The sequence below is a fragment of the Nonomuraea sp. WAC 01424 genome, from assembly GCF_003947315.1.
In the GTDB taxonomy this organism is placed as follows: domain Bacteria; phylum Actinomycetota; class Actinomycetes; order Streptosporangiales; family Streptosporangiaceae; genus Nonomuraea; species Nonomuraea spiralis.
The window spans coordinates 173,015-230,685 of sequence record NZ_QHHZ01000006.1; the positions used below are offsets into that span (position 1 = coordinate 173,015).

45 protein-coding genes (2 of these 45 running past the window's edge) are annotated in these 57,671 nt (G+C 71.9%); 15 read left to right on the forward strand and 30 right to left on the reverse strand.

The window, feature by feature from the left end; genetic code table 11:
- The 3 genes in view from DMB42_RS18225 to DMB42_RS18235 are tightly spaced (each overlapping or abutting the next) and all read left to right on the forward strand, a layout consistent with a single transcriptional unit that may run on beyond the window.
- Positions 1 to 848 carry the 3' portion of a Gfo/Idh/MocA family protein gene (locus DMB42_RS18225; RefSeq protein ID WP_125636098.1) on the forward strand. Its footprint begins 181 nt before the window's first position, so 848 of the gene's 1,029 nt are visible here — the last part of the coding sequence; the start codon falls outside the window, past its left edge; it ends in the stop codon at positions 846 to 848.
- The gene (locus DMB42_RS18230; RefSeq protein ID WP_125636099.1) at positions 845 to 4,543 is read left to right on the forward strand and encodes a carbohydrate-binding protein; all 3,699 of its coding nucleotides are present in this window, start codon (positions 845 to 847) and stop codon (positions 4,541 to 4,543) included. The genes DMB42_RS18225 and DMB42_RS18230 overlap by 4 nt, the downstream gene beginning before the upstream one ends.
- Positions 4,540 to 6,414: a DUF5107 domain-containing protein gene (locus DMB42_RS18235; protein WP_125636100.1), complete on the forward strand. Its 1,875-nt coding sequence runs from the start codon at positions 4,540 to 4,542 to the stop codon at positions 6,412 to 6,414. Before DMB42_RS18230 ends, DMB42_RS18235 begins: the two co-directional genes overlap by 4 nt.
- Before the next feature lie 10 nt (positions 6,415 to 6,424).
- Here the strand turns inward: DMB42_RS18235 and DMB42_RS18240 are convergent, their stop codons facing one another.
- Entirely contained in the window at positions 6,425 to 7,393 is a 969-nt protein-coding gene (locus tag DMB42_RS18240) for a helix-turn-helix domain-containing protein (protein ID WP_125636101.1), read from the reverse strand.
- Between the two features lie 71 nt (positions 7,394 to 7,464).
- Here DMB42_RS18240 and DMB42_RS18245 point away from each other — a divergent pair, with 71 nt between their 5' ends.
- Positions 7,465 to 7,788, forward strand: a complete 324-nt coding sequence (locus tag DMB42_RS18245; RefSeq protein WP_125636102.1) for a cupin domain-containing protein — start codon at positions 7,465 to 7,467, stop codon at positions 7,786 to 7,788.
- 97 nt (positions 7,789 to 7,885) lie between these two features.
- A complete protein-coding gene (locus DMB42_RS18250) occupies positions 7,886 to 8,350 on the forward strand; it encodes a hypothetical protein (protein WP_125636103.1) in 465 nt (154 codons plus the stop codon).
- A 25-nt stretch (positions 8,351 to 8,375) separates the two neighbouring features.
- Here DMB42_RS18250 and DMB42_RS18255 read toward each other — a convergent pair whose 3' ends face one another.
- From DMB42_RS18255 to DMB42_RS18265, 3 genes are read right to left on the reverse strand one after another with little or no spacing between them, the layout of a single operon-like run.
- Complete coding sequence (locus tag DMB42_RS18255; protein WP_125636104.1) at positions 8,376 to 11,201, reverse strand: hypothetical protein; 2,826 nt, start codon at positions 11,199 to 11,201, stop codon at positions 8,376 to 8,378.
- Positions 11,198 to 14,335 (reverse strand): DUF6493 family protein, encoded by a 3,138-nt coding sequence (locus DMB42_RS55990; protein ID WP_125636105.1) that lies wholly within the window; start codon positions 14,333 to 14,335, stop codon positions 11,198 to 11,200. Before DMB42_RS55990 ends, DMB42_RS18255 begins: the two co-directional genes overlap by 4 nt.
- Positions 14,332 to 15,660, reverse strand: coding sequence for an SWIM zinc finger family protein (locus DMB42_RS18265; RefSeq protein WP_125636106.1), 1,329 nt, complete (start codon positions 15,658 to 15,660; stop codon positions 14,332 to 14,334). The genes DMB42_RS55990 and DMB42_RS18265 overlap by 4 nt, the downstream gene beginning before the upstream one ends.
- A 262-nt stretch (positions 15,661 to 15,922) precedes the next feature.
- Here DMB42_RS18265 and DMB42_RS18270 point away from each other — a divergent pair, with 262 nt between their 5' ends.
- Complete coding sequence (locus DMB42_RS18270) at positions 15,923 to 16,723, forward strand: hemerythrin domain-containing protein (RefSeq protein ID WP_125636107.1); 801 nt, start codon at positions 15,923 to 15,925, stop codon at positions 16,721 to 16,723.
- Between the two features lie 63 nt (positions 16,724 to 16,786).
- The gene (locus tag DMB42_RS18275; RefSeq protein ID WP_125636108.1) at positions 16,787 to 17,497 is read left to right on the forward strand and encodes a universal stress protein; all 711 of its coding nucleotides are present in this window, start codon (positions 16,787 to 16,789) and stop codon (positions 17,495 to 17,497) included.
- Between the two features lie 19 nt (positions 17,498 to 17,516).
- Here DMB42_RS18275 and DMB42_RS18280 read toward each other — a convergent pair whose 3' ends face one another.
- Together DMB42_RS18280 and DMB42_RS18285 are read right to left on the reverse strand one after the other, a co-directional pair.
- Positions 17,517 to 18,359: a universal stress protein gene (locus DMB42_RS18280; protein ID WP_125636109.1), complete on the reverse strand. Its 843-nt coding sequence runs from the start codon at positions 18,357 to 18,359 to the stop codon at positions 17,517 to 17,519.
- 29 nt (positions 18,360 to 18,388) lie between these two features.
- Positions 18,389 to 19,294: a universal stress protein gene (locus tag DMB42_RS18285; RefSeq protein WP_125636110.1), complete on the reverse strand. Its 906-nt coding sequence runs from the start codon at positions 19,292 to 19,294 to the stop codon at positions 18,389 to 18,391.
- 168 nt (positions 19,295 to 19,462) lie between these two features.
- Here DMB42_RS18285 and DMB42_RS18290 point away from each other — a divergent pair, with 168 nt between their 5' ends.
- Positions 19,463 to 20,338 (forward strand): universal stress protein, encoded by an 876-nt coding sequence (locus DMB42_RS18290; protein WP_125636111.1) that lies wholly within the window; start codon positions 19,463 to 19,465, stop codon positions 20,336 to 20,338.
- On the opposite strand, the gene DMB42_RS18295 is transcribed toward DMB42_RS18290, so the two are convergent.
- The 10 genes from DMB42_RS18295 to DMB42_RS55025 all read right to left on the reverse strand — a co-directional run bounded on the left by DMB42_RS18295 (position 20,295) and on the right by DMB42_RS55025 (position 32,417).
- Positions 20,295 to 23,033, reverse strand: a complete 2,739-nt coding sequence (locus DMB42_RS18295) for an HAD-IC family P-type ATPase (protein WP_125636112.1) — start codon at positions 23,031 to 23,033, stop codon at positions 20,295 to 20,297. The genes DMB42_RS18290 and DMB42_RS18295 overlap by 44 nt on opposite strands.
- Before the next feature lie 132 nt (positions 23,034 to 23,165).
- Positions 23,166 to 26,327, reverse strand: coding sequence for an amidohydrolase family protein (locus DMB42_RS18300; RefSeq protein ID WP_125636113.1), 3,162 nt, complete (start codon positions 26,325 to 26,327; stop codon positions 23,166 to 23,168).
- 304 nt (positions 26,328 to 26,631) lie between these two features.
- Positions 26,632 to 27,243, reverse strand: a complete 612-nt coding sequence (locus DMB42_RS18305) for a DUF1707 domain-containing protein (RefSeq protein ID WP_125636114.1) — start codon at positions 27,241 to 27,243, stop codon at positions 26,632 to 26,634.
- Complete coding sequence (locus tag DMB42_RS18310) at positions 27,240 to 28,457, reverse strand: cytochrome P450 (protein ID WP_125636115.1); 1,218 nt, start codon at positions 28,455 to 28,457, stop codon at positions 27,240 to 27,242. The genes DMB42_RS18305 and DMB42_RS18310 overlap by 4 nt, the downstream gene beginning before the upstream one ends.
- Positions 28,458 to 28,510: 53 nt before the next feature.
- Positions 28,511 to 29,275 (reverse strand): ABC transporter permease, encoded by a 765-nt coding sequence (locus DMB42_RS18315; protein WP_312024743.1) that lies wholly within the window; start codon positions 29,273 to 29,275, stop codon positions 28,511 to 28,513.
- Positions 29,272 to 30,072: an ABC transporter ATP-binding protein gene (locus DMB42_RS18320; protein WP_125636116.1), complete on the reverse strand. Its 801-nt coding sequence runs from the start codon at positions 30,070 to 30,072 to the stop codon at positions 29,272 to 29,274. The genes DMB42_RS18315 and DMB42_RS18320 overlap by 4 nt, the downstream gene beginning before the upstream one ends.
- Positions 30,072 to 30,485: a DUF1048 domain-containing protein gene (locus DMB42_RS18325; RefSeq protein WP_125636117.1), complete on the reverse strand. Its 414-nt coding sequence runs from the start codon at positions 30,483 to 30,485 to the stop codon at positions 30,072 to 30,074. Before DMB42_RS18325 ends, DMB42_RS18320 begins: the two co-directional genes overlap by 1 nt.
- Positions 30,486 to 30,487: 2 nt before the next feature.
- Complete coding sequence (locus tag DMB42_RS18330) at positions 30,488 to 30,817, reverse strand: PadR family transcriptional regulator (protein ID WP_125636118.1); 330 nt, start codon at positions 30,815 to 30,817, stop codon at positions 30,488 to 30,490.
- Positions 30,818 to 31,142: 325 nt separating this feature from the next.
- Positions 31,143 to 31,982, reverse strand: a complete 840-nt coding sequence (locus DMB42_RS18335; RefSeq protein WP_125636119.1) for an SAM-dependent methyltransferase — start codon at positions 31,980 to 31,982, stop codon at positions 31,143 to 31,145.
- A 201-nt stretch (positions 31,983 to 32,183) separates the two neighbouring features.
- Positions 32,184 to 32,417 (reverse strand): hypothetical protein, encoded by a 234-nt coding sequence (locus tag DMB42_RS55025; protein WP_260477800.1) that lies wholly within the window; start codon positions 32,415 to 32,417, stop codon positions 32,184 to 32,186.
- Here DMB42_RS55025 and DMB42_RS55030 point away from each other — a divergent pair.
- The 3 genes from DMB42_RS55030 (at position 32,322) to DMB42_RS18350 (ending at position 34,271) form a co-directional block, all read left to right on the forward strand.
- Positions 32,322 to 32,618 carry a phosphotransferase gene (locus DMB42_RS55030; protein ID WP_260477795.1) on the forward strand — a complete coding sequence of 99 codons (297 nt, stop codon included), beginning with the start codon at positions 32,322 to 32,324 and terminating at the stop codon, positions 32,616 to 32,618. The two genes, DMB42_RS55025 and DMB42_RS55030, sit on opposite strands and share 96 nt — an antisense overlap.
- Positions 32,619 to 32,767: 149 nt before the next feature.
- On the forward strand, positions 32,768 to 33,703 hold the full coding sequence (locus DMB42_RS18345; protein ID WP_185844723.1) for a helix-turn-helix transcriptional regulator: 936 nt from the start codon (positions 32,768 to 32,770) through the stop codon (positions 33,701 to 33,703).
- 112 nt (positions 33,704 to 33,815) lie between these two features.
- Positions 33,816 to 34,271: a hypothetical protein gene (locus DMB42_RS18350; protein WP_125636121.1), complete on the forward strand. Its 456-nt coding sequence runs from the start codon at positions 33,816 to 33,818 to the stop codon at positions 34,269 to 34,271.
- A gap of 63 nt (positions 34,272 to 34,334) precedes the next feature.
- On the opposite strand, the gene DMB42_RS18355 is transcribed toward DMB42_RS18350, so the two are convergent.
- Entirely contained in the window at positions 34,335 to 34,514 is a 180-nt protein-coding gene (locus tag DMB42_RS18355) for a hypothetical protein (RefSeq protein ID WP_125636122.1), read from the reverse strand.
- A gap of 12 nt (positions 34,515 to 34,526) precedes the next feature.
- Positions 34,527 to 35,324, reverse strand: coding sequence for a hypothetical protein (locus tag DMB42_RS18360; protein WP_125636123.1), 798 nt, complete (start codon positions 35,322 to 35,324; stop codon positions 34,527 to 34,529).
- Positions 35,325 to 35,459: 135 nt separating this feature from the next.
- Between DMB42_RS18360 and DMB42_RS53245 the strand changes: the two genes are divergently transcribed.
- Positions 35,460 to 35,618, forward strand: a complete 159-nt coding sequence (locus tag DMB42_RS53245; RefSeq protein ID WP_185844724.1) for a hypothetical protein — start codon at positions 35,460 to 35,462, stop codon at positions 35,616 to 35,618.
- A gap of 40 nt (positions 35,619 to 35,658) precedes the next feature.
- On the opposite strand, the gene DMB42_RS18365 is transcribed toward DMB42_RS53245, so the two are convergent.
- The 12 genes from DMB42_RS18365 to DMB42_RS18420 all read right to left on the reverse strand — a co-directional run bounded on the left by DMB42_RS18365 (position 35,659) and on the right by DMB42_RS18420 (position 52,857).
- Entirely contained in the window at positions 35,659 to 35,967 is a 309-nt protein-coding gene (locus DMB42_RS18365; RefSeq protein WP_125636124.1) for a hypothetical protein, read from the reverse strand.
- 113 nt (positions 35,968 to 36,080) lie between these two features.
- Complete coding sequence (locus tag DMB42_RS18370) at positions 36,081 to 37,340, reverse strand: epoxide hydrolase family protein (RefSeq protein WP_185844725.1); 1,260 nt, start codon at positions 37,338 to 37,340, stop codon at positions 36,081 to 36,083.
- Entirely contained in the window at positions 37,337 to 37,813 is a 477-nt protein-coding gene (locus DMB42_RS18375) for a MarR family winged helix-turn-helix transcriptional regulator (protein ID WP_125636125.1), read from the reverse strand. Before DMB42_RS18375 ends, DMB42_RS18370 begins: the two co-directional genes overlap by 4 nt.
- Before the next feature lie 97 nt (positions 37,814 to 37,910).
- Positions 37,911 to 40,742: a TIM-barrel domain-containing protein gene (locus DMB42_RS18380; protein ID WP_125636126.1), complete on the reverse strand. Its 2,832-nt coding sequence runs from the start codon at positions 40,740 to 40,742 to the stop codon at positions 37,911 to 37,913.
- A complete protein-coding gene (locus DMB42_RS18385) occupies positions 40,739 to 44,011 on the reverse strand; it encodes a TIM-barrel domain-containing protein (protein WP_125636127.1) in 3,273 nt (1,090 codons plus the stop codon). Before DMB42_RS18385 ends, DMB42_RS18380 begins: the two co-directional genes overlap by 4 nt.
- Positions 44,012 to 44,026: 15 nt before the next feature.
- The gene (locus tag DMB42_RS18390; RefSeq protein WP_125636128.1) at positions 44,027 to 46,237 is read right to left on the reverse strand and encodes a TIM-barrel domain-containing protein; all 2,211 of its coding nucleotides are present in this window, start codon (positions 46,235 to 46,237) and stop codon (positions 44,027 to 44,029) included.
- Entirely contained in the window at positions 46,234 to 47,319 is a 1,086-nt protein-coding gene (locus DMB42_RS18395; protein WP_185844726.1) for a glycoside hydrolase family 15 protein, read from the reverse strand. Before DMB42_RS18395 ends, DMB42_RS18390 begins: the two co-directional genes overlap by 4 nt.
- Before the next feature lie 32 nt (positions 47,320 to 47,351).
- Positions 47,352 to 48,620 (reverse strand): sugar ABC transporter substrate-binding protein, encoded by a 1,269-nt coding sequence (locus tag DMB42_RS18400; RefSeq protein ID WP_125636130.1) that lies wholly within the window; start codon positions 48,618 to 48,620, stop codon positions 47,352 to 47,354.
- Between the two features lie 13 nt (positions 48,621 to 48,633).
- Positions 48,634 to 49,440 (reverse strand): carbohydrate ABC transporter permease, encoded by an 807-nt coding sequence (locus tag DMB42_RS18405; protein ID WP_125636131.1) that lies wholly within the window; start codon positions 49,438 to 49,440, stop codon positions 48,634 to 48,636.
- Entirely contained in the window at positions 49,433 to 50,374 is a 942-nt protein-coding gene (locus DMB42_RS18410; RefSeq protein WP_221762225.1) for a carbohydrate ABC transporter permease, read from the reverse strand. The genes DMB42_RS18405 and DMB42_RS18410 overlap by 8 nt, the downstream gene beginning before the upstream one ends.
- Positions 50,371 to 51,603: an ROK family transcriptional regulator gene (locus DMB42_RS18415; RefSeq protein WP_125636132.1), complete on the reverse strand. Its 1,233-nt coding sequence runs from the start codon at positions 51,601 to 51,603 to the stop codon at positions 50,371 to 50,373. Before DMB42_RS18415 ends, DMB42_RS18410 begins: the two co-directional genes overlap by 4 nt.
- Positions 51,604 to 51,699: 96 nt before the next feature.
- Positions 51,700 to 52,857, reverse strand: coding sequence for an ROK family transcriptional regulator (locus DMB42_RS18420; protein WP_229824258.1), 1,158 nt, complete (start codon positions 52,855 to 52,857; stop codon positions 51,700 to 51,702).
- A 278-nt stretch (positions 52,858 to 53,135) separates the two neighbouring features.
- On the opposite strand from DMB42_RS18420, the gene DMB42_RS18425 reads away from it, so the two are divergent.
- The 3 genes from DMB42_RS18425 to DMB42_RS18435 form a co-directional block, all read left to right on the forward strand.
- Entirely contained in the window at positions 53,136 to 54,776 is a 1,641-nt protein-coding gene (locus tag DMB42_RS18425) for a beta-N-acetylhexosaminidase (protein WP_260477766.1), read from the forward strand.
- Complete coding sequence (locus tag DMB42_RS18430) at positions 54,773 to 57,145, forward strand: phosphatidylserine/phosphatidylglycerophosphate/cardiolipin synthase family protein (protein WP_125636138.1); 2,373 nt, start codon at positions 54,773 to 54,775, stop codon at positions 57,143 to 57,145. The genes DMB42_RS18425 and DMB42_RS18430 overlap by 4 nt, the downstream gene beginning before the upstream one ends.
- A gap of 97 nt (positions 57,146 to 57,242) precedes the next feature.
- A protein-coding gene (locus DMB42_RS18435; protein ID WP_125636140.1) for a sugar ABC transporter substrate-binding protein crosses the window boundary here: on the forward strand, positions 57,243 to 57,671 show its beginning. It continues 819 nt past the right edge of the window; 429 of the gene's 1,248 nt are visible here — the first part of the coding sequence; its start codon is at positions 57,243 to 57,245; its stop codon lies off the right edge, out of view.

Sequence of the window (57,671 nt, forward strand, 5' to 3'; positions counted from 1 at the left end):
AGGACCTCTGGGCGTGGCGGCCGGACGCTGTCGTGATCTGCGCCGAGAACGTCAGGCACCGCGAGCTCGCGGTACGCGCCGCGGCCGAGGGCGTGCACGTGCTCTGCGAGAAGCCGCTGGCGACCTCGCTCGCGGACGCGGCCGAGATGCTCGAAGCCGCGCGCGCCGCGGGGACCGTGCTGATGACGGCGTTCCCGGTCAGGTTCGCCCCGGCCTACGCCGACCTGCGCGCGGCCGTACGACGCGGCGACCTCGGCCGGATCGTCTCCATCGCGGCCACGAACTGCGGCGGCGTGCCCACCACCAGGGCCTGGTTCGTCGATCCGGCGCTGAGCGGCGGCGGCGCCCTGACCGACCACGTCGTGCACGTGGCCGACCTGCTCGCCGACCTCCTGGACGAGGACCCGGCCGAGGTGTACGCGATCGCCAACACGATCCCGAACCCGGACCGGAACGGCGACCCCGTACCGGTCGAGACGGCCGGGCTGGTCTCGCTGCGCTACCGCGACGGCGCCATCGCCTCGATCGACTGCTCCTGGTCGCGCCCGCCCGGCCGGCCCGACGCCGGGGACCTGGTCACGCTGACCGTCATCGGCACCGAGGGGGTGGCCGAGATCGCGCCCTTCGCCGACGTCCTCACCGGCTGGAACAGCCGTGGCGCGGTCGCCTCCGGGTACGGCGCGCCCCTCGACGACCTGCTGATCCGCGCCTTCCTGGACGCGGTGCGCACCGGCGAGGCCCGCCAGCCGGACGCGCTGGCGGGCTACCGCACCGTCGCGCTCGTCGAGGCGGCGTACCGGTCGCTGACCGAGACGGCCCCCGTGCGTCTTGAGATGGAGAACCGATGAGCAGCCGCCTGCTCGGCGCCGCCCTGTCCGTCGCGGTCGCCGCCGCCCTGGCCGTCCTGCCCGGCCACGCGACCGCCGCTGCGACCGCCGCCGAGACCGCGACCCCGCGTACGACCGTGACCTTCACCGACACGTACGAGGTGCTGCACGGCAACCCGTACACCGGCACCGCCTTCGACATCAACTCGCCCAAGCCCGCGGGCGAACGCGGCTGGGTGTTCGCCGACGACCCGGCGATCACCGCGTTCATCGAGGGCAAGGAGAAGATCCCCGACGAGGCGGACATCGTCCGGCTGCAGATCGCGTGGGCCGACTTCGAGCCCGAGGACGACGCCTTCACCTGGGACCGCCTGGACGCGTTCATGAAGCGTGTCGTCGAGCAGGGCAAGACCGTGGAGTTCCAGCTCCTCATGTCCGAGGCGCCCGACATCAAGAACGACCCGAGCGTCTTCGCCTACGAGTACCCGCCCGCCTGGCTCTTCGACCAGCTCGGCGCGGGGTTCCGGCTCGCGCCGTACAACACGGTCTACAAGTCGCGGCAGCCGATCTACCACGACCCGATCTACCTCGCCGAGCTCAAGGAGGCGGTCGGCGCCTTCGCCGCCCGCTACGACGCGAACCCCGGGATGGCCTGGGTCGACCTGCGCGCCTTCGCGCTGTTCGGCGAGTGGTCGGGCTGGAACGACGCGATGAACTTCCCGTGGCCCGACAACGCCACCCGCTCGAAGACGCTGCGCGCGATCATGGACATCTACGCCGAGGCGTTCACCCGGACGATGGTCATGATGCCGAACCCCGGCGCGGACGTGGTCACGACCGACCCCGACGCCGACACCCAGGCCAAACGGTACGTCGCGTTCGGCTACGAACAGGCCGCCCGCAACGAGAACTGGGGTCTGCGGTCCGACACCGTGAACAGCGCGTTCCCCTGGATGCAGTACGGGACCGGCAGCGAGAACGTGTGGGTCAACCGCAAGCTCCGCCGCGACCTCATCCAGGTCTCGGAGGGAGCGGGCTGGGACAGCGGGATCATGCTGAACAACCCGCGGCTCGTCGTCAAGAACGCGCTGGAGGGCTACCACTCCAACCTCCAGGGCATCAACAACACGAGCTTCGCGCAGTGGCAGGCGATGAAGGACGCGTACGGCGAGTGGTTCACGACGCTCGGGCGCTACTCCGGCTACCGGTTCCTCATGCCGCGGGCGACGTACGACTCCCAGGTCGCGCCCGGCGGCGCGTTCACACTCGCCCACACCTGGACCAACAACGGCGTCGGCTTCAGCCCGCGCAAGTACCCGCTGGAGGTGCGCTTCACCGACCGTGCCACGGGCGAGGTGGTGTGGCGCGGCACCGACGCCTCGCTCGACCAGACGAAGTGGTTCAAGGGGGACGCACGCGAACTGCGGTCGGCGTTCACGCTGCCCGCCGGCGTCCCGGCCGGGACGTACGACGTCGGCATCGCCATGCTCGGCGCCGACGGCAAGCCGCGCATCGAGCTGGCCATGCCGGACGGCGTGGGCAAGGTGTACCCGATCGGCACGATCAAGGTCGTCCCCGAGGTCGCGCCGGCGGCGCCGACCGCCGCGCCGCTCACCCAGTTCAAGATCGAGAACGAGGACTACACCGAGGCCAAGGGCGCGTACGGCGTCGAAGCCCCGCCCGAGGGCGGCTTCGGCTCGCTCTACCTGGACGAGGCCGGCGAGTGGGCCGAGTACGACAACGTCGTGGTGCCCGCGAGCGGGACCTACCGGGCCGAGTTCCGCCTCTCGTCCGAGCAGGGCAACCGCTTCCGCGTCGAGATCGACGGCCGGGACGCGCTCGGCCCGATCACCGTGCCCGACTCCGGCGGCTACAACGTCTACCGGACGATCGAGCGCGAGCTCACCCTGCCCGCAGGCCGCCACACGATCCGGATCGTCCGCGAGGACGGCCGCTGGTTCTTCATGAACTGGATGCGGTTCACGCACGAGCGGCCCGAGTCGATCACGATCCAGGCCGAGCGGCCCACGGCCCAGGAGGGGGTCTGGCTCGCCGCGGAGGACGCGGTCAGCGAGGACGGCACCCCCGGCGTCTCCGTCGTCGACACCGGCGACTGGCTGCGCTACGACGAGGTCGAGATCCCCGCGAGCGGCGACTACCTGCTGCAGTTCCAGTACTCCACCGTCAACGCCGACTCGCTGAGGTTCCGGGTCGAGGTCGACGGGAGCGACGTCTCGGGCGAGCTGAGCCTGCGCGACACGGGCGGGGTCAACCGGATCCGGACCGAGGACTTCGTCGTCCCGCTGACCGCCGGCAGCCATTCGGTCAAGGTGGTGTGGATCGAGGCCCACTCCAACATCGTGTGGAACCGCATGCGCCTCGACCTCCAGGGCGCCGCCGAGCAGACGATCGAGGCGGAGCAGTACACCATGCAGTGGAACCTGGGCCAGGAATGGGGCTGGAAGGGGGCCGACACCGGCGTCGTCGTGGGCACGTACCAGGGGGCCGGCGGGCCCGTACGGGCGGTCGGCCGCGTCGACGAGGGCGACTACCTGCGCTACGAGAACGTCTTCGCCCCGCACACCGGGCTCTACCGTGTCGGGTTCACCGCCGCCTCCGGCAAGGCCACCTCCTTCCGTTTCGAGGTCGACGGCGACCGGTACCCGGTGCACGTGCCGGACACCGGCGGCGACGGCCACTTCACGACCGTCGGCACCTGGGTGAAGCTGACCGCGGGCACGCACACGTTCCGGATCGTCGCCGAGGGGACGGGCCTGCTGCTCGACGCGTTCACCGTCACCGCGGGCACCGCCGCGACCAAGGCGCTCGTCGCGACCGGCGCCGCCTCGCTCAGGGCGGGCGACACCGCCACGATCACCACCGAGGCGGTCAGCGCCGACGGCAGCCGTACCCCGGTCTCCGACGGCGTCACATACGTCAGCTCGGACCCGTCGGTCGCCACCGTGGACGCGCACGGCGTGGTCAAGGCGGTGGCCTGGGGATCGACGACCATCACGGCGATCTACGACGGCCTGTCGGACGGCTACCCGCTGACCGTCACCGACCCCACGCTGCTCCTCACCTACGTCAACGACGACGACCGGCGGGTGACGTACACCGGGGCCTTCGGCGTGGACCGGGGCCGCGGGCTCGGCGACTACGGCGACGACGTGCACTACTCCACCGAGAAGGGCGACCACGCCGAGCTCACCTTTACCGGCACCGGCATCAGCTTCCTCACCGAGCGCTACACCGACATGGGGGTCGTCGACCTCTACGTCGACGGCGAACTGCGGGCCTCGGCGGACTGCTACGGCCCGGTCCGCCAGGGGCAGCAGCGGGTGTTCCGGCTGAGCGGCCTCGAACTGGGCGAGCACACGATCCGCGTGGTGAACAAGCAGAGCGCCGCCGACACCGGACGGATCGCCATCGTGGACGCGTTCGTCGTCGAGGTGCCGCGCCCGTGGGCCGACGGCGCCGAGCTCACCGTCGGGAAGAAGCCGGCGTCGGTGAAGCTCACCTGGCCCAGGTCGCCGATCGCGACCGGCTACGCCGTGTTCGACGGTGACACCGAGGTCGCCCGCGTCAAGGCGAACAAGACCAAGGCGACGGTCGGCTCGCTCGTGCCGGGCTCGACGCACACGTTCACGGTACGGCCGGTGTTGCCGGGCGGCACGACGCTGTCGTTCGGGCTGACGGCCGAGGTGACGCTGTGACCGCCTTGCGGAAGGGCACGCTCTGGATCGAGGCAGCCGCCGACCCGGTCTCCGGGGTGTTGCCGATCCTGTCCGGCGTACGCCCCACCACCGGGGACGGCGTGGGTACCGACGCCGAGATGCGCCGGAACCTGGCCTACGGCCGGCCGCGCTCGCTCGTGCCCTACACCCGGCAGTGGGGGTACGACCGCGAGCGCGCCGAGCGCGAGCTGCCCACGGTGGTCCTGGAGAACGACCTGCTCACCGCGACGTTCCTGCCGGGATACGGCGGGCGCCTGTGGTCACTCGTCCACCGGCCCAGCGGCAGGGAGTTGCTGCACCGCAACCCGATGCTCCAGCCCGCCAACCTCGCGCTGCGGGACGCGTGGATCGCCGGCGGGGTGGAGTGGAACCTGGGCACGACCGGGCACTGGCCGCTGACCTGCGAGCCGCTGCACGCGGTCCGGGTGACCGCCGCCGACGGGACGCCGGTGTTGCGGATGTTCGAGTTCGAGCGGCTGCGGCGGCTGATCGTGCGGATCGACGCCTGGTTGCCCGCCGGGTCGCCGGTGCTCTACGTGCACGTCTCCCTCCACAACCCCTCCGACCAGGTCACGCCGGTCTACTGGTGGTCCAACATCGCCGTACCGGAGAGCGCGGGCGTACGGGTGCTCAGCCCGGCCGACCGCGCCTTCCACTTCGACTACGTGAGCGATCTGCGGCATGTGGACTTCCCCGGCACGGACGGCACCGACCGCAGTTACCCGGCGCGGGCCGTCCGGGCGGCCGACTACTTCCTGGACCTGCCGGAGGGGGCACGCCGCTGGATCGCGGCCCTGGACGAGGCCGGGTCGGGGCTCGTCCAGACCTCCACCGGCGGGCTACGTGGCCGCAAACTGTTCTGCTGGGGATCGACGGCCGGCGGCCGGCACTGGCAGGAGTGGTTGTCCGGTCCCGGCTCGCCGTACCTGGAGATCCAGGCGGGGCTGGCCAGGACCCAGCTGGAGCACCTGCCGATGCCCGGCGGCGCGACCTGGTCCTGGACCGAGGCGTACGGGCGGCTCGACGTCGAGCCGGCGGCCGTGCACGGGAGCTGGCGGGAGGCGTGCGAGGCGACGGCCGAGGCCCTGGACCGGCTCGTCCCTCCCGAGCGGCTGGACGAGGCGCTCGGGGAGGCGGCGGCCTTCGGACCGCACGAGGAGTGGCTCGCCGAGGGCTCCGGCTGGGGCGGCCTTGAGGGGTACGCCGGTTTCCCGCCGCCGGGCCCCGCGCAGGCGCCCTGGCAGGAGTTGCTCTCCACCGGCCGCCTGCCGGTCTGCGACCCGCCCGCGCCGCCGATCACCGGCCGGCGCTGGCGGGAGGCGCTGGAGAAGAGCGCCGACGACTGGCACGCGTACTACCACCTGGGCCTGATGCGCCTGGCCGACGGTGAGGACGACGCGGCCCGCGCCGCCTGCGAGCTCTCCGCAGGCGCGCGCAGGACCCCGTGGGCGCTGCGGGTCCTGGCCTTCCTCGCCGCGTCGCAGGAGGAGGCGGCCGACCTCATGCTCGAAGCGCACCGGCTCCGCCCGGACCTGCGGGAACTGGCCGTCGAGACGCTCGACGCGCTGCTCGTGTCCGGGCGGTGCGAAGCGGCGCTCGCGCTGATCGAGGCGCTGCCGTACCGCGGTCATGGCCGGATCCGGCTGGCCGAGGCGAGGGCGGCGCACGCGATCGGCGACGACGACCGCCTGCGCCGCCTGCTGGCGGAGGGCGTCCAGGTGGACGACGTGCGCGAGGGGGAGGTCTCGCTCGACCGGCTCTGGCTGGCGGTGCATCCCGGCGAGCCCGTCCCGGCCCGGTACGACTTCCGCATGAGCGACGCGGGGTCCTCTACCCGGACCGACAGCTGAAGGTAGCCACTCACCACGACCCGTCGCCCTCGTGGCGGCCGAAGGAACGCCGGTAGGCGGCGGGTGTGGTGCGTACCAGGGAGTGGAAACGCCGGCGGAGGTTGGCGGCCGAGGACAGGCCGACCTTGACCGCGATCGTCTCCACGGGGAGATCTGTCTCCTCCAGCAGCGCCCGGGCCGCCGTGACGCGCTGCTGGAGCAGCCATCGGCCAGGGCTGACGCCTAGCTGTTCGGCGAACCGGCGGGCGAGGGTCCGCGAGGAGACCTGGGCCCGCGCGGCGAGGTCGTCGATGGTGAGGGGGGCGTACAGCCGTTCGGCGGCCCAGTCGAGGACCGGTGCCAGGGACTCCGGCGGGCGTTCGGCGGGGGGCGCGGTGCTGTACTGCAGTTGCCCGCCCTCGCGGTGCGGCGGCATGACCATGTGGCGGGCGACGTGCGCGGCGTAGGCGGCGCCGTGGTCGGTACGGGCCAGGTGCAGGCACAGGTCGATGCCGGCGGCGGTGCCCGCGCTGGTGGCGATGTCGCCCAGGTCGACGTACAGGGTGTCGGGTTCGACCTGTACGTCGGGAAAGCGGGCCGCGAACTCGGCGGCGAGCCGCCAATGGGTGGTCGCCCGGCGCTGATCGAGCAGCCCCGCCTCGGCGAGCAGGAAGGCGCCCGAGCAGATCGCGACCATGCGGGCGCCACGCCGGTGGGCCCGCCGGACCGCGTCCAGCACGGCCCGTGGCGCCGCTTCGTCGCGGCTGTGCCATCCGGGGATCACCACCGTGTCGGCGGTCTCCAGTGCGGAAAGCCCCTCGTTGACCGCCATGTCGTAGCCCGCCAGGGTCGGTACGACTCCCGGACGTTCGGCGCACACCTGGAACGTGTAGCGGGCGGCCAGGCCGGGACGGCGCACCCCGAAGACCTCGGCGGCGCACGCCAGCTCGAACGTGGACTGTGGCGGCAACACCAGCGCGGCCACTCGCTGAACCCTCATGGCAAGAAAATACCCGTAGACGTCAATCCAGACACTGGGCGGGAGACGACGTCCGCCGCGACGATGGGGGCATGACGCAAGATTCGAGTGATGTCCAGATCCTGAACGTCGACGAAGTCGAGCCGGTCGAGGTCGTCCCCGGGATCATCAGGCGGCGCCTGCCCGCCACCGACTGGGCCCGCGGCTGGATGTACGACTTCGCCCCCGGCACCGAATGGCCCGAGGTGGACGTGCACGAGGGCGAGGAACGCTACTACGTGATCTCGGGCGAGTTCATCGACCGGGGACAGCGGCTCGGGCCGGGCAGCTACGTCGTGTTCGCGCCGGGCAGCACGCACCGCCCGCGTACCGAGACCGGCGCCCGCATGCTGGGCATCAGCATCCTCACCCCGTAGCCGCCGAGGCCGCTCCAACGGATCCTCAACGCATCCTCAACGCCCCCGCCCCCATGCTCGTCCCAGGGACACGAGCCACGTGAAAGGGGACCGCGAGATGACGCACATCGTCGCGAAGGCCGCGGCAATGCTCGGCGGGGGCGGCCTGTCACTCGTCCTGCTGGCCTCCACCGCGCACGCCGCGCACGCCACGGCGGCCGCTCCGCCGCATCGCGTCAGGGCGAGCTGCACGATGAGCGACGGCCAGAAGGCGACCTTCGAGCTGAAGTACCGGACGTCCGGCGGGTACCACCGCGTCTCCGACATCCTCTACAGCTGGAACTCCGAGGTGCCGATCCGCCTGAGGACCGGACACCTCCGCCTGATGGTCGAACGGCGCGGCAGTGACAGGAAGGTCTTCGAGGAGACGCTGCACGAGAAGGAGACCTCCAACGACGTCTCCTACGACCTCGTCGTCGACGTCAAGGTCCCGGCCGCGCGGAAGCTCTACCTCGTCGTCGACTCCACGTACGTGAAGAAGGGCAGAACGCTGCGCTGCGCGGGACGCACCGCCGGAGTCTGACGCCGCACACGTGCCACTGGGCCGATCAGACCTCCCCGGTCAGGAGCTGGTGGAGGGTCCGGCAGGCCCGGGTCAGCGAGGTCGAACCGGGTTTCCCCGCCTGCGCGGCCACCTCGGGGATCTCGCCCCGCGCGCCGGTCCACATGGCGACGTCGATGGCCAGCAGGACGGCGTCGGTGTGCGGGCGCCGGGCCCGTTCGCCCGTTCTCGGGAGGAAGACGGCCAGGAAGTGGCGCAGGATCGTCCACACCTCGGCGTGCGCGCCCTGCCTGGCGGCCAGTTCCAGTGAGGGCAACGCGGAGTCGGCCTCGTACCGGGTGCGGCGGCCCAGCAGGCCCAGCAGGCGGCCCGTCTCGGCGGCGGGGAGCGCGTTCCCGGCCGCCAGCAGGAGCAGCGGGGGCACCGCGTCGTCGCCCTGCACGGTGAGGAAGTAGGCCAGGACCAGGGCCGTCGCCGGACCGGACGGGCCTTCGGCGCGGGCCAGCTCGCGGAGGTCGTCGATCCCGACGTCGGGTGGGTCGAACCGGTCGATCAGGCCGATCGCGAGATGGGCCGCCGCGAGCTCCCGATGGTGGGGTGTCATGCCGGGCCAGAAGTCCCGTGACTCGTGCCGGAACGAGCGTGTCCCGGGCGGGGCCAGCAGGGCGTCGAGGGCGTCGAGACCGGTGGGCTCGACGGGTTTCCAGCTCACGTTCGCGATGCCGCGCTGGTCGAGGACGTGCTCGTCGTACGGCACGACCCGGGAGCCGAGGTTGAGGGTCCAGGTCAGCTCCACCTCCGGGGGCGGGGGCGCGCCGCGCTCGAACCAGCGGGCCACCACCGCGGCGGCGGCCGGGGCGGTGGCCTTCGCGCGTTCGGCCAGGTCGGGGGCGGGATCGGGCGGGAGGCGCAGCAGGGCTTGGGCCACGTCCAGCGCGAGCGGTTCGCGGCCGGAGTCCGCGCATTCGGCCAGACGGTCGAGCAGGGTCCCGGGGTCGAGGTGGCCGTCGGCGCGGGTGGGGGTGGCCAGCAGGACCGGCGGCAGGGCTCCGGCCTTCGCCGCACGCAGGAGCTCGTCGAGGCGGGACAGCAGGAAGGCGTGGGGACGGGCGCATCCCCGTACGTGGAGCCGGTTCCAGGGGGCGGACGCGGGCCGGCCCTCCGGGTCGTACGGGTCGTCCGGTTCGTACGGCTCGGCCTGGGCGTCGACCGTCCGCAGGAACTCCTCCTGGACGTGGTCGGGCAGCTCGTGCAGCGGGACGACCGTGCGGAGACCGGGGAACAGCCGGAAGGCCGTGGCCGCGAGGTTCAGCATGCCGTCGTACAGGGCCTGCCCGAGGTCGCCGGACAGGCCCGGGGCGGCCCGTCGCTCCTCCGCGAACGGCCTGCGGTACGACGGGCGATGCCCCTGCGGCCCCGGATCCTCGCCGGGATTGACGAGTTCCCTGGCCAGCGCGGTGCACCAGTCACGAGGGGACTGCCACGTCGGCGGGTCGTAGAGCACCGGCCGCAGGTCCTCGCCGAACCGCCGGGCCAGCGTCTCCCGCAGGAGGTCCGGGTTCGTGTGCGCCTCCCGTACGACCGCCGCCAGCCACGCCTCGACCTCGATCCAGCCGGTCTCCACCGGCGGCCCGCTCTGCGGACCGGCGACGGGGAACGGCCCGGGTACGGTGACGTCGGGCAGGCGACCGGGCGTGAACTCGCTGGTCCAGCCCTCGGCGAACCGTTCGAGCAGCGGCCGGGCCGAGGACGCGGGCAGCAGTTCGGCCCCCTCCAGGATCGGGGCGGGGTCGGTCAGGTGGTCGGCGTGCTTGAGGGTGAGGGTGACCGCGCGGTCGCGTACCTCGTGGGAGGCGTGCGCGTACGCGTTGGTCAGCGCGGTGACGTGGTCGGCGATCCGTTCCGGGTGGCGTGCGAGGTCGCGGTCGAGCCAGGTCAGGCCCTTCACGGCGAGCTTGGCCTCCTGGCGGAAGGTCATCGCCTCGACGGCCTCGGCGGCGTCCGCCGGGTCGAGCCGCGCCCGGCACACCTGCCGCCAGGCCAGGTCGGCCACCGGGCCCGGCGCGACGGGCAACAACCGCAGGTAGTCGCGCAGCCGTACGGCCGACTCCTCCGGCGTGGGCGCCACGAGCGTGTGCAACCGGACGAAGAAGCGCAGGTCCTGTGTGTCGCCGCCGCGCAGGAAACGGCTCACACAGCCGGTGATGACCTGCTCGCGCGGCAACGTACGGGCGGCCAGGCCCAGCCAGTGGGACGGTCTCGGGGTGAGCGATTCGCCGGCCAGCGCCCGGCCCGCGCCCGCCGCGTCGAAGATCTTCGCGAGCAGGTGAGGCGTCAGCGGGTCCGCGTCCACGGTCGTCGCCGACAACCAGGCCGCCACCAGCGGTTCGTGGTCGGGCGGGGCGGCCTCGGCGGCGCGCAGCAGCGACAGGGCCAGCGGCACGACCCGGTCGTCGGGACGGCGGACGCGGCGCGCGAGGCGTACCGCCAGATCGGCCCGCCAGGCCGCCGGACGGCCGGAGACCGCCCGCACCAGCGGGCGCGGGTCCGGCGCGCCGGCCCAGCGGGGATTGAGGTCCCGCTTCATCAGCCAGGTGACCGCCCCGGCCGGGCCGGGCACGGTCGCCGCGCCCACCATCATCAGCAGCTCGGACCAGCCGGCGACCTGGTCGTCACCGGTCCGGCCGAAGGCGTCCCAGCCGACGGCGGCGACCGGCAGCGGGCTCTCGCGGAGCTCGGCGAGCAGGCCGGGCAGCTCGGCGGCGACGGCGGCCCGCTCGGCGTCGGTGAGCGCCGGCAACCGCGAGGCCAGCCCCTCGACGTCGCGGCCGAACACGAGATTCCTGATCTCGGCACGGATGTCGGAGGTCATGACGTGGCTCCGGTGAGTTGGGTGTGCAGGCGCTTGCATTCGTGCACGAAACGGGTCCTGCGGCCGCTCCGCGCGAACTCGCCGACGACCGGGAGCTCCCCGCGCGCGCCGGTCCAGCCCGCGACGTCGGCGGCGAAGGCGACGAGTTCGGTGTGGGTCACGGTGACGCGCCGCCCCTCGCCCGGCAACATCACGGGCAGCAGGGCGCGCAGGACGCGCCACACCTCGTGGTGCCCGCCGGCGTCGGCCAGCGCGGTCAGCGCCGCGACGGCGGCCCGGGTCTCCCGCCAGGTGCGGCGCAGCGTCAGCGCGAGCTGCCGCCCGATCGCCTCGGCGGGCAGGCGGCCCCTGGCGGCCATGCTCAGGACCAGCGGAATCACGTCGGGCGCGTTGTCGGCCAGGAGGAAGGCGAGGATCGCCGCCGTGGACTCGCCCAGCGGGCCCTGGGCGATCTCCAGGCCGGCGACCTGCGCCGGGGTCACCCACGTGCCCCAGTGGCCACGCGGGAGCAAGGGCAGGAAGTTGACGGCCACGACCTCGCGGTGGGAGGGCAGCATGGCGGGCCACGCCCCGACCGTGCCGTCGAACTCGTCGACCGTCCAGTCGAACGGCTGGCGCAGCAGCACCTCGTCGATCAGCCGATGGCCGGTCGGAGCCGTCATCCGCAGCACGGGCTGGAGTCTGACCTGGGTGAAGTGTTCCGGCTCGTCGTCGCCGAACTCGACCATGGACGCGTCCACCATGTGACGCCACACGTGGCCGCACTCGGGGTCGGCCATGCCGCCACCGGCGAGCCAGCGGGCGGCCGAGCGCGCCGCCTGCGATTCGACCTTGGCGGCCCGGTCGGCCGCGGCCGGGTGGCTGCCCCGGGGCAGGCGCAGCAGCGCCTGGGCCAGGTCGGCCGGGAGGGGCTCCACGCCGGCGGCGGCGCACGTCTCCAACCGGTCGGCCAGCACGTCGGGGTCGAGATGGCCGCTCATCCAGGTCGGCGTGGCCAGCAGCACCGGCGGCAGGGTGCCGTCGCGCAGCGCCTCGGCCAGCTCCGCGTAGCGGTGCAGCAGGAAGTCGTGGGGCGGGGAGACCCGATTGGGGTGGGGGAGCTGGTTGCGCCGCCGCCACTCGTCGTGCTCGGGCAGCTCCCTGGGCATGAACGAACGCAGCCGGGGCGGTACGAACGCGACGGTCACCTGGACGAGCGGCTCGTCCGGACCCCGCGGGGGCACCTGGCCGCCCGCCCGCATCGCCGCCATCCGCGCATGGTCCACGCCGAGCTCGGCCATGCGCCCGTAGGCGCGGCTGAGGATGAAGGCCGGCATGGCGGTCACGGAGTCGTCGTACCGGACGCCGGGTCTCAGCCGTACCGACGCGTCGTCGTCGGCGGGGGAGTCGTTGAGGTGGATCCGGCCTTCGGAGAAGGGGATCTGGTGGTCGCCCTCGTGGGCCACCGCGCCCTGCGGGCCGTCGTCGCTGGTCCAGGTGATGAAGAAGGCGCGCAGCGGGGCGTCGTCGTCGAGGTAGCGGCCGGGCCGATGGCCGCCGATGATTGTGAGCCGCCGGGGCGACGGCTCGGCGCCGGGCTCCTCACCAGGGGCGAGGACGCGCACCTTCACGGAGTGGTGCGCGTCGTCCCAGAACCTCTCCGGCCCGATCGGCGGCAGTGCCGGCACGCTGCCGGGGGTGACGAGCTCGGCGGACAGCGCCGACTGCCAGTCGTCGGGGTCGATGCGCACCTCTTTGGACCGCCAGAAGCCCTGGTCCTGCTCGGCGTGGGGTTTGAGCTCGCGGCGCAGCCGCGCCCGGTCGCCGGCGATCCCGGTGACGAACGCCGCCAGCCAGCGTTCCTGGCCGACCCAGCGCTCGTGGTGGCCGGGGAAGATCGACGGCTCGGGGAACCGCCGCGGCTCCGGAGGCTCGGGCAGCGGCGGGAACTCCCTGGGCGCCGCCGCTTCCTCGACCGCGATCTCCCCGCCGAACCGCTCGGCCAGCTTCGCGCCCAGGCCGGCGGGCAGGTGGCCGACGCCGTCGCGGATCGCCTCGGTGTGACCGGCGAACAGGGCGGCGTGCTTCAGGGTCAGGCCGACCGCGCGGTCGCGTACGTCGAAGGACTTGTGCGCGTACGCCGTGGTCAGCGCGGGCACGAAGTCGGCGGCGACCTCGGGGGTGGCCCGGATCGCCTGGTCGAGCCAGCGCAGGCCGATGGTGGCGAGCTTGGCCTCGTCGCGGAAGGTGAGCGCCTCGACCGCCTCCACCAGGTCGGCGTGGTCGAGCGGCATCGCCCCGCGTACCTGCCCGGCGGCCAGCTCGGCGACCGTGCCGGGAGCCGACGGCAACAATCGCAGGTAGTCGCGCAGCCGTCCGGCCGACTCCTGCGGCGTGGGCGCGACGAGCGTGTGCAGCCGTACGAAGAAGCGCAGGTCCTGGGCGTCGCCGCCGCGCAGGAAACGGCTCACGCAACCGTCGAGCACCTGCTCCCTGGGCAGTTTGCGGGCGGCGGCCAGCCAGCGGGTGGGCCGGGGCTCCAGCCGTTCGTCGCGGAGGACGCGGCCCGCGCCGTCGGCGCTGAAGACCCGCGGCAGCAGTACGGAGGTCAGCGGGTCGTGGGCCACGCCCGGCGCGGACAACCAGGCGGCCACCAGCGGATCATGGTCGGGCGGCGTCGCGCCGGACTCGCGCAGCAGCGCCACGGCCAGCGGCGCGATGCGGTCGGCGGGACGGCGTATCCGCCGGGCCAGCCGGACCGCGACCTCGCGACGCCACTCCAGGGGACGGGCGGCCGCCACCCGGCACACCAGGCCGATGTCGGGGGCCTCGGCCCAGCGGCGGTTGACGTCGCGGCCGGCCATCCAGGTCACGGCGGCGGCCGGGCCGGCGATGACGCCGACGCCGGTCAGCAGCAGCGCGCCGGCCACCGTGTCGAGCAGTTCGCCGACCTCCCAGGTGGACAGCTCCTCGAAGTCGTCGGGATGCCGGGTGCGCACCTGCTCGGTACGGGCGCGGCGCAGCTCCTTGACGAGGCCGGGCAACCGTCCGCCCAGCTCGGCGCGCTCCTCCTCGGTGAGCGCGACCAGCCGGTCGGCCAGGCGGCGGACCTGGTTGCGGGTGACCAGGTCGCAGATCTCCGTCCAGAGGCTCATCGGGAGACCTCCACGGCGGCGCGGGCGACGATCCGGGCGGCCAGCACGTGCTTGCACGGCCCGCGGGAACCGCGATGGTCCCACCACCACTCGCAGGTGCACGAGCCGTCGGCCAGCGACACCTGGCGCAGGCCCCCCGAGGTGCGGACGGCGGCCGACTCCCCGTCGAGGCGCACGGCGCCCGCCTCGACGAGCTTGCGCGCCTTGGCCAGCCGCGGGTTGAGCAGGCTCACGTTGTCCCTGTCGTAGGGCAGCTCACGGTGGAAGTGGGCGGCGTCCGACAGGTCGTAGCCGACCCGGCCGGCGACGCCGAGCTGCGTCAGCGCGGCGCGTACGCGGTCGGCGGGGAGGCCCGACCGGTCGGCCAGCAGGCCGATCTCGACCTCGGGCTCGAAGTTGAGCAGCATGCCGACGACGTCGGCGTCGTCCTCGGCCTCGTCGGTGGCCAGGTCGTCGAGCACCGCGCCCTCGCCGGAGAAGCCGCGCCAGCGCTCGGGCGACAGGGTGAGCGTGTAGCGCATGCCCGGCAGCTCCAGCTCCCAGGCACAGGAGGAGGCGTCGGCCGGGCCGTAGACCCGGATGGACTTCGCGAAGCGGAGCAGCGGCAGGAGGGTGGCGAGCCGGTTGGGGCCGGCGAGCTGGACCGAGCCCGGGACCTGGTGGTCGCTGACCTTCAGGTCGCGCCCCGCCTGCGCCACCCACACCGTGCCCTTCTTGGGCAACCCGCGCAGGAACCGCACCGCCGCCATGCCGGTCAGCTCGCCGCGCTGGTCCATGCGCGAGGCGATGACCTGCACCTCGGCGAACCCGCGCAACCAGCGCTCGGGCAGCGGCACCTTCTTCTCCACCACCGCGCCGTCCATGGTGGTGACGACCAGCTCGTCGAGGCCCACTCCCAGGTGCAGCGGGTCGCGCGCGCCGATGCGCGCCAGCGCCTCCCGCAGCGGCGCGTTGACGTCGACGTTGGTGGTGCCCCGGTCGAACACCTCGCCGTCGAGCGCGCCGTTCAGCAGGTCGAGCCGGGCGTACACGCCGCCGCAGGCCGAGAACGACTCGAAGCGTAAGCGGTCTCCGTCGCACGTCACCACCGGGTCGCGTACCCAGCCGGGCCGCGACTGCGGCTGGTGGTAGCGGGCCAGCGCCACGTCGGCGACGCCGAGCAGGGCCGCCGCGGCGGGGGCCGCCTGGGTCACCACGCCGTCGAAGAACCGGGGAGCCACGGCCGGGCCGGACAGGGCCCGGCCGCCGGAGGTCGCCAGCCCGAGCCGGCCGTCGAGGAGAGAGGAGGGCGCGGCGTACGTGTACGCCTGCGTCGCTGAAGTCATGGCCGGGACAATAGATCTCCCCACCGACAAACCATCGGGGCGAGCGCCGGCTCAGACGGGCGGTGGCGCCGTGCTGGATCGGACGACCAGCCGGGTGGGGACGAGGTCGGCCCCCTCGCTCCCCGAGAGCGGCGTCGCACGTAAGGGCGGCTCAAGCATTACCCGGGCTATCGCGTCGGATCGCCGGGAGACGGGCAGCACCCTGGGAGGACGCGGTCCGGCCCCGGCCCGCGTCGGACGGCTCGGGGACCGGGGGCTGACGATGAGGGACGAAGCACGGGAGGCCCGCGCGACACCGGGCCTGCCCCGCCGCGAGCTGCTGAGCCTGCCGGCCGCCCTGGCCTGCGGCTCGGCGCTCCTGACCGCCTGCGCCGACCCGAACCAGGCCCGCGGCGCCGACACGAACCAGGCCCGCAGCGCCGCGACGCCCGCCCCCAGCGCCGCGACACCCGCGCCTGCTTCCAGCCCCGGAGCGGTGCGGGAGGTGCCGGTCACGCCTCCGGAAGATCTCATGCGCGAGCACGGCGTCCTCAAGCGTGTCCTGCTGATCTACCGGGAAGGCATCCGGCGGATCGACGAGGGCGAGCAGGTGCCCGCGGCGGCCCTGCACGCCGGGGCCGGCATCATCAGCACCTTCATCGAGCAGTACCACGAGCGGCTCGAAGAGCGTTACGTCTTCCCGCGCCTGGTCAAGGCCGGCAAGCTGACCGACCTCGTCCCCGTCCTGGTCCTGCAGCACCAGCGCGGGCGCGTCCTGACCGCCCGCATCCTGCGGGCGACCGTCAGGCCCGCTTCCCAGCAGGCCCGGCGCGGCCTCACCGCCGACCTGGCCGCCTTCGTCCGCATGTACGAGCCCCACGAAGCCCGCGAGGACACCGTGGTCTTCCCCGCCATGCGGGAGGTGATCCCGCCGAAGGAGTTCGCCGAGCTGGCCGAGACGTTCGAGGACGAGGAGCATCGCCGGTTCGGCGCGGCCGGCTTCGAGGGCGTCGTCGGGCAGGTGGCCGACATCGAACGCACGCTCGGCATCTACGACCTGAACCAGTTCACACCCCGCGTCTGACCCCGGCCGGACGCCGACGCTCCGGGGCGGCACTCCGACGGGCGACCCGAAGGGACCGCTGACATGGACCACATCGTGCTCGGCTACGACGGCTCGGACTTCTCGATGCAGGCCCTGGACTGGGCGCTCGACGAGGCCGAGCTCAGACACCTGCCGCTGACCCTCGTCCACGCCTGGCAATGGCCGTACGGCGAGGCGGAGGAGGAGGCCAAGGCCCATCTGCGCAGGGCGGCGGAGCACGTCCTGTGGCACGGCGCCGAGTGCGCCCGTTCCACCGGCTCGGTCGTCCAGGTGGAGACCGGCCTGTACGAGGGCCCCGCCGCCCAGCGTCTCGTCGAGCTGTCCGGCGGCGCCACGCTCGTCGTGGTCGGTTCCCGGGGGCTGAGCGCGCTGCCCAGGGCGGTGGTCGGTTCGGTGGCCGGCTACGTCGCCGCCCACGCCGGCTGCCCGGTGATCGTCGTACGCGGGCCGGGGCCGCTGCCCCAGGCCACGCGGCCGGGGCCGATCGTGCTGGCCGAGCGGGAGCCGGACGCGGCCGTGATCGAGTTCGCGTTCGCCGAGGCGGCGATGCGTCGGCTCCCCCTCGCCGCCTCGGCCGACCTGACCGAGTGGGCGGCCCGCCGTCCCGACGTCGACGTACGGCCGCACGACGCTCACGAGCCGGCCACCCTCGTCGTCGTCGGACGGTCGCGCGGGGCGCGGTCCGGCATCGCGGATTCCCTCACGCAGCACGCGCCCGGCCCCGTCGCGGTCGTGCCGGGACCGGGCGCCTGACCCCGGCCACTGCGCGGTCTCACCTGGAACGATGGGCGGCCTTCTGGGGAGGAACCACGGCCACCGGGCACGCCGCGTGGTGCAGCACGCCGTGGCTGACCGAGCCCAGCACCGCGGAGGCGAACCCGCCCAGCCCGCGCGAGCCCACCACGACCAGGTCGGCCGTGGAGGAGGCGTTCCTGAGGGCGGAGACCGGGTGGTCGCAGCGCTCGTCGTCCACGATCCGCACGTCCGGGTTCCGCTCCTTCCAGGGCATCACCTCCTGGAGGACGGCGTTCGCCTTCTCCTTGAAGTCCTCGGTGAGGACGCTGTAGGCGGCCGCGTACGAGGACAACATCGGGGGCTGCCAGGCGTGGAGCACCAGGAGTTCGGCGTCCTGGGCCCGCGCCTGCGTCACGGCGTACTCCATGGCCGCCTGGGAGTGGTGTCCGTCGTACCCGACCACGATCCTGCCGTGCCGTACCGTGGAGGCCTCGCGGACGACGACGACCGGCACCGGGGCGTGCCCGGCCAGCGCCAGGCTCGTGGAGCCGAGCACCATCCCGGCGAAGCCGCCCAATCCTCTGCTGCCCAGGACGAGGCTGTCGGCCTGGGCGGACTCCCGTATCAGGTCGCCGACCACCTGTCCGGGCAACATCTCCGTGACGACCTCGATCCCGGGCGCGAGGCCGCGCGCCCGGTCCGCCGCCGCGTCCAGCATCCCCGAGCAGTACTGGACCGATCCGGAGTCGCGTGCCCACTGCTCGCACACGTGCACCAGGCGCAGCTCCAGCGAGCGCCGGCAGGCGTCCGACGCGGCCCACTCCACCGCCGCCACCGAAGGCGGGGATCCGTCCACGCACGCGATGATCGGTCCGGCCATCTGTCTCGTCTCCCTAAGCTCGCCGACGATCATCCCGGGGGCAGCCGTGGGTTCAGTACGGCGGCGGGGGCCACCGCGACCGGGCACCAGGACTCGAGCAGGGCGGCCTGGGTCACCGCCCCGAGGAGCAGGCAGGGAGGCGCCTCGTTGCCCCGGTTGCCGAGCACGAGGAGCGTGGCGTCCCTGGTCGCGCCGATCAGTACGCGCTGGGGGCGTTCGGTCACGAACTCGGTGATCACCGTCACCTCCGGGCACCGGCCGGCCAGGTGGGAGACGACTTCGCGGAAGCGGGTCTCCGCGCCTTTGCGCAGCGCGTGGGAGTCCACGAAGGGAAGCGGTTCCTGCCAGGTCGACGATCCGCAGTCCGCCCAACAGCACAGTGCCGTCACGACGCCCCCGCGCAGCGCGGCCTCGTCCAGGGCGAAGTCGAAGGCGGCCAGGCTGGCGGGCGAGCCGTCGAGACCGACCACGATCCGGACGTCCTGGCCCGCGGACGACTGGACGGGCGGCCGTACGACGACCACGGGGGTGATGCTGTGCGCGGGCACCTGCACGGCGGCCGAGCCCACCTGGAGGCCGTCGAACCCGCCCTGCCCGCGAGATCCGAGCACGGTCAGCTCCGCCTCGCGCGCGGCCTCCAGGAGCACCGCCGAGGGTGTCCCCCTGCCCAGGAGCGGCTGGACGTCCAGGTCCGGGGCGAGCTCTCTGGCCCGGCGCAGGCCCTCGTCCACGATGCTGAGGGCGAGCGGTTCGAGCTGCTCGATGATCTCCTGGGCGACGGGTCTGGGGGCGTACGGCCAGTGCAGGGCGTGGCAGACGAGCAAGGGCGCCCCTCGCAGCCTGGCGTCCGCGACCGCCCAGTGCAGCGCGTGGCGGCTCGCGGGGGAGTCGTCGTAGCCGACGAGTACGGGCCGGCCGGCTTGTTGATGGCTCACTGCCGCCTCCGGAAGAGGAATTGTCCGGGTCCTCCGATGATGAGCCTTCCCGCCGTCGTACAGACGAGCCCCACAGAGGAGGAAACTCTTGCCCTTTCCTGTTTGTGTCTTCTTGTCTGCTTCGGGAAGGGGGGTGTCGAGGGAGTCCGCGGGTGAAGGAGGGGATTGATGCGCCGCCGGATCGTGGCCGGCGTGGACGGATCCCCGTCCTCGACCGCCGCAGTGGAATGGGCCGCCGCCGACGCCCGGCGCAGAGGGCTGCCGCTGCGGATCGTGCACGTGTGCGAGCAGTGGTCCCAGGGCGTGGACGGAGCGCGGTACTGCGCGGGCGCGCTGGAGGCCGCCGCCGCGCGGGCCCGCGAGCTGGGCGGGGACGTCGAGGTGAGCGCCGAACTGCTGGCCGGCAACGTGATCGAGGCGCTCACGGACGAGTCCGCCGCCGCCGACAGCCTGGTGCTGGGCAGCAGGGGCATGGGGGGATTCGCCGGCATGGTGCTCGGCTCGGTGGGCATGTCCGTGGCGGGGCACGCGGCCGGCACCGTCGTGATCGTCCGGGGCGCCGCCGACGCCCGGAACGGCCTGGTCGTGGTCGGCCACGACGGCTCCGAAGGCTCGCAGGCGGCCATGCAGTACGCCGTCGAGCAGGCCCGTACGCGCTCCGCCCGCCTGCACGTGGTCTACGCCTGGCAGGCGCCGGTGGTCTCGCCGTACTGGGCGGCCTACAGCCGGCTGCTGGCCGACTCGTATGAGGAGGAGCAGCGGATGGCCCACGCGCGGGTGACCCCCTGGCGCGGGGCGAACCCCGACATCGTGATCACCGACGAGCAGGTGCACGGCCATCCCGTGGCCGCTCTCACCGAGGCGTCGGCGGTGGCGGACCTCGTCGTGATCGGTTCGCGCGGCCTGGGCGGCTTCTCCTCCGCGGTGCTCGGCTCGGTCAGCCACGGCGTCCTGCACCACGCGCACTGCCCGGTGGCGGTGGTCCGGCCGCGCGGCCCGGTCATCGACGGGCGAGACGCCGCAGGGCGGTCCGGCCCGGGGTGAGCGCGGCGCGCGTGGTGAAGCGGTGGGCCCTGCGGTGCGTACGGTGGGCGGGGCTGCGCCTCCCACCCGGCAGACGCGCCGGAACGGCCCGGTAGAACCGGCGTTTGCCGAGCTCGATGAGGGCCAGATAGGCGACCACCATCAGCGCCAGCGCGAGGAAGAAGGGCCCGGGCAGCGGCTGGAACCCCAGAACGGGGGCGAGCGGCGTCACGGGGATGACCGCGCCGACGGTCACCACGCCGAGGGCCGCCAGCAGCAGCGGCAGGCTCGGACGGCTGCGGAGGAAGGGCACCCGCCTGGTCCGGATGGCGAAGACCACCAGGACCTGCGTGGCGAGGGACTCCACGAACCAGCCGGTGCGGAACAACGGCGGCCCGGCGTGGAAGACGCCGAGCATCACCCCGAACGTGACGAAGTCGAACACCGAGCTGATCGGGCCGAAGAACAACATGAACCGCCGGATCAACGACACGTCCCAGCGGGAGGGCCGCCGCAGTTGCTCGGCGTCCACGTGGTCGGTGGGGATGGCCAGCTGGCTGGAGTCGTAGAGCAGGTTGTTGAGCAGGATCTGGGAGGGCAACATCGGCAGGAAGGGCAGGAAGGCCGACGCCGCGGCGGCGGAGAACATGTTGCCGAAGTTGCTGGAGGTGCCCATCAGGACGTACTTCATCGTGTTGGCGAAGATCTGCCGCCCCTGGGTGACGCCGTCGGCCAGGATGTCAAGCTTCTTCTCCAGCAGCAGCACGTCGGCGGCGTCCTTGGCGACGTCGGTGGCCGCCTCGACGGAGATGCCCACGTCGGCGGCGTGCAGCGCGAGCGCGTCGTTGACGCCGTCGCCCAGGAAGGCCACGTCCAGGCCGCCGCGCCGCTGGGTCCGCACGATGCGCGCCTTGTGCTCCGGGCTGACCCGGGCGAACACGGTGGCCTGCTCGATGAGGGCGGCCAACTGGACGTCGTCGGCGGCCTCCACGTCCCGCCCGGTCAGTACGCGCCCGCCCGGCAGGCCGAGATCGGCGCACAACTTGGCGGCGACCGCCGGGTTGTCCCCGGTGAGCACCTTGACGGTGACGCCGAGCCGGGCCAGGCGTTCCAGCGCGTGCGAGGCGCCGGCCTTGGGCGGGTCGAGGAAGACCAGCAGGCCCTCGAAGGTGAGGTCGCGTTCGTCGGCGGGGGTCAGGGTGGTCTGAAGGGCGGCCGCGCCGGACAACCGCCGGGTGGCCACCGCGACCACGCGGTTGCCCGCGGCGAACTCGGCGTCCAGCACGGCCCTGGCCTCGTCGGTGACGGCGGTGCAGCGCTCCAGCACGGCCTCGGGAGCGCCCTTGGTGACGACCAGCCGGCCTTCGCCGTCCTCGACCAGCACCGAGGCGGCCCGCCGTTCGTGGTCGAAGGGCACGACGGCCAGGCGGCGGAAGCGGGCCAGGCCGGTCCGGAGCGAGGCGGCGGCCGGGGCGTCCCACAGGGCGACATCCAGCGGGTTGCCGCTCGCCGCGCGGCCCGGCCCGCCGTCGTGACCGGCGGGCTGGTCGGCGGGCTGGTCGGCGGGCTGGTCGGCGGGCTGGTCCACGGGCTGGTCCACGGGCTGGTCCACGACGGCCTCGTTGCACAGCAGGCCGAGTTCCAGCACGTGGTCGGCGGGGCGGCCGTCCGGGCCGAGCGAGCGTACGAAGCTGATGCGTCCCTCGGTCAGGGTGCCGGTCTTGTCGGTGAACAGCAGGTCGACGTCCCCCAGGTCCTCGATGCAGACCAGCCGTTTGACCAGCACCTTGTGCTGTGCCAGCCGGCGGGTGCCGGCCGCCAGGCTGGTCGAGACCACGGCGGGCAACAACTGGGGGGAGATGCCCACGGCGATCGCCAGCGAGAACAGCAGCGCGTCCAGCACCGGGCGGTGCAGGACGAGGTTGATGACGAAGATCGCGGCGGTGAGCGCGGCGGCCACGCGGACCAGCAGCATGGAGAAGTCACGCAGGCCGATCTGGAACTCGGTCTCCGGATGGCGTTCGCCGAGTTGCAGCGCGATGCGCCCGAACTCGGTGCGTCCCCCGGTGGCCACCACCACGCCGGTGCCGGACCCGGCGTGCACCACCGTGCCCATCAGCGCGCAACTGGACAACTCGGCCAGCGCCGGGTCCGGGCCGACGGCCTCGGGGGTCTTGGCGACGGGCAGTGACTCGCCGGTCAGCACCGACTCCTCGCACTCCAGCCCCGCCGTCGAGACCAGCCGCAGATCAGCCGGTACGACATCCCCCAGCCGCAGCACGACCACGTCGCCCGGCACCAGCGTGACCACGTCGACCAGGCGCGGCCGGTCGTCACGCCGTACCAGGCAGCGGTGCCGGATCTGGGTGTGCAGCGCCTCGGCGGCCCGTTCCGCACGGTATTCGTTGAAGAAGCCCAGTCCGACGGACGCCGTCAGGATCACGCCGATGATCAGCGCGTCCGACGACTCGCCGAGGAAGAACGAGGCGGCGGCGGTGACGGCCAGCAGGATCAGCAGGGGCGAGCGGAGCTGGCGGACCAGCACCGCCAGCCGCCGGGCCTTGTGGGTGCGCAGGGAGTTGGGCCCCACCGTGGACAGGCGGCGTTCGGCCTCGGCCTGGCTCAGGCCGCCGTCCCCGCTGTCCAGCCGGGCCGTCACGGCGGCGGCGGGCAGCCCGGCCGCGACCGTGACGTCCAGCGCGTCCTCGCTGGTCACACCGCTCGCCCGAGGCGTCGCACGTCCCGGCCTCCCCGCTCGGTCTCCGCTGGCACCGAGGACCAGCCGGACCGTCGCCTGCTCGCATCCCCGTCCTCACCTCTACCCAGGTGGCCGCGACGCGTCGCGCGTTCAGTGGCCGTGGCAGCAGGACGTCCGGGCGCTCTCCAGCTGGGCGGGGTCGTTCCACCAGTGGGCCGCCGTGCTCGGGTGGACGGGGACACGCTCCCTGACCCTGCCGGAAGCCGGAGCGGCGGCCGTGGACCCGGCCTGGTCGGTGGTGGTGGCGGACGGGTACGGCGCGAGAAGCTGCTCGACGGTGTGGTGTCGCCCGCCGACGACGACGGCGGTGACGTTGTCGGCGTCCTCGATGCGGGACAGCGGGTCGCCGTCGATGACGGCCAGGTCGGCGTACATGCCCTTGGCGATCCGGCCCAGCGGGAGACCGAGGTACGCCCCGGACGTGCTGGTCGCGGCGGTGAGCGTCTCCCGTGGGGTCAGGCCGTACTTGACCATGGCGCGCAGGTTCATGTGCAGGCTGATCCCGAGGTGATCGATGGGCGCGTCGGTGCCGGCGGTGACCACGCCGCCGCCGCGGATCATCGCCGTGAGCTGCGCGACCTGGTTGGCGAGGTTCGTCCGGACCGCCTGGACCGCCGCCGGGTCGGCGGTCCGCGCCGCGGTGACCGTCGCCTGGAGCGCCGCCGTGCGCCAGTTCGGGTAGAGGCGGCGGACCCGTTCGTCGGTGACCAGCGAGGTGTCCTCCCGGTAGAGGGTCGAGGAGTTGAACAGCGTGGGCGTCCTGGCCATCTTCGCGGCGTTGAACATGGAGATGACGTCGGAGTAGGCGGAGCCGACGTTCGTGACGGTGCGGGAGTAGCCGAACCGGTTGGTGGCGCCGACGTGCTCGGTCTGGTCGCCGCCCATGGCGATCGCCGGGTAGTGGTAGTGCGAGCTGACCGGTTTGCCCTGGCGGTGGGCCCAGTCGATGACCTCCTTGTGCCAGGCGACCGGCAGCCGTACGTAACACTTCATCAGGTCGTAGTCGAGGGCGGCGGCCCGCCGCAGTTCGAGCCGCAACTGGTCGTGGGAGTACGTCGGGCGCATGAAGTTGTAGTAGATGCGCGCCCCGTCGACGGCCTCGCCGGTGCCCAGGTAGCGCGGCGCCAGCCGGGCGCCCGACTGCACCGACTCCCGCTCCTCGACCATGTGGTACGCGGGCGAGCCGGGTGAACGCGTCGTCGTGACGCCCAGGGCGAGCCACAGCGGACCCTGCCGCGAGCCGTAGGCGTAGCCCTGCATCTCACGGTGGTGGTGGATGTCGATCAGTCCCGGCATGACGAACCTGTCGGGGGCGTCGATCCGCGTGCCGGGCCTTCCCTCCCGGTGCGGTTCGATCGCGGCGATGCGCTGGCCTCGTACGACGATGTCGACGTCGCGGAGGACGCCGCCGGAGACGCCGTCCCACATACGACCGGCGTGGATGACGAGCTGATCGGGGCCGGGGTCGTTGCGCCAGGTCAGCCGTACCGGGATCGACCGGGCGGGTTTGCCGTCGAGGCGCGCGATCCTGAGGCGTCCCTCGTTCAGGTGGAGGAGGGCGGACGAGCCGCCTGCCCAGACGGGGGCGTCGGAGACGTCCCGGGTGACCGGGCGGGCGCTGCCGGTGGGCCGTCCGGACCGGTCGACGGGCAGGACCCACAGGACCGACTCCATGGCGAAGGCGAGCATGGTGCCGTCCGGCGACCAGACCGGGCCGTCGTCACCGCGGGTCTGCAGGGAACGATGGGGCGCGGGATCGACGTACGTGCCGGCGCCCGTGGCCCGGTCGACGAGCAGGATCTTCGACAGCCCCTCGCGGTAGCGCCGCGAGTACGGCACCACCGCGGCCAGCGCGAGGGTCCTGCCGTCGGGCGACCAGGTCGGGCGGCCCGGCTCGAAGGTGGCGTCGAAGATCTTCCGCAGGTCGCCGGTGGCGACGTCCACGACCCACAGGGCGCCGTCCTGGTCGAGGTAGGCGATCTCCTTCCCGTCGGGGGACCACCGGACCGACAGGGCGGCGGAGTCGGTCAGCCGGGTCACCTGCCGGTCGGCGCCGGTGGCCAGGTCGCGCACCCAGACGTTGAGGGTGCCGGTGCGGTCGGTGACGAACGCCAGCCGCCGCCCGTCCGGGGAGAAGTCCGGGTCGGCCTTCCACCAGCGGTCGCGGAAGAGCGGTTCCGGGGTGCCGCCGTCGCGCGTCAGGTAGATGTCGTTGAGGGCGCGGAAGGCGATGGCGGACCCGTCCGGGGACACGGCCGGGCTGCCGATCCCGACGACGGGGAACGACCCGGGCGCGTCGAACACGCGCACCTTCTTCTCGTACGCCGGGGTCGTCGTCGTCAGGGCGGCGGTGAAGCCGATCGTGCCGACGGACGCGGAGCCGAGGCGGCGGACCTTGATGGTGCCCGCGGAGGTGTAGAAGTACCGCCCGTCGGCGGCGAAGCGGGCGCGGAACGGGAAGACCTCCTCGCCGGTGACGAGGGGGCCCGCGGTGCCGGCCAGGTCGTTGGCGCCCGAATGGAAGTGGTGGTAGGCGAGGTCGGCGCCGTTCGGCAACCAGGACGGCTGGTGGATCACCTGACCGGCGGGCACCGTGACCGCGGTGCGGCGCGCGCCGGTGGCGACCTCGACGACGTCGATCCTGGTGTCGGCGACGACGAACGCGATCTTGCCGCCGTCGGGCGACCAGGCCGGCTCGTACTCCTCGGCGGAGGTCTCGGTCAGGACGCGGGTCGCTCCGGTGGCGACGTCGAGCAGGTGGATGCCGTAGCTGCCCCCGGCGTCGGAGGAGTAGGCGATGGTACGCCCGTCCGGGCTGTGGCGGGGCTCCCGGTGATCGTACGGGCCGGTGGTCAACTGCTTGATCGCGGACCCGTCGGGGCGGATCGTCCACAGGTTGAAGACGCCGTCGCGGTAGGACTGGAACACGATCGTGGAGCCGTCCGGGGACCAGTCGGGCTGGGCGATGTCGTACAGGTCGCTGGTGAGCCTGCGGGCGGTGCCCCCGGAGGCGGAGCAGACCCACAGGACGCCGAGCAGGTCGAAGGCGAGCAGGCGGCCGTCGGGCGAGGGCGCGACGCCGAAGTCGGTGCCGGAGGTGACGGACGTCCGGCCCGCGTTCCCCGCCGTGCCGGCTCTCGCGGGCAGGGGCGGGGCGAGCAGGGCGGCGAGGGCGGCGCCGCCACCCGCCAGGACGGTCCGGCGGGACGGGCGGGGGGCGAATCCGCCGGGGGGAACCGGTGAGTGAGACATCGGGGGATTTCACTCCAATATTCACGCATGGTCAGATAGTCATCGAGCCGCCGCCATTTGGAGAACGGCGTCGGCGAACGGCTGGACGTGATGACACACGATTCCTGGTCCGCGGCGGATTACGTTATCGGCCGGGAGCTCTTCCGGTTGACCGTCGCCGCCACCTGCCTGCCGGCGGCTCATACGCTCATCGAGGGCAGCGGGACCTGTTCGACCCACATATGTGCACAAGAATGTGCATACGTCCGCCGGAAGAATTGGTCAAGAGCCGCCGAACCGTTTTCACCCTGCGGCGTCCGGGCCCCTACCGCCCTTGTGTTGTCACCGGGTGCCACCGGGCGTCGAGCCGGGCGTGCCGCATGCGGCCTGTCAGACGGACATGCAGTGTCCCGGGTGTGGTGTCGCGCGGGTCCCCGTCGATCGCCAGGGCGCCGTGCCGTACCGAGAGGTCGCCGGCGTCCACGGTCATTCCCGGTGCGAGGATCAGGGCCACGTCGCCGCCGCGTACCCGCAGCTCGATGACCAGCTCGGGCGCGGTGCGCACCGCGCCCGTCAGGTCCAGGGTCACCTCGCACCACGCGGTGCGCACCGCCAGCCGGCGCGGCAGCGTCCACCGGCCGGCGCGGTGCACCGAGCCGTGCCGTTCCTTGATGGTGAGCAGTTCGGCGGCGGGTCGCGCTGGTGCGCCGCCGCCCGGCGCGGCGACCAGGTCGGCGGTGAGCGGGGCCAGCGCGTCCATGGTGCGGGCGGTGAGCGCCGCGCCCAGCCGCTCGTCGAACTCGACCGGGTCGAGCCGGCCGTCCACGACGGCGGTGCGCAGCAGCTCGGTGACCCGGTCGCGGTCCTCGCCGGCCGCGCGCAGGGCGGGTACGGCGCGCCTGCCGGGACCCTGCCCCCCGGACGCCTGCGCGGTCAACCGAGGTCCTGGTCCCAGGTGACCGGGAGGCTCTTGACCCCGTAGATGTCGGCGGTCTCGGGGCGCAGGGCGACCTCCCCGGCCGGTACGGCCAGGCGCAACGACGGGAAGCGGGCGATCAGCGCGGGGAACGCGACGCGCATCTCGACGCGGGCGAGCTGCTGGCCCAGGCACTGGTGGATGCCGTGGCTGAAGGCCAGGTGGCCGCCGTCCTGCCGGCGCAGGTCGAGCGTGTGGGGGTCGGGGAAACGTTCGGGGTCGCGGTTGGCGGTGTTGAGGGACAGGATGACCGTCGAACCGGCGGTGATGGTGTGGCCGCCCAGCTCGACGTCCTCCAGCGCGACCCGGTGGAACTGCTTGGCGACGCTGAGATACCGCAGCAGCTCCTCGACCGCCTGGTCGATCAGCTCGGGCTCGGCGCGCAACGCGGCGAGCTGGTCCGGGTTCTGCAACAGCGCGAACGTGCCCAGCGCCAGCATGTTGGCGGTGGTGTCGAACCCGGCCGACAGCAGGATCAGGGCCATGCCCTGCAACTCCTCGTCGGTCAGGTCGCTGTCGAGCAGGTCGCTGAGCACGTCGTCGGTCGGGGCGGCGCGCTTGGCGGCCACGAGCTCCGCGAGGTAGCGCTGGGTCGCGAGGTAGGCCGCGATCAGCTCCTCGTCGCCCACCTCGCCGCCGAGGAACTTGTCGATGTTCTCCTGGAAGAAGCCCCGGTCCTCGTACGGCACGCCCAGCAGCTCGCAGATGATGACGGCCGGGATGGGCTTGGCGAACGCGGTCACCAGGTCGGCGCCCGGTCCGGCCTTCTCCATGGCGTCCAGGTGGGCGGCCGTCACCTCCTCGACCCGCTCGGTGAGCAGGCGCATCCGGCGTACGGTGAACTTGCCGACCAGCGGCTTGCGGTAACGGCTGTGCTGCGGGTCGTCCATGAGGAGGAACTCGCCGGGCGGCGCCGGCGGGACCTCGATGTCGCCGTAGTCGATCAGCGGGTGGTGGCGCATGAGTTCCTTGCGCGAGCTGAACCTCGGGTCGGCCAGGACCGACCGGGCCAGGTCGTAGCCGGTGACCAGCCAGCCCTGGTGCCCGCTGGGGAAGGGGAAGCGGCTGATCGGGCCGTGCTCGCGGGCCTCGACCAGGCCCTTGGGCGGGTCGAAGGGACAGCCGGACTCACGTGCCGTCGGCATCGGGGTGACGGTGTGAACGGACTCAGTCATGATCTTCCTTGTCTCGCGAAGGGGTTTGCCGGGTGGGGTCGGACCCGTACCGGCTAGGAGATCTTGCGGCGGTAGGTGTTCATGGCGAAGGCGTACGCGACGACGAGGATGCCGACGCACCAGGCGAGGGCGATCCAGATGTCGTTGCCGATGGGCTGCTCGGTGAACAGGGCGCGGATGGCGTTGACGATCGAGGTCACCGGCTGGTTCTCGGCGAAGACGCGCACCACGGTGGGCATGGTGTCGGTGGGCACGAACGCCGAGCTGAGGAACGGCAGGAAGATGAGCGGGTAGGAGAACGCGCTCGCGCCCTCCATGGTCTTGGCCGTCAGGCCGGGGATGACGGCGATCCAGGTCAGCGCCAGGGTGAAGAGGGTCAGGATGCCCGCGACCGACAACCACCCCAGCACTCCCGCCGACGAGCGGAAGCCCATCAGCAGGGCGACGAGCACGACGACCGCGAGCGAGATCAGGTTGGCGATCAGCGAGGTCAGCACGTGCGCCCACAACACCGACGAGCGCGCGATCGGCATGGACTGGAAGCGCTCGAAGATGCCGCCCTTCATGTCGGTGAACAGCCGGAACGCGGTGTAGGCGATGCCCGAGGCGACCGTGATGAGCAGGATGCCGGGCAGCAGGTAGTTCACGTACGAGTCCGCCCCGGTCTTGATCGCGCCGCCGAAGACGTAGACGAACATCAGCATCATGGCGATCGGCATGACCGCGGTCGTGACGATGGTGTCCACGCTGCGGCTGATGTGCCGCAGGGACCGTCCGAGCAGGGTGGCGGTGTCGGCGAGGAAGTGCTTGCTCATCATCGTTCCTGATTCGTTCGTGCCGGCGCCGCGTCGCCGCCGTTGGCGCCGACGAGCGTGAGGAAGACGTCCTCCAGGGTCGGCTGCTTCTCGACGTACTCGACCTTGGCGGGCGGGAGCAGTTGCTTGAGTTCGGCGAGGGTGCCGTTGACGATGATCCGGCCCTCGTGGAGGATCGCGATCCGGTCGGCGAGCTGTTCGGCCTCGTCCAGGTACTGCGTGGTGAGCAGCACCGTCGTGCCCTGGGCGGCGAGCTCCTTGACGGCCTGCCACACCTCGATGCGCGCCTGGGGGTCGAGCCCGGTCGTGGGCTCGTCGAGGAAGATGATCGGCGGGTCGCCGATGAGGCTCATCGCGATGTCGAGGCGGCGGCGCATGCCGCCCGAGTAGGTCGCCGCCTTCCGCCCGCCCGCGTCGGTCAGCGAGAACCGGGCGAGCAGGTCGTCGGCGATCCGGCCGGGGTCCTTGAGGTGCCGCAACCGGGCGACCAGCATGAGGTTCTCCCGCCCGCTGAGGATCTCGTCCACGGCGGCGAATTGCCCGGTCAGGCTGATGGACGCCCGTACGTCCGCCGCCTGCCCGGCGACGTCCAGGCCGTTGACGCTGGCGGTCCCGGCGTCGGCCTTGAGCAGCGTGGACAGGATCTTCACCACCGTGGTCTTGCCCGCGCCGTTCGAGCCGAGCAGGGCGAAGATGCTGCCCCGCGCCACGTCGAAGTCCACGCCGCGCAGCACGCGCAGCTCCTTGTACGACTTCTCCAGGCCCTGGACCCGGATCGCCTGGGCACGCTGTGCCGTCATCACACTGTCCCTTCTCGTCTTGCTGGGTCTTCGCCGGCGGCGCGGTCGATGGCGCTGGTGAAGCGGTTGCGCTCCTTGGCCCGCCACTGTCCGACCGGGTAGTTGGCCACGAACGCCTCGACGAACTCCACGGGGTCCGCGCCGAAGATGTCGCGGACCGCGGTGCCGTCGGCCACGCTCTGTTCGAACAGTTCGGCGAGGTCCTCGTACATCGCCATCGCGCCGGCGCCGTCGGCCGGGCCGAGGAGCATCAGGTAGCGCTCCAGCGCGTCGGCCGCCGTGCGGTAGTTCTGGGGAAGTTGCTTGATTCGCGCCTTGTACTGCCGGTAGCGCCTCTTGTCCTCCAGCGGCCCGGTGACGATCTCCAGGTACTGCAGGTAGCGGCTCTTCGGCTCGTTCGCCTCTGGGGTCATGTCTATTCGCCTCCTTCGCGGAGCTGTTCGAGCCTTTCGGCCAGGAAGCTCCAGTTCCTCCAGAACTCGTCGAGGTACGCCCGTCCCTGAGCGTTCAGGGAGTACACCTTGCGCGGCGGCCCCTTCTCGGACGGGACCTTTCGCACGTCGACGAATCCGCGCTGCTCGATCCGGACCAGCAGCGCGTAGACGGTGCCCTCGGCGATGTCGGAGAAGCCTCGCTCGCGCAGCCACGCCGTGATCTCGTAGCCGTATGCGGGCCGGCCGGACAGGATCGCCAGGACGATGCCCTCCAGCGTTCCCTTGAGCATCTCCGTCAGCTGCTTGCCCACGGAACACCCCCTTGAGCTACTACTCGGTGTTGCTGACTACTGGTACAAAGTAACACTGACTACTGGTACTTAGCAACGGTGAATAGCGAAGGAGGTTTGCGGTCACTCGGAGGAGGCGGGGGCGGTCCTCGGGTGCGCCGTCGTGGGCGCGGGGAAGCCGCCGGCGGCGCCGGGCGCCGCGATCGCTGAACTGTTCATGCGCCAACCATCGACGGTCGCGCTGACATGGGGCCGTCACCGTGCTGACACGGCGCCGCCACGGCCGCGACCGTTGTCAGGACGCGGCTCGTCGCTCGGTACGAGGCTCTGCGGGTGGGGGAGTCGGTCAGTCCTTGACGGCCAGTCCGCCGTACATCGAGACCATGGAGTCCTCCACGGGGAACAACTGCTCGTCCGGCCGCCAGTGGTGCACCGGCACCACACCCGGCTCGATCAGCCGGAACCCGTCGAAGAACTCCTCGATCTGCGCCCGGGTGCGGGCCTTGGACATGATGCCGCGGCGGTTGTACTGGGCCACGGCCTCGCTCACCAGCTTGCCGGGCGCACTGTCGAGCGTGATGGTGGACAGGGCCAGGAAGCTGCCCGCGGGCAGCGGCTTCATCAGGCGTTCGATGATCGCGCGGACGTCGTCCTCGTCGGGGATGAAGTGCACCACGGCGATCAGGCACAGCGCGACGGGACGGGCGAAGTCGAAGGTGTCGCGGACCTCGGGCGAGTCGATGATGGCGTCCGGGTCGTTCAGGTCGGCCTGGATGTAGCGGGTCCTGCCCTCCGGCGAGCTGGTCAGCAGGGCGCGGGCGTGCACGAGGACGAGCGGGTCGTTGTCCACGTAGATGATGCGCGCGGCCGGATCGGCCTGCTGGGCCACCTCGTGCAGGTTGGGCGAGGTGGGCAGCCCGGTGCCGATGTCGATGAACTGGTCGACGCCGCGCTCGGCCGCCAGGTAGCGGGTCACCCTGACCATGAAGTCGCGGTTGGCTCGTACGGACGTCGGCATGTACGGGGCGATCTTGATGACGTCCTCGGCGGCCGTGCGGTCGGCCTGGAAGTTGTCCTTGCCTCCGAGGAGGTAGTCGTAGACGCGCGCCGAGTGCGGCACGTTCGTCTTGAGATCGACCTGCCGGTCCTCGGCCACCCCCGCACCTCCATGTTGATCAACCGCCATATGCCCTACGTTATCGGGATTCGGGCGTCGAGATCTGGCGAATCGCACCTGGAACATCAACCTCCGCCTCCGTCCTCGGACACGGCCCGGACGGGCGGACACCGTACGGCTGTCGTTGCTCCGCATGACTCACGCCGAGATCGAGATCAGTGCCCGGCTGGTCCGGGATCTGCTCCGCGACCAGCACCCCGACCTGGCCGATCACCCCGTGCGGCTCGGCGCGCGCGGCTGGGACAACCAGCTCTGGCGGCTCGGCGACGATCTCGCCGTACGGATGCCCTGGGCGACGGCTCCGAGGGGTTCGCCCGGCAACTCGCCGAGGCCACCGAACTGGGACTCATCCCCGACCCGGACGCCGTCCGCGCCGTCTGGGAGGACGCCGCCGCCGCGCCCGGCTGGACGGGCCCGGCCCTGTGGTTGCACGGCGACCTGCATCCGGCCAAAGTCCTCACCGCGGACGGCACCATCTGCGGCGTGATCGACTTCGGCGACCTCTGCACCGGCGATCCGGCCTGCGACCTCGCCGCCGCCTGGACCCTGCTGCCGGACGGCGCCATCGACCGCTTCCACGCCGCCTGCCGGCCGGCCCCGGACACCGCGACCCTGCGCCGCCTCACCGAAACGGCCCGCCGCTGACCGGTCGCGCCCGGGGTGGTTCAGGCGGTCGGGCGAGCCGATACTGCTCGTTGACATTTGTTCTGGACGATAGGTGGAGTATGTGGCGCTTTCACTTCACAGGTGAGGATCTGGCCCGGTTACGGTTCGAGGCGTCGCCGGGCCCCGTCATGGAATCCTGGTTCGCCCTCAACGTCATGGCCAGGCGGCGGCCCGGGGCGCTGTTCGAGCCGTGGCGGCGGAACGTACGGGTCCGCGACTCCTTACGCCTGCTGGGCGGCCTGGCGCAGGGCGTTCATCCGCTTGACGTGTTCACCCTCGTGGGAGCGGGGGCGCACGTCGAGGAGGGCCTGGACCGGTTCCTGGGCGTAGGCGCCGACTCGGTGCGCGCGGAGCTCGACACCTGGGGGCAGTTCGGCGACCTGCCGTCCTGGTCCAAGCTCCTGCCCGACGACGCCGAGACACGCAGGCACTTCGCGGCGGCCCTGCGGGAGACGCACACCGTCCTGCTCGGCCCGTACGGTGATCCGCTGCGCGCGCACCTGGAGGCGGAGGTCACCGCCCGCGCGGGCGTCATGGTACGGGGAGGCGCCGAACGGCTGCTCTCGACGCTCCACCCCGACCTGGTCTGGCGGGACATGACGCTGGACGTGACCACCCGCTTCACCTCACGCACGCTCGACGTGCACCTGAACGGGCGGGGGCTGGTGCTGATCCCCTCCGTCTTCTGCCGGCTGCCCCTGTTCAGCTACGACAGCTTCCGCCCCGACGACGCGCCGGTGTTGTTCTATCCCGCCCTGCGCGACCCCGCCCACGCCTTCGCGCTGTGGGGACAGCGGGCCGCGGGCGCGCCGCAGCGGCCGGACGCGCTCGGCGCCGAGCTCGGCGCGACCCGCGCGGCCGTCCTGGAGGAAGTGGGCCGTGGCTGTACGACCACGCACCTGGCCAGGAAGCTGGCCATCTCGGCCGCGACCGCCAGCCACCATGTGGCGATCCTGCGGGACAGCGGTCTCGTCATCTCCCGCCGGCAGGGCGGCTCGGTGCTGCACCTGCCGACGCCGCTCGGCCTGGCCCTGCTGAACGGCACCCTCGCCGGGCCGAACTGAGCGGGACCGCCGCCACCGCGGGCTTTCGACCACGGTCGAAACCCTTACCGGCCGCAAGGGCGGCAGCCCGACCATCGTCGTAGCAGAAACCCCCACCGAAGGGACACGCTCGATGAACGTCGCAGGAACCGCTCTCAAGACGGCCGTACTCTCGGCGGCCATGGTGGTGATGGCCGCCACGGCCACCACCGGCACCGCTCTGGCCACGCCGACGGCCAGGCCGTCCTCGTGCCCGACCATGCGCAACCCGGTCAACGCCACGAACACCGCGACCCGGAAGCAGAAGGCCATGCCGAACAGCCAGACCCTGGAGCTGCGATCGGGCACGATCAGCGGCCTCGAGTACGTGTGGGCGCGCATCCTGAACTCCAAGGACGGCGACGCCGTCTGGGTCGACTACTCGATCGACGGCGGAGCCAACTGGCGGCAGTGCGACCTGCGGACGCTCGGCGGCGGCGTGAACTACGGCTACGGGCTGCTGACCAGCTCCAGCTCCAGCGTCTGCATGCGGGCCGGCGCCCGTCCCAAGGGAAGCACCGTCTCCTACCTGACCGGCTGGTGGTGCTAGGAAGCCGGGGTCCGGCCTCGCCACCACGCCCGGCCGCCGGGGAACGCCAGGCGCCGCCCGGCGTCAGCGGCCGATCAGCGTCGTGGCCAGGCGGCGCAGGCGTTCGCGCAGGTCGGGGGCGTGCGGACCGCGTGTCAGGAGGAGCTGGTGCACCGCGCCGACCAGGGTGAGGGCCAGTGAGGCGGTGTCGCCGCTGCGTTGCGGCTCGGTCGGCCCCGCCGACCCCGGCGCCGAACTGGCCAAGGGCCCGCGCTGTCAGCCCGGCAGGCGCCAGTTGCAGAGGCCCTCGACGCACAGCTCGGTGGTCGTCTTCCGGGCGTCCGGGGCCTTGATCGACACCTTCTCGCCCCACCCGTGGTAGCGGGTGTCGACGTAGAGCGTCCTGCCCGTCAGTTCCTCGAAGACGTCGGGGAAGGTGAACGTGCTCCGCACCCTGCCGACCAGCCCCGCCGGGGTCAGCGTGACGGTGTAGGAGAGCTCCCCCTCCTGGTCCCACTGGCCGTGGGTCGAGTGCTGGGCCCAGCGGGAGACCCGGACGAGCTCCTTGAAGGTGAGCATGCCGGTGACGGTGTCCCCGTCGCGCTGTCCGTGCTTCAGCAGGGTGGCCAGGGTCGCGGGTTCGGCCGGGTTGATGAGCTGCTCGTCGTAGCCGAGCAGATCGGTGTGCCAAAGGTGGAGCCGGTGCGAGTCCTTCCACCAGGTCTTGCCCTTCTTCAGCCATTTTCCGATGCGTCCGCCGGACTGGTAGCTGGTGCCGCCGATGTCGTGGTTGAAGCCGATGGCACGTTCGGGACCGTACTCACCGCCGGTGGTCCGGACGTCCAGGGCCGTGATGCGGCCTTCGGCGTCGAACGCGAAGGTCCCCTCGCGGCGGCGTTCCGTCCGTTCGGCGGCGCCTTCCATCAGGGTGGTCGTCTCGGTGACGTGCATGCCGCGCCCGGGCGCCAGAACGGCCTTCAACGCCTGGACGGGGTTCTTGATCACTGCGTGCGCGGGAGCGACGCCCGTCAGCAGGGCGCCGCAGACCACCAGAGTCGTGATCATCCTTCTCATGACGGTGATACTGCCGCGACCGGATCACGTCCGGGACACGGGCTCGGTGGGGTCCGGGGTGATGATGCCCTGGGCCGAGGCGAAGGCGGCGGCCGTGCGGTTGGCCAGGCCGAGTTCGGCCAGGATGTGTTCGAGGTGGGTGGGCGACCGTCCGGCGGCCTCGTCGACGTCGGCAGCTCGAACGGCGACCTGTACGCGCTGCGCGCCGCCGGTGGGCTCCCCGGCCCGCCCTCGGTGGAACCCGACCGCCGCACTCCGGCCTCCGCCCCTCGACCGTCCCGCCGGTCGCCGTGAGGGGCCGGGCGCCCGCCGTACGGGGGGCGCCCGGTAGGGGTCAGGGGTTGTCGTAGCCGATCCACTGGATGAACCAGCCGTACTGCTGGGCGGCGGCAGGGGAGAGCGGTGACGCGTCCCGCCACTGCAGGTAGACGCGGAACTTGGTGGCCGTGGGGTCGTAGACGGCGCTGGGGCCGACCAGGTTCCACTGGTTGCCGCCGGGGCCGCTGACGGAGGTGACGTAGATGGGACTGCCGGAGAAGTGGGCGGCGCTGGTGTCGACGTCGATGTAGATGCCGTTGGTGCCGTAGGCCTGCCAGCCCTGACCGGAGGCGGTGCGGCCGGCGGCGATGCGTGCTGTGGGCATGGACTTCCTCTCGCGGAGACGAATGTCACTTTGAGTATTCGATCCACTACGTATCGTGTCGAGTCAGGAATGGTTGTCCCGCTGGGCACATAAGTCACGCCGCTTTCGGGTGGTCAGTGGCGGTAGGGGCGGAACGTGCGGCGCAGGTCGGTCACCCATTCGCTGGGGATCTCCCACGGGATGAAGTGCCCGCCGCGGTCGTGGCAGGTGATGTCGGCGTGGTTGTACCAGGCGGCCCGGTCGCCGTCGAGGAAGCCCCTGATCCGCTGTTCGCCGGTCGTCACGCCCGGCGGGTTCTCGTAGCCGACGAACGTGATGCCCGTCGGCGCTTCGACGACCGGCCGGCGATCGTGCGAGGGCGTCCAGGGGTAGCGGTTGTTGTTGGCGTACGTACGGATCGAGCTGCCGATCGCGTCGCCCGCCCAGAAGATCGTCGCGTGGGTGAGCAGGTCGTCCTTGGTGAACACGGTCTCGACGTCGCCGTGGTTGTCGGACCACTTCGTCCAGCGTTCCAGGATCCAGGCCAGCATGCCGCCGGGGGAGTCGGCCAGCCCGTAGCCGAGCGTGGCCGGTGCGAGCACGTGCGCCGCCAGATGCACCGCGAACCGCCGGTCCAGCTCGACGAACCGGGCGTGCACCTCGGGTGGCAGGCCGTCCGGGATGGGCATACCGCCGCTCAGGTCCCAGGCGCGGTCGCCGTTGAACATCGTGAGCTTCTGGGCCGAGCCGATGTGGATGGCGTACAGCTCGTCGGCGTACTTGTGGCCGAGCTGGCCGGTGATCAGCGCCCCGACGTCGCACCCGGCGGCGGCGTACCGATCATGGCCGAGGACGCCGGTCATCAGCTCGTGCCACACGTCGGCGATCTTCCAGAAGTTCATGTCCGGCCTGCTCGTCAACGGGGTCGAGAAGCCGAACCCGGGCAGCGACGGCACGATCACGTCGAACGCCTCCGCCGGGTCCCCGCCGTGGGCCGCCGGGTCGGCGAGCGGGTCGATGACCTTCGACCAGTGCCAGAACGTCCAGGGCCAGCCGTGGCTGAGGATCAGCGGCACCGGGTCGGGGCCGACGCCGGGCTTGCGCATGAAGTGCACCGGCACGCCGCCGACGTCCACCTTGTAGTGCTCGTAGGCGTTGATCGCCCGTTCGGCCGCGCGCCAGTCGAAGCCGTCGGCCCAGTAGGAGACCAGTTCCCGCAGGTGGTCGGCGCGTACGCCGTAGGAGCCGTCGTCGGCTCCGGCGGCCGGGGGCCACTTGGTCGTCACGAGCCTGCGCCGCAGATCGTCGAGGACCTCGTCGGGTACGTGCAGCGGCTCCGGGCGCAGCGGGAAGGGGCGGTTCGGGTGGTTCGGGCGGTTCGGGTGGTTCGTCAAGAGGGCTGCTCTCCTGTTTCTTCGAGGCGCGCGGCGATCTCGGTCAGGCGGCCCAGGAGGCCCGCGTACCCGGCGAGCGCCGCGCGTTCGTCGTCGCTCAGGTGCTCCACCAGGCGGGCGACCCGGCTCACCCGGTCGGCGCGCCGGGACCGGACGATGCCGCTGCCCTCCTCGGTGAGGGTCAGCAGGACGGCCCGCCCGTCGCGCGGGTCGGGACGGCGTGACACCAGCCCGTCCCGCTCCAGCTTGGCCACCAGGCTGGTGAGCGCGGGCTGTTTGAGCTGTTCCGTGGCCGTCAGGTCGGTGAGCCGCATCGGGCCCTTGCTCGCCAGCGTGTGCAACACGGACAGGGTCGAGAAGCTGAGCCTCCGGACGGAGGGCAGACGGATGAAGTACGTGTTGAAGTCCTCGATGGCGCTGACCAGCTCGTCGAGGTCCAGCGCGGGATCGGGACCCGCCTGAGAAAATGCCACACCCCAGTTATATCGAACTTCGATGTAACTGGGGCGTGGGTCAGGTGCCGGATGTGGCTAGAACGTGCCGGATGTGGCTAGAAGGTGCCAGATGTGGCTAGAACGTGCCGGACGTGGTGCCGCCGCTGCCGGTCGCCGGGGTGGTGAGGACGGTGTTGGCGCCCGGCTGCCACTGGTCGGCGGTGTCGGGGAAGTTGGCCTCCTGGCGTTTGACGCACTTCCACTCGATCGAGGTGTTGGGCGGGAGCTGGCCGACGGTGCCCGTCCAGGTCGGGTACGAGGTCGGCGACAACTTGACCGCGCTGGCCACGGACCACGCGCCGAGCTGCGGCGCGCTGCCGACGGCGTACACCGACTGGCCGGGCGTGGTGGTGCCGTTGGCGCACGTGAACGTGACCGACACCGGGGCCTGGCCGAGCGTGAACACGAACGTCTTGGCCGTGCTGACGGCCGTGCTCGCCGACTTGGCCACGACGAGGTTGCCGCCCGCGTTGTACCAGCCGCCGGCGGCCGCGTCGAAGGCGGCCTTGGTGGCGTACTGGGTCAGCGCGCCGCCGTTCAGGGTGACGGCGGAGGCCTGGGTGCCGGTGACGAGCTCGACCACGTTCGGCCTGCTGGACGCCGCGCCCGGGTAGGTGCCGGCGGCGGCGGCCACCGTGACGGTCGCGGTGCCTCCGGTGAGCTGCTGGCTGATCTGCGTGGTGCGGACGGCTCCGGTCTGGTAGCCGGTCGAGGCGCCGTCGTCCTCGTAGAGGGTGAAGCTCGTGGCGGCGGCGTCGGGGTGGACGCGGGCGATCAGCTCGTTCCTGGTGGTGGCGTCGGTGCGCTTGCCCATGACGTTCATGGTCTTGTCGTCCACGTGCATCTTGGGGATGATCGCGCCCGCTCTGGCGAAGGCCGGGAGGCGGAAGGCGCCGTTCACCCAGAGCGGGCGGTCGGCGAACCACTGGCCGGTGCTGGTGAGCTTCTCGCCGGTGGCGTAGTCGTACCAGGTGCCGGCGGGCAGGTAGACGTCCCGCGCGCGTTCGCCCGCGCCCGCGACGACGCCGACCAGCAGGTCGCGGCCGATGAGCTTCTCGTGGCCGGCCGTGCGCACGTTCGGGTCGTTCTGGTAGTAGTACGCGAGCGGCGGCACGACCGGCTCGCCGAACCTGTAGGCCCGGTGGGCCAGCGAGTAGTAGTAGGGAGTCAGCTCGTAACGCTGGCGGAGGTTGGCGAGATTGCTGGCGGTGTGCCCGATCTTGTCCGGTGAGGTCTGCGCGCAGTTGCACAGGTTCTCGGTGTGCGGGCGGATCGGCACCTCGAACCAGGCGCCGTCGGCGAACCACTGCGTGTAGAGCTCGTTCAGGTCGGAGTTGAGCATCTCCCTGCGGAAGCCGCCGATGTCGGAGCCGTAGTAGTCGATGCCGGACATCGACATGTGCATCTGCGCGTTCTGCTGCTGGGCGAGCGCGGTCAGCTTGGACCCGATGTCGGCCGACCACATGGCCACGCCGTACCGCTGCATGCCGGCCGCGCCGGAGCGGGCCAGCATGAACGGGCGTTTGGTCCCGGACGCGGCGTAGCCGCGGGCGATGCTCTCGGCCCACTTGAGGTTGTAGACGTTGTGGTAGTCGGCGTGCGCGTGTTTGCCGGGCAGGACGCCGGAGGTCCAGTCGGCGGCGTCGTACATCTCGGGCTCGCCGAGGTCCAGCCAGTGGCCCTGGATGCCGGCGTCGATCAGCGGTTGACGCTTGAGCGTGTGCCAGTAGTCGCCGGCGGCGTTCTGCGTCCAGTCGATCATGCCGCCCCGGCCCCACCAGTCGTTGCCGGTCAGGTACGCGGGCGCGCAGGCCGCGCAGCCCGCCCGGACGAGGTGGCCGCGGGAGGCCAGGTCGGCGTGTTCCGGCAGGTTCTTGCCGACGTAGGACTCCTCGATCGTCATCAGGCCGATCCCCTGGTTCGCCTGATAGCCCGCGATGGTCGCCGAGGGGTTGGGGAAGGCGGTGGTGTCCCAGGTCAGGCCGCCCATCCTGGTGTTGTCGGAGCCCGCCGTCACCCCGCCGAACCACGGCAGGTCCAGGACGAAGCCGTCCACCGGGAACTTCGCCGTGCGCAACCCGGACAGGCGGTTGTCGATCTCGGCCCAGTTGTCGTAGCCGAACTCCGACACCCACATGCCGAACGCCTTCTTCGGCGGCACCGGCGGCCGGCCGGTCAGCTCCATGTAGTCCTTGCGCAGGTCGGGCAGGTCGGGCCCGGTCATCGTGTACCACCTGAGCTGGTCGCCCCAGGTGTCGACGGTCCACGGGTCGCCGGTCAGGTTCCACTCCTGCTTGTAGACCTGGTCGAGCAGCAGGCCGTAGTTCAGGTTCGCCGCGCCGACCGCGAACAGCACCGGGATCTGGGCGTTGCCCACCGGGCCGTTGTCGGTGTCGTACGCCATGGCGTTGCCGTACGGGCCGCCCGGGGTGCGGCTGCGGCCCACCCAGTCGCCGTCGGCGTTGCCGCCCATGAAGAACTGCTCGCCCAGCCCGTACGCGTTCTGGATCGAGCCCTTGGTGATCGTCAGGCCCTTCCACGCCTGGGCCAGGTTGCGCGGGCACGCCTCGTACAGCAGCCGGGTGGGGTCGGAGACCTTCACGCAGAGCGTGCCGGCCGTGACCTCGACCTTCATCGCGCCCGTGGTGAGCGTGTTGCCCGTCTGGTTGAAGCTCGCGGGGCCGGTGTAGTCGGTCTTGGCGACCTGCGACGTGGTGAAGATCGGTGAGCCGGTCCCCGGGGACGTGCCGTTGGCCAGCTCGAAGTGCACGAGGTCGTCGTCCAGGAACTCCACGATCAGGTACGTGGAGCCGCTGGTGAACTGCACCCGCTGGACGGCGGCCTGCGCGGGCAGCGCCACCAGGAGGGGCAGGAGCAGGGTGATCAGGAAGAGCGGCGCTCGTCTCATGGCCGTGCCACCACCAGGTTGTCGAGGTTGATCCCGCCGGTGTTCGAGGCGTCGTACGCGATCTTGACGGTGTGGGCGCCCGCGGTGAGGGAGGCGGCCAGCGTGGCCGTGCCCCAGGTGTCCCAGTTGGCGAGGGCGGGCAGGGAGAGCGTGCCGGCGGCGACGCCGTCGACATAGACCGTCCGGGTGGCGGCCACCGTGGTCGAGTAGCGGAACCTGAGCTGGTGGTTGCCCGCCGCGTCGGCCCTGACCTGGAACGTCACCGCGTCGCCCGAGGTGGCGAAGCCGTCCGCGAAGCCGGTGCCGGTGTACCCGGCGTGGTCGGTGTTGGTGGAGGTGCCGGTGCCGGTGGCGAACTCGGCCTCGTAGGCGGCCTTGTCCACGCCGTTGAGCGTGATCGTCCGGTTGCCCGCGGCGCTCGCCAGCTTCACGTGGGTGAGCTGCTGCACCGGGTCCCACCACCAGCCCTCGGCCGCGGCCTTGAGGTCGGCGAGGGTCGAACGGGCGGTCGCGCCGGTGACCGACGCCGGTTTCGTGCTCGCGACCTGCAACGTGCCGGTCGTGGTGAGCGCGGGTACGGTGACCGTCACCGCGTGACCGGCCCAGTTCTCGGCCGAGGTGATCGTGCGGGTGGCGTTCGCCGAGTCCTCGAAGTAGGCGTACGACGTCGATCCGGCCGGATAGATCCTGAAGGTCAGGTTCGTGTACGTGTCCACGCTGTTGCCGATCTCGCCGCCGAGCTGGTAGTCGGCGTTGAGGTTGAGCGGGACGATCGCGCCGGGTTTGGCGTAGACGGGGATCGTGTCCAGCCCGGCGTTGTACGTCTTGGTGCCGGGCCCGGTGAAGCGGCCGCCGTTCCACAGGTCGTACCACTCGCCCGCGGGCAGGTAGACGTTCTTGCCGGTGGCGCCCTGCGTGGTGATCGGCGCCACCAGCAACTGGGAGCCGAACAGGTACTGCTGGTCCAGCGCAGCCGCCGTCGCGTCGCCCGGGAAGGCGAAGCTCATGGCCCGCATCATCGGCGCGCCCGTCGTGGCGGCGGACTTGGCCTCGGTGTAGAGGTACGGGATCAGGTTCATCCGCACGTCGGCGAACTTGCGGAAGGTGGGCACCACGCTCGTGTCACCGGTCCGCGCCTGCACGTTCCACGGCGTACGGGCCTCGGAGGTGGCGGGAGCGGCCTTCTCCGAGTGGTACTGCATGACGGGCGAGAACGTGGCCTGGGCGGCCGAGCGCAGGTACAACTCGGCGCTGGGGAAGGTGCCCGTGAAGCCCGCCAGGTCCCACGCGGTGTACGGCACGCCCGACTGCCCGGCGCTGAGCTGGGCCCGGACCGCCTCCTGGAAGGCGGAGAAGCTGGAGTTCTGGTCGCCCGCCCAGAAGATCGACCTGCTCTGGGCGCCCGTCGTGCCCGCCCGGCTGAAGATCGTGCCGTTGGGGTTCTTGCCCTTGACGTAGGAGTTGTAGGCGCCGGTGTAGCTGTTGGGGTAGGCGTTGTGCATCTCGTCGCCCTTGCGGCCGTCGGCGAACTGCGTGCCCCTGCCGAAGATCGCCTCGCTGCCGTCGGTCTTGAAGCCGTCGACGCCGACCTCGTCGATCAGGTAGTCGCGTTTGCTCATCCACCAGTTGGCCGCGGCCGTGCCGGTGAAGTCGGGGACCATGCTGTCGCCGAACCACTGGCCGGTCGGGATGCGGTAGGGGGCGTTGACGGCGTTCTTGGCGACGTACCCCTGCGCCTGCGCGTACGCCTTGTCGTTGAGGTGCTGCTGCGGCGCGGTCGGCGGGTTGGTGTCGAAGTTCTCCTTGAACACCGGGATCTGCCAGAGGATCATCTTGATCCCCTTGCTGTGCGCGTTGGTGACCATGGCCTTCGGGTCCTGCCAGGCGCTGCCCGCCGGGAACGTCAGATCCCCGTACGCCAGCTTGCCGCTGCCTGGTTTGGGGGTGTACGTGGCGCCGTGCCAGACGTAGAACGTGGCCTCGTCGCTCCACTGCTCCAGCACCATCGCGGTGTGCGGGATCTTGTAGGTGTCCACGTTCGCCAGCTCGGCGTTCACCTCGGCCTGGGTGTTCCACTCGTTGGCCGACATCCACACCCCGAACGCCCACTTCGGCGGGAGCTGCGGCCGTCCGGTGACCGCCGTGTAGTCGTCCACGATCTCGGCCGGGGTGCCGGCGAAGAAGTGGTAGTCGAGCGTCGAGTCCAGCCCGCCGCCGGTGTCCACGGTGAAGCCGGCCAGGTCGCTCAGGTGCGTGCCGAGATTGAAGATCGCGTAGCGGGTGCCGGCGATGTGCACGCCGTACCCGGCCGAGTTCAGGAAGAACGGCACGCTCAGGTACGTGCGCCGGGTGGCGCCCTGGTCGCGGTACTGGTTGTAGACGTAGTTGTGCACGTCGGTGCCGCGCTGGTCGAGCCGGTCGTAGCGTTCGCCGAAGCCCTCGAAGCGCTCGCCCGCCGGGGACATGAAGTGGTCCTCGATCTTCGTGATCGTGGTGGCGCCGTCGCTGGCCCAGCCGATGTTCCTGAAGGTGGCGGGGTCGTACTGGCGGGTTATCAGCGTCGTGCCGTCACCCTTGTAGACCGACAGCCGGTACGGGGACTTCTGGATCTTCAGGACCAGGGAGGGGGCGGAGATCGTCAAGGTGCTGGCGGAGTTCGTCACCGTATATCCGGCGACGCCGGAAATATTGAGACCTGTGCCGCTTGGGGCGATCTGCGTGCTGAACCGGTCGAGCGCGGGGAAGGCGAAACGGATCTTCGGCGTGAAGCTCCCCGCGCTGTCACCGGTCGTGACGTCCACGGACGTCGTGTTGTTCACGAACCCGGTCACGTTCGTCACCGTGCTCCACGAGGTCACCGTGAACGCGAACGGGCCGGTGCTCTTCTGCCCGCCGCCGTTCACGTCGGCGTTGACCGTGTAGGAGATCTTGTCGCCGCGGGCGAACGCGCCGAGGTTGATCCGCCAGTAGCTGTTGTTGCCGTTGTTGTGGTCCCAGGCGGCGCCGACCGGGGTCTGGTTCACGCCGTTCTTCGTCCAGGTGACCCAGACGGTCTGGCCGGCCTCGATCGGCCAGGTCGTCGCGTTGATCTGGACCGCGTCGCCGGCCATCGGGTCGCGGGGGACACGTTCCGTCGGCTCGGCGGAGTAGAGGTCGTCGGTTCCGGTCGGGTTGTGGTGGACGCCGTCCAGCGCGTAGGCGGGGATGGAGACGAGGGACGCGAGCAGGGCGAGCACCATGACGATGGCGCCCGACCGTAACCGGCTCATGGGGGTGTGCTCCTGTCAGTCGGCGAACATACGGGAGAGACGGGACCAGTGCCCGGCCGCGCACAACACGGGCGGACGGTCGAGGGGCGCGGGCAGCGTCACCGTCCGCCCGCCGGCCAGGGCGTGCCCGGTCCAGACGTCGATCCAGCCGCCCTCGGCCGCGGGCAGGTAGACGGAGGTCTCGGTGACACCGGGCTCGGTCACGGGCGCGACCAGCAGCGCGTCCCCGAGCTGGTACTGCAGGGGATGCCGCCAGACGGCCGGATCGTCCGGGTGGTCGAAGAACAGGCCGCGCATCAGCGGCGCGCCGCCGCCGGTCGCCGTCCGCGCCTGCTCGGCCAGGTACGGCACCAGCCGCTCCCGCAGCAGGGCCAGCCGCCGGAACACCGGGATCACCCGCTCGTCCCCGGTCTGCTCGGCGACGTTCCACGGCGTACGGTCCCTGAGCGGCGCGCGGTGATGGTTGAACTCGGAGTGGTACTGCATGATCGGCATGAACGCCGCCGCCCCCGCCGCCCGCAGGTAGAGCTCGGCGTCCGGCACGGGCCCGGAGAACCCGGCCAGGTCCCAGCCCCAGTAGACGATGCCGCAGGCCGAGGCCGTGATCCCGGCCCTGATCGAGGAGCGGAAGGCGTCCCAGGTGGAGTCCTCGTCCCCGGCCCAGAAGGCGCCGTGCGGCTGCGACCCGGCGAACCCGGCCCGGCTGAACGTCACCGGCGCCTTGCCGCACTCGCGCAGCAGGTCGCCGAACGCGCGGGCGTAGTGCACGGGGAACAGCCCGTTGCCCGCCGCGCCGTCACGCCCGTCGGCGTAACGCAGGTCATGGCCCCAGGCGTGCTCGCCGCCGTCGGTCTTGAACCCGTCGATCCCCACCTCCTCGACCAGGTAGCGGCGCTTGGCGGTCCACCAGTCGCGTACCTCCTGGGAGGACAGGTCGGGCATGAGCGCGAGCGGGAACCACCAGCCCCGGTTGCGGTACGGGCGGCCGTCGGCCTCGCGCACGCCGTACCCGCGCTCGACGAGCTGACGGGCGTCCACGGCGGCCTGGTGGCGGGGATGGGGGCGGGTCTTCTGCAGCGGGATCTGCCAGAGCAGCACCTTGACGTCCCTGCGGTGCAGCTCGTCCACCATGCCCTTGGGGTCGGGCCAGGGGCCGTCCGCGGGGAAGGCGTAGTCGGCCAGCTTGTGGGGCTCCTCGGACGGCTCGTACGCGGCCCCGCGGAACGCCGTGAACGTCGTCTCGTCGCTCCACGCCTCGATGACCAGCGCGCCCACGGGGATGCCGTGCTCGCGATGCCGGTCCATCTCGGCCAGCACGCGCTCCTGGGTGTTCCACTCGTTGCCGCTGGCCCACAGCCGGAACACCCACGACGGCAGCTCGACCGGGCGGCCCACCTCGTCGAGGAAGTCGCGCAGCACGTCCGCGGGGCGCTCGCCGTCGTAGAACCGCACGACCGGATCGCCGTCGGTCTCGGCCTCGACGACGATCCCGGCGGGCCGCGCCGCGCCGACGTCGTACCAGGTCCGCCGGGAGGTCCGGACGTGCCAGCCCCAGCTCCCCGGCCCGCCCACGACCATCGCGTACGGCATCGGCAGGTACGTGCGCCCGTGCGCGCCCTGCGCCTTGTACTGCTCGAAGACCACCGCGTCCAGGACACGACCCCGCTGGTCCACGGCGTCGAACCGCTCGCCGAAGCCGACCACGTGCTCTTCCGGCTCCAGCGGCAGCTCGAACCGTACGCGCAGGATGCCGTCGCCGTCGGCCAGCCAGCGCACGCTGCCCGGCACGATCCGGTCGGCGCCCGTCACCTCCAGCTTGCCGCCCGCCTCCGACCAGGTCGCCGCGGTCACCTCGAACCAGCGGCTCGCCCGGCTGCCGCCGTCGCCGGTCGTGGCCAGGAAGCGGTAGGCGTACCGGCTGCCGGCCCGGAGGGCGGGTGTGCGCACGCGCCAGGAGCCGGCGGCGGCGCGGGTGGCCCGCGCCTGCGCGGCGGCCAGATGCCCGCCGTCCACCGCGGCGGCAGAACCGCCCGGATCCGTCCTGGTCAGCGGCAGCTCGACGGGGGCGGCCCCGTCCACGGCCCACTCGCAGACGATGGAGACGACCTGCGCGGACGCGCGTACCCGCAGCTCCACGCTCTCCCCGGCCAGCGGCCTGGCCGGGACACGCTGGTCCTCGGTCTCCGCGTAGGGATGCCCCGATCCGTGGGGCCGATGCCTGATCACGCCGTCACTCCCAACTCGTCGGCGAGGATGAGGTACATGCCGTGCGACCACAGCAGCGGCGTGGCCACCGGTCCCCAGCGGTCCAGCCACTCCTGCCGCCGGTCCGGGGCCAGCAGCAGGTCGGACACCTGCTCGGGCAGGTCGCCCTCGGGGGTCGCCCGCGCCGCCATCCACTCCAGGTACCGCGCGGCCTCGGCCCGCCGCCCGGCGCGCGCGTGGTTCCAGCCGAGGAACCCGGCGAGCAGCAGCCACCGCCCGCCGCCGTAGAAGGTGTCGGCCAGGTAGCGGTACACGCCGCCCTCGCGGGCGAGTTGCCGTTCGACCTCGGCGACCGTCGCCTCGCCGACCGGATGCCCGGCCGGATACAGCCCGAACGGCTCCACGCACGCCAGCAGGCTCGCGTCCACGGCGTCGCTGCCCAGCCATTTGCGCAGGTGCGAGCCCTCGGCGACGCCCTCGCGCGCCACGAGGTCCGCGATGCCCGCGACGGCCTCGGCCGCCGCGGCCGACTCCGTCGCGCTCAGCACGCCGAGCGCGACGGCGGCCCGCAGGCCCGCGTGGACCGCGCCGAGCGTGGCCACGTGGCGGTGCTCGACGTGCTCCTCCCACCAGTCGTAGCAGGGCAGCTGCCAGAACGCGGTCAGGTAGCGGGCCGCCGTCCGGACGCCCTTCTCGACGCCGGGGACCGCCCGGCCGTGCCGGACGGTGTGTTCGCGCAGCGCCCACAGCCAGGTGCCGTACCCGTCGAGCTGGAAGTCCCACCAGTCGTCGTCGCCGTTCACGCCGTCCAGGGTGAACCGGGTCGGCAACATGTCCGCGACCGGGACCGCCTCGCCGCGCCCCGCCCGGGACACCAGTACGTCGACCTGGCCCGCGCGGTCACCGACGACCCGCGCGCACCAGGCGTGGAAGGCGTCCGCGCCGGACACGTCGCCGTGCCTGCTCACCCCCTCGGCGATGAACGCGCCGTCGCGCAGCCAGGAGTAGCCGCGGTAGGCGGAGAAGGTGGGCGAGGCCGGATAGGCCCCGGACGGCGCCTGCAATCTCTTGATCACGTCGAGGCTGTGCGCGACGAGGGACAACGAATCTCTCCTGGGTGCGTGGATGGGAAGAGCTAGCCGAGCAGCTTGTCGACGTCGGCGGCGGCCGCCTTGAGCGCGTCCGCCACGGACGTGCGCCCGGCCGCCGCCTCGCTGAGCTGCTTGGTCACCGCGTCCTGCATCTCCTGCTGGCGCTTGATCACCGGAGGCAGGGCGATGGACTTGAGCGAGTCGAAGACGGCCTGGCGGTTGGCCGGCACGGGATCCTTGAGATAGCCGGACAACACCTGCTGGTCGGAGACGGGCGGCAACTCCCACGACGACTGGATCCGGGTGGTGGCGGCGGTGCCGGACGCGGACAGGAAGCGGGCCCAGGCCCAGGCCTCCTTGCCGTGCTTGGTCGCCGAGGAGGCGGCCACCGCGTTGTGGAAGACCGCGCTGGCCTTGGCCGAGTCACCGGGCTCGACGACCACGTCCCACTCGAACGGCACGTCCTTCAGGCCCGCGAACTGCCAGATGCCGTTGTGCCACATGGCGAGCTTGCCGGACTTGAAGAGGTTCGTGTCGTAGTCGGCGGTGCCGCCGATCTCGGCCTCGGTCGGCATGGTCTTGCCCACCTTCGACACCAGCCACTCGGCCGCCTTGACCCCCTGCGGGCTGTCGAACGCCGACTTCGTGCCGTCCGCGGACAGGAACTCGCCGCCCGCCTGCTTGAGCGTCTTGTAGAACTCGAAGAACTGCACCGGCTGGAAGTCGCCGAACACGCCCTTCTTCTTGTCGGTCAGCTTGGCCGCGGCGGCCTGCTCGTCGGCCCACGTCCAGTCCGCCGTGGGCGGCGCGACCCCGGCCGCCTTGAACAGCTCCTTGTTGTAGAAGAGCACGACCGTGGAGAACGAGGCGGGCAGCGCGTACTGCTTGCCGTCCCGCTTGAAGGCGTTGAGCGACTCCTGGGCGTACACCGAGGTGTCGCCGTCGCCGGCCACCGTGGTGAGGTCGAGCAGCGAGCCGGCGGCGGCGTAGGTGACGAAGTTCTCGTAGTTGAGCTCGAACGTGTCCGGCGCGGTGCCGCCCGCGATGCTGGTCTGCAGCTTGGTGAAGTACTGGTCGAAGGGGGCCGTCTCGACGACCACGTCGACGTTCGGGTTCTCCTTCTCGAAGGCCTTCTCGATCGTGTCGAGGTCCTTCACGTGGTCGGGCGCGGCCGAGAAGGTGAAGTACCGCAGCGTCACCTTGCCGCCGCCTCCGTCGCCGGTGGCGCCCTTGGTGGCCGATCCCTGTGAGCAGGCCGTGGCGAGCAACGCGGCCGCCGCGACGGCGGTAGCGATCCTGATGGGTCGTGACATGGGGGGATTTCCTTTACTTGAGCCCGCTCTGCGCGACGCTGGCGATGACGTGCTTCTGCGCGAAGACGTACAGGATGAGGATCGGGACGACGCTGACGACAGAACCCGCCATCACCACGTCCCACTGGGTGGTGAACTGGCCGTGCAGGGTCGCCAGGCCCAGCGGCAGTGTCATGAACTCGGGCGACTTGATGATGATCAGCGGCCACAGGTAGCTGTTCCAGCTCGCCATGAAGCCGAAGATCGCGAACGTGGCCAGGGCCGGCCGGATCAGCGGCAGCACCACGTGCACGAAGATGCGGAAATGTCCGGCGCCGTCCAGCACGGCCGCCTCGTCGAACTCGCGCGGCACCTGGTTGACGGCCTGCCGCAGCAGGAACACGCCGAACGCCGAGGCGATCGTCGGCGCGAGCAGCGCGAAGTAGGTGTCCACCAGGTTGAACGTGCGCATCTCGATGAACAGCGGCACGACCAGCACCGGCAGCGGCATCATCAGCGTCGTGAGGTAGACCGCGAACAACGCGCCCCGCCCCGGGAAGGGCAGCCGGGCGAACGCGTAGGCCGCCATCGCGCTGGTGACCAGTTGCAGCCCGGTGGACGCCGCGCCGATCCACGCGCTGTTGAGCACGATCCGCCAGAACGGCAACGTCTCCAGCAGCCGGCCGTACGCGTCGAAACTGGCGCCCTCGGGCGTGAAGTCGGGCGGCACGGCCAGGACGGCGTCGCTCGGCGTGATCGAGGTGATCACCGCCCAGGCGAACGGGAACAACATGACCAGCGTGCCGAGGCCGACCAGAAGGAGACGGAGGACCTTACCCATACGTGACCCACCGCTTCTGGCCCCTGATCTGCACGACCGTCACGAGCAGCACGAACGCGAACAGCAGCCAGGACAGCGCCGAGGCGGCGCCCGCCCTGCCGTAGCGGAAGGTGAGGTCGTAGATCTGCGAGACCACCACCTGCGTCGCGCCGCCCGGCCCGCCGCCCGTCATGATCTTGACCTGGTCGAACACCTGGAAGCCGTTGATCAGCGAGATCACCACCACGAAGAACGTCGAGGGTGACAGGAGCGGGAGCGTGATGTGCCGGAACCTGCGCCAGGCGGTGGCGCCGTCCACCATGGCGGCCTCCTGGTACTCGCGGGGGATCGCCTGCAACCCGGCCAGCAGGATGATCATCACGAACCCCAGGTCCTTCCAGGCCGAGGCGAGGATGATCGACGGCATCGCCCAGTCCGGATCGGTCCACCAGCCGGGCCCGCTCACGCCGACCAGGCCGAGCGCCCAGTTGACGACGCCGCTGGCCGGGTTGAGCAGCCACTTCCACATCAGCGCGACGACCACCCAGCTCGTGATCACCGGCAGGAAGTACACGCCGCGCAGCAGGGCGCGCGCCGGCATCGCCCGGTTGAGCAGCACCGCGAGGCCCAGGCCGCCGAGGTAGACGAGCGGCAGGTAGCCGGCGATGAACGACAACGTGTGCAGGAACGCGGCCCTGGTGTCGGGATCGCCGATCAGCTCGACGTAGTTGCCGAGCCCCACCCACCGCATGTCGGTGATGAGGTCCCATTCGTGGAGGCTGGTCCAGAACGACCCGACCATCGGGATCAGCGTGTAGAGGGTCAGCGGGATCAGGCTCGGCAGCAGGAACACCGCGACCGTGCCGGCGTAGCGCCACCTGCCGGACCGCCTGGGGGCCTGGTGGGTGGCCCGTGGCGCGGGCGAGGCGTCGGGGAGGGCCTGCCGTACGCTCACGAGGCGGCTCCGATCAGGCGGGCGCGGACCAGGCGGCCCTGCTCGCCGGCCGCCCCGGCGGCGTCGAACGGGGTGGCCAGCACCAGCGCCGCCGCTCCCTGGGCCCAGCTCGTGTCGTCCCAGCTCTCCACCTCGACGGAGATGTCGCGCCGCCCCGGGTACAACTGCGCCCGCAGGGCCGGCTCGAACCCGGTCCGCCACAGCGGCCACTCGGCCGTGCCCTCGCCGAGCACCACCACGACCTCGGGGTCCACCACGTTGATCAGCCCCGCCGTGGCCCGGCCCAGGATCGCGCCGGCCTCGGCGAACACCGCGCGGATGTCGGCGTCGCCGCCCCTGGCGGCCCGGCCGAGCGCGGCCACCGCGCCCAGCGGGTCGCGGGTGGCCGGCGGTTCCGTACCGGGCGTGCGGCCGGTCGTCCTGGCGTGGGCGGCGGCGAGCAGGCCGGCGGATCCGACGAACGCCTCCAGGCAGCCCCGCGCGCCGCAGCCGCACGGCGGGCCCTGCGGGTCCACCGGCAGGTGGCCGAACTCGCCCGCGCCGCCCCGGGCGCCCCGGTAGACGCGGCCGTCCGCGACGATGGCCGCGCCGACGCCGCGCCCGATCGTCAGGACGAGGAAGTCCCGGTGCGTACGCCCCCGGCCGTACAGGCGTTCGGCCGCGGCCAGGGCGTTGACGTCGTTCTCCACCAGGACGGGCAGGTCGAGCCGGCGGCGCAGCCGTTCGCCCACCGGCATCGCCTGCCAGCCGAGCGTCGGGGCCCTGACCGTGCCGACCGCCTGGTCCTCCACGCTGCCCGGCACCCCGACGCCGACGCCCAGCAGCGGCGGCCCCGCCGAGAGCTCCCGCACCACCGACTCCACCGCGGCGGCCAGACGGTCGAGGGCGTCGGGCGCGGCCGGGTCGTGCGGCGTCTCCCACGACCCCAGCACCTCGCCGTCGAGCCGTACGTCCACCAGCACCAGGTGGTCGGCCGTCACCTTGACCCCGAGCGCCCGCCCGGCACTGCCCACCACCCCGAGCCGCTGGGCCGGACGGCCGCCGCGCGACGGCTTGAGGTCCAGCTCCTCCAGCATCCCGTGCCCGATGAGCTCCTTGGTGAGCTGGGTGACGGTGGCCGGGCTGAGATCCAACTCGCGGGCTATCTCGCTGCGGCTCAACGGGCCGACCGTGCCCAGGAGGGCGAGGATCGCCGTCCTGGTGAGGTCGCCGCGGTCCGTGCCTGCCATGTGAGAGGACTTTCTTTAGGAATAAAGTTAGTGGTGAAGATAGTGCGGCGCAGTACTCCTTCTGTCAAGGGTCATGAGATACGGTGAGCTACACCATTAACGCGGCGGGGCAACCGCGGTCAGCGGGCCCACCTCGGGGTTGAAGAGCATCGTGGACAGGTGCTCGACGCCGTGGCAGACGGCCCCGACCGCCACGCACTCCTCGCCCAGCACGGAGGCCCGCAACTCCGGGGCGCGCAGGCACATCGTCTCCAGCTCGCCGCGCAGCGGCTCCAGCAGCACGTCGGCCGACCGGGAGAAACCGCCGCCGAGCACCACCAGGTCGGGGTCGACGGTGAGGGCCATCGCGGTGGTGGCCAGCGCGAGCACCTTCACGTACCGCAGGACGGCCCGGCGCGCCTCGTCGTCGCCGCGCCGGACGGCCTCGAACACCGCTCCCGCGACCGCGTCGGGCGGCGTGCCGGGCTCCACGGAGGGGACGGCCTGCAGCAGCCCGCCCACGTTGAACAGCGGATGCACGCCGATCTCGCCCGCCGCGCCCCCGCCGCCGCGCAGGGGGACGCCGTCGAGCACGACGGCCGCCCCGGCCCGCCGGCCGACGTGTAGGAAGATCATGTTCCGGGTGTCGCGGGCGACGCCTCTGCGGCACTCGGCGAGGGCGGCCAGCCTGCTGTCGTTCTCCACGAGGACCGTGCACCTGAGCCGCTGTTCGAGGTGGTCGGCCAGCGGCACGCCCGACCAGTCCTGGATGGCCCGCGAGAGCACGACGTGTCCGTGCAGGTCGATGTAGCCCGTGCTGCCGGCGACCGCGATCCAGATGTCGGGGGCCGAGGTGCCCGAGCCGGTCAGGCAGGCGTCGACGGCCCGGTCCACGGCGGCCAGCCGTTCGGCGCGCGGCTGCTCGGGGGTGACCGGCTCGCGTGTGGTGTGCAGGACGTTGCCGTCCAGGTCGGCCACGACCGCGAGCACCTTGTGTGCTCCTATGTCGAGCCCGAGCACCCGGCCCGCCTCCGCGCGGAACCGGTAGCGGCGCGCCGGCCTGCCCTTCTCCCCGCCGCTGGGATCCATCTGGACCACCCAGCCCAGCTCCATCAGGTCCTGGATCACCACCTTGATCGTGGCTCTGGCCAGGTCGGCGCGCTCGGCGAGCTGGGTCAGCGTCGCCGGACCCCCGGCGCGAAGGGCGGCGAGCGCGGCCAGCGCGTTCAGCCGCCGCAGCCGCTGAAGGTCGCCGCCGGTCACGGAGAGCGTCACTGATAACCCTTCTTGACGAATCTTAATGGTGAACTCCATCATAAATCCTCAGCGAGGCGGTCACTCTCAGAAAAGAGGCCAGATCATGAGGCTTGACCGTGGGCGATTCCTTGGGTCGGGCGTCCATGCCTGCGCCCTCCGCCTCGTCCTGCCCCCGGTCCCGTGCGGGCGCGCCATGCTACGGCGTCGGCCGACCGCGACGTAAGCACTCCTGTCCGTCCCCGCCATGCTCGCAGGGCCGGACGGCCGCCGACCCCCCAACTCCTCAGGGATCTGATTTGCTGCTGCCACGACCCGTTCATCTCACCCGAGACGGCGCGGAGCCCTTCGTCCTCACCGCGGACACAGTGATCGCCGCGCCTCCCGAGTTGTCGCGGGTGGAGGGCTGGCTGCGCGGCGCGCTGTTCCCGGTGACCGGCCTGCCGCTGCCGCCTGGGGAGCCGGGTGCCGGGGCGATCGAGTTCACGCTGGCGGCCGGGCTCGGCCCCGAGTCCTACAGCCTGGCCGTACGCCCCGACGGGGTGCGCGTCGAGGCGGGTGACGCGGCGGGCGCGTTCTACGGCGCGCAGACCCTGCGCCAGCTCCTCCCGCCCGCGGCCTTCCGCAGCGGCGCGGTCGGCGAACGGGACTGGCTGCTCGCCCCGGTCACGGTCGAGGACCGGCCGAGATTCCGCTGGCGCGGTTGCCTGATCGACGTGGCCAGGCACTTCCTGCCGAAGCCCGACCTGCTGCGGTACATCGACCTGCTGGCCGCGCACAAGCTCAACGTGCTGCACCTGCACCTCACCGACGACCAGGGCTGGCGGCTGGAGGTGACGGGCCATCCCAAGCTGACCGAGATCGGCGCCTGGCGACGGGAGAGCCCCCGGGGCGCCCGCCGGCACGGCCTGTTCGACGGCCGTCCGCACGGCGGCTTCTACACGCAGGAGGACCTGCGCGAGATCGTGTCGTACGCGGCGGACCGGTTCGTCACCGTGGTGCCCGAGATCGAGCTGCCCGGCCACTCGCAGGCCGCCATCGCGGCCTATCCGGAGCTGGGCAACCTCGACGAACGCCTGGAGGTCGCCACCGGGTGGGGCGTCTCTCCCAATGTGCTCAACGTCGAGGAGGCCACGCTCGCCTTCTACCGGGACGTGCTCGACCAGGTCATGGAGATCTTCCCCGGCGAGTACGTCTGCGTCGGCGGCGACGAGTGCCCCAAGACACAGTGGCGGGAGAGCCCGTCGGCCCAGCGCCGTATCCGCGAGCTCGGCCTGCGTGACGAGGAGGAGTTGCAGAGCTGGTTCATCCACCGGTTCTCCGACCACCTGACGGCGCGCGGGCGACGCCTGCTCGGCTGGGACGAGATCATCGAGGGCGGCCTGCCGCCGGGCGCGACGGTGGCGTCCTGGCGCGGGACGTACGGCGCGGTCGCGGCGGCGCGGGCCGGGCACGACGTGATCACCTGCCCGTTCACGCAGGTCTACCTCGACTTCCGGCAGTCGGACCGGCCCGACGAGCCGGTCCCGATCGGCAGCGTGATCTCGCTGCGCGACGTCTACGCCTTCGAACCGGTGCCGCCCGAGCTCACGGAGGCCGAGTCCGGTCACGTGCTCGGCGCCCAGGCGAACCTCTGGACCGAGCACATCGACTCGCCCCGCGCGCTCGACTACATGGCCTTCCCCCGGCTGTCGGCCTTCGCCGAGGTCGTGTGGAGCCCCCGGGGCGGCGACTTCGACGACCTCATCGCACGCCTGCGCCACCACGAGCGGCGGCTCGCCGCGCTGGGCGTGGAGTACCGCAAGGAGACCGGCCCCGAGCCGTGGCAGACGCGGCCGGACGTGAAGGGCTGGCCCAGGGAACGGGCGGAGACCGAGGCCGAGGTGGCGGCCTGGACCCGCGACATCCGGCGCAACCTCAGTGGAGAGAGGCAAGCATGATCAAACGCCTGTCCGTCATCCTGGCCGGCCTGTCCTGCCTGCTCGGCATGATCACTCCGGCGCAAGCGGCGACCCCCGAGTTATCGGCGCACTTCAGCGTGCCCAGCGTCGACGGAACCCTCGACGGCTCCCTGCTGACCAGGCTGCTGGGCCTGATCGACCTGGCCGAGTCCGGCTCGACCCTGCGCGTGGCGACGTACGTGCTGGAACTCCGGGTCGTCAAGGACAAGCTCGTGGCGGCCCACGCCCGCGGGGTCGACGTACAGGTGGTGTCCGAGGGGTCCGATCACGACCCGCTGCTCGACGAGCTGGCCGCCGCCGGCGTGCCCGTCACGCTGTGCGACATGGGCTGCAACGGCCCGGACACCGACATCAACCACCACAAGTTCTTCGTGTTCAGCCGGCTCACGGACGGCAGGACCGACGTGGTCGTACAGAGCTCGCAGAACCTCAGCCCCGAGAACGGCCTCCACCAGAACATGTTGATCAGCTCGGGCGACGCCGGGCTGGCCGAGGGCTACCGGCAGGTGTTCGACACGCTGGTCTCCCGGGTGCGGACCACGTGGCGGGCGCCGTTCACCGCCACCAGCGGCAAGGTCACGGTGTGGATGGAGCCCCGCGACACCGCCTACGACCAGGCCACGTACGGCAGCGCCGACCTGGTCGCGGCCATGATCCGCGACGTGGGCTGCCCCGGCACGATCCGCGTGGTGCAGTCGCAGTTCGCCACGGACCGGCCGCTGGTCATCGCCGAGCTCAAGGCGAAGAAGCAGCAGGGGTGCACCGTCCAGGTGCTCGTCTCCGAGGGCAACCAGACGGTCGCGACCGCTCAGGAGCTCGCGAAGGGCGGGATCGTGGTGAACACCTACCGGCCCGGCGGCTGCCGCTACCCGGCCGGCGGCACCTGCGAGGCCGACGGCCTCCACTCGAAGATCATCCTGGTGGACGGGCCGTCGGCGGCGGCGGGCGGCGCCCAGCGGCGCTACGCCTACACCGGCTCCCACAACCTCAACCGCGGCTCCCTGACCGCCTCGGACGACTCCTTCGTCCGCATCGACGACGCGGCGGTCTACGCGGCCTACGACGCGGACTTCACCGCCATGCTCGACGAGGTGATCAAGTTCGTCCCCGCGGCCTACCCGCGGGCCGGGCTGCAGATGGCCGCCAACGGCCCCGACGACCAGCGAGCGCCCAGAGCGGCCGCCATGCGCGCCGGGTACACGGCGGTGACCTGGGAGGACGACCGCGACCGTACCTCGGTCGACGGCACCGAGGTCTACGCGCGCATCTACCGCGACGGGCAGCCGGTGACCGGCCCCGTGAAGGTCTCGATGGGCGGGGTCGGCTGCGCCACCGGCTGGAACCACGTGCAGCCGTCGGCCGGCGTCGACGACGCGGGCAACGCCTACGTCGCCTGGGCCGAGGACGGCGACTGCCGGGGCGAGCACAACATCGCGGTGCGACGGCTCTCGCCGTCGGGCACGCTGAGCGCGGCGGTCTGGGCGAACAACCCGCAGTGGAGCGGCGACCAGACCCGGCCGAGGATCGCGGTCCGGGGCGACGGCGGGTTCACGGTGGTCTGGGAGGACGCGCCGACCGGGACGGTCCGCGCGGCCGGCTACGCCTCCCTGACCTCCCGGACCTTCGGGCCGCTCCAGGTGGCCACGGGGGACCGGCCGGACGTGGCCGTCGACGGCGCGGGCACCGCGACCGTGGTCTGGCAGCAGGCCCCCGACGTGTACGGCAGGCGGATCTCGGCCACCGGCACGACCGTCGCGCCCGCCACGAAGATCAACACCAACGCGGCCGGCCAGCACCTGGCCCCCGCGGTGGCGACGACCCCGGGCGGCGAGAGCGTCGTCGTCTGGAGCGACAACGTGGCGGTCACCGGCGGCGACGTGACGACCGTGTGGCGGGTCCGGATGCGGGGACTCACGCCCTCCCTGGGCGGGCGGTTCGCGGAGACCCCCGTCGCGTACGGGAAGTTCGCGCCGAACACGGTCTCCGACGGCGGCAAGGAGTACCCGCCGCTCTGCGGGAAGGTCGGAACGGCGGACCGGTGCGCGGTCCAGGGATCGCCGTCCGTCGCCGTCGACGACTCCGGGCGGTTCGTCGTCGGCTGGACCGAATCCGACATGTGGAACAGCGGCCGCTCCTACGAGGTGTACGCCCGCGGCTTCAACGCCGACGGGACGACGACCGGCCGGTTCCCCTGCGAGCGCATGAACCCGAACACGGCCGGAGACCAGTCGGGCACCGCCGTCGCCGCCGACGCCGCCGGATTCCACCTCTTCTACGCCGAGGACTTCGACGTCAACGGATACGCCGACGTCGTGGCGAGGACGGGCTTCACCAACACCGGCTTCTGAGACGCCCATCGAGACCCTTACCCCCACCCCCCGACGCCGTCCTCCGGCTCGCAGACGGCTTGCGGACGAGACGGCATCTAGAGAAAAGGAAATCCCCATGCGCCTGCGTATGGCATTGGCCGCCGCCCTGGCGATGACCGTGGCCGGTTGTGGCTCCGGCAGCGACACCACCAGCACCAAGCCCGGAAAGGTCACGATCAGCTACGCGATCTGGGAGAAGAACGACCAGCCCAGCACGCAGAAGATCATCGACGCCTTCCAGAAGAAGCACCCCGACGTCACGGTCAAGCTTGAGATCACCCCGTGGGACCAGTACTGGACCAAGCTCCAGACCGCGGCCAGCGGCGGCGCGGCCCCCGACGTCTTCTGGATGAACAGCCTCAACGTCCGCATGTACGCCAAGGGCGGCGTGATCGCCCCCATCGACAACGCCGACGTCGGCGCCTTCCCGCAGGCGATCGTGGACGGCTACCGCTACGACGGAAAGCTGTACGGCCTGCCGCGCGACGTCGGCGTCCCCGTGCTC

Coding starts and splice junctions, on each gene's coding strand:
- DMB42_RS18230 (WP_125636099.1), top strand. CDS start 845: ATGAGCAGCCGCCTGCTCGGCGCCGCCCTGTCCGTCGCGGTCGCCGCC.
- DMB42_RS18240 (WP_125636101.1), bottom strand. CDS start 7,393: ATGAGGGTTCAGCGAGTGGCCGCGCTGGTGTTGCCGCCACAGTCCACG.
- DMB42_RS18245 (WP_125636102.1), top strand. CDS start 7,465: ATGACGCAAGATTCGAGTGATGTCCAGATCCTGAACGTCGACGAAGTC.
- DMB42_RS18250 (WP_125636103.1), top strand. CDS start 7,886: ATGACGCACATCGTCGCGAAGGCCGCGGCAATGCTCGGCGGGGGCGGC.
- DMB42_RS18255 (WP_125636104.1), bottom strand. CDS start 11,201: ATGACCTCCGACATCCGTGCCGAGATCAGGAATCTCGTGTTCGGCCGC.
- DMB42_RS55990 (WP_125636105.1), bottom strand. CDS start 14,335: ATGAGCCTCTGGACGGAGATCTGCGACCTGGTCACCCGCAACCAGGTC.
- DMB42_RS18265 (WP_125636106.1), bottom strand. CDS start 15,660: ATGACTTCAGCGACGCAGGCGTACACGTACGCCGCGCCCTCCTCTCTC.
- DMB42_RS18270 (WP_125636107.1), top strand. CDS start 15,923: ATGAGGGACGAAGCACGGGAGGCCCGCGCGACACCGGGCCTGCCCCGC.
- DMB42_RS18275 (WP_125636108.1), top strand. CDS start 16,787: ATGGACCACATCGTGCTCGGCTACGACGGCTCGGACTTCTCGATGCAG.
- DMB42_RS18280 (WP_125636109.1), bottom strand. CDS start 18,359: ATGGCCGGACCGATCATCGCGTGCGTGGACGGATCCCCGCCTTCGGTG.
- DMB42_RS18290 (WP_125636111.1), top strand. CDS start 19,463: ATGCGCCGCCGGATCGTGGCCGGCGTGGACGGATCCCCGTCCTCGACC.
- DMB42_RS18300 (WP_125636113.1), bottom strand. CDS start 26,327: ATGTCTCACTCACCGGTTCCCCCCGGCGGATTCGCCCCCCGCCCGTCC.
- DMB42_RS18310 (WP_125636115.1), bottom strand. CDS start 28,457: ATGACTGAGTCCGTTCACACCGTCACCCCGATGCCGACGGCACGTGAG.
- DMB42_RS18315 (WP_312024743.1), bottom strand. CDS start 29,275: ATGATGAGCAAGCACTTCCTCGCCGACACCGCCACCCTGCTCGGACGG.
- DMB42_RS18320 (WP_125636116.1), bottom strand. CDS start 30,072: ATGACGGCACAGCGTGCCCAGGCGATCCGGGTCCAGGGCCTGGAGAAG.
- DMB42_RS18325 (WP_125636117.1), bottom strand. CDS start 30,485: ATGACCCCAGAGGCGAACGAGCCGAAGAGCCGCTACCTGCAGTACCTG.
- DMB42_RS18335 (WP_125636119.1), bottom strand. CDS start 31,982: ATGGCGGTTGATCAACATGGAGGTGCGGGGGTGGCCGAGGACCGGCAG.
- DMB42_RS55025 (WP_260477800.1), bottom strand. CDS start 32,417: ATGCAGGTCGCCGTGCAACCACAGGGCCGGGCCCGTCCAGCCGGGCGC.
- DMB42_RS18345 (WP_185844723.1), top strand. CDS start 32,768: ATGGAATCCTGGTTCGCCCTCAACGTCATGGCCAGGCGGCGGCCCGGG.
- DMB42_RS18350 (WP_125636121.1), top strand. CDS start 33,816: ATGAACGTCGCAGGAACCGCTCTCAAGACGGCCGTACTCTCGGCGGCC.
- DMB42_RS18360 (WP_125636123.1), bottom strand. CDS start 35,324: ATGAGAAGGATGATCACGACTCTGGTGGTCTGCGGCGCCCTGCTGACG.
- DMB42_RS18365 (WP_125636124.1), bottom strand. CDS start 35,967: ATGCCCACAGCACGCATCGCCGCCGGCCGCACCGCCTCCGGTCAGGGC.
- DMB42_RS18380 (WP_125636126.1), bottom strand. CDS start 40,742: ATGAGACGAGCGCCGCTCTTCCTGATCACCCTGCTCCTGCCCCTCCTG.
- DMB42_RS18385 (WP_125636127.1), bottom strand. CDS start 44,011: ATGAGCCGGTTACGGTCGGGCGCCATCGTCATGGTGCTCGCCCTGCTC.
- DMB42_RS18400 (WP_125636130.1), bottom strand. CDS start 48,620: ATGTCACGACCCATCAGGATCGCTACCGCCGTCGCGGCGGCCGCGTTG.
- DMB42_RS18405 (WP_125636131.1), bottom strand. CDS start 49,440: ATGGGTAAGGTCCTCCGTCTCCTTCTGGTCGGCCTCGGCACGCTGGTC.
- DMB42_RS18415 (WP_125636132.1), bottom strand. CDS start 51,603: ATGGCAGGCACGGACCGCGGCGACCTCACCAGGACGGCGATCCTCGCC.
- DMB42_RS18430 (WP_125636138.1), top strand. CDS start 54,773: ATGATCAAACGCCTGTCCGTCATCCTGGCCGGCCTGTCCTGCCTGCTC.